Origin of the sequence: Methylobacterium sp. 17Sr1-1, assembly GCF_003173775.1 — a bacterium.
Taxonomy (GTDB): Bacteria; Pseudomonadota; Alphaproteobacteria; order Rhizobiales; family Beijerinckiaceae; genus Methylobacterium.
Genome location: NZ_CP029552.1, coordinates 6,254,180 through 6,310,662, shown reverse-complemented (window position 1 = coordinate 6,310,662; position 56,483 = coordinate 6,254,180). Strand labels below are relative to the sequence as shown.

Below are 56,483 nucleotides of genomic sequence, written 5' to 3'. Positions count from 1 at the left end.
CGGCCCGGCCTCGACGAGGCGGCCGGCGCGCAGAACCGCGGTGCGCTCGGCGATGCGGCGCACCAGCCGCAGGTCGTGGGTGATGAACAGGAGCGCGAGCCCGAGGCGCTGCTTCAGGTCGGCCAGCAGCGCCAGGATCTGCGCCTGGACGGTGACGTCGAGGGCCGTGGTCGGCTCGTCGGCGATGAGGAGGTCGGGCTCGCCGGCGAGCGCCATCGCGATCATCACCCGCTGGCGCTCGCCGCCCGAGAGTTCGTGCGGATAGGCCGTGAGGCGCGCGCCGGCGTCGCGCAGGCCCACGAGGTCGAGGAGTTCCCGCGCCCGCCCTTCAGCCTCGCGCCGGCCCATGCCGCGATGGGCCCGCAGGGGCAGGGCGATCTGGTGGCCGATCGAGAAGAGCGGGTCGAGGGCGGTCATCGGCTCCTGGAACACCAGGCCGATGCGGGCGCCGCGGATCCGGTCGAGGGCCGGGCGAGGAAGCGTCGTCAGCTCGGTGCCGTCGAACCGCACCGAGCCCGTCACCCGGGCCTGCGGCGGCAGGAGGCCCATGACGGCGAGAGCAACCTGGCTCTTGCCCGAGCCCGATTCGCCGACGAGGGCCAGGGTCTCGCCGCGGGCGAGGTCGATGTCGAGGCCGTCGAGCGCCGTGACGCCGGCTTCCGGGTAGCGCACGGTCAGGCCGTGCAGGGACAGGAGGCTCGGGCGTCCCGGGTTCATGCCGCCTCCCGCGGGTCGAGGGCGTCGCGCAGGCGTTCGCCGAGCAGCGTCAGGGCAACGAGGGTGACGACCAGGAAGCCGGCCGGCACCACCAGCATCCACGGCGCGGTCTCGAGGCTGCGGGCGCCGTCGGCGATCAGCACGCCCCAGCTCGTCGCCGGCTCCTGCACGCCGAGCCCCAGGAACGACAGGAAGCTCTCGAGCAGGATCACCCGGGGCACCATCAGGGCCGCGAAGGCGACGACGGGCCCGAGCAGGTTCGGCACGACGTGCCGGCGCAGGATCGCCGCCGTCGAGAGGCCGAGCGCCTCCGCCGCCCTGACGTAGTCGCGCCGTCGGATGGCTTGCGCCTCGGCCCGCACGATGCGGGCCATGTCGAGCCACTCGACGGCGCCGACCGCGACGAAGATCAGCGCCACCGAGCGGCCGAAGAACACCACCAGCATGATGACGAAGAACACGAAGGGCAGCGAGTACAGGATGTCGACGAGGCGCATCATCGCCGCATCGACCCGCCCGCCGAGGGTGCCGGCGAGCGCGCCGTAGACGACGCCGATGCCGAGCGCCACCGCGGTCGCCGTCAGGCCGAGCGCCAGGGACAGGCACCCGGCGACGAGGGTGCGGGTGAGGAGGTCGCGCCCGAGCGCGTCGGTGCCGGCGAGGAAGCGCAAGGCGCGCAACGGGGCGTCCACGGTGAGCCGGCGCCCGTCCTCGGAGCGGGCGAGGATGCGGGCCTCCCCGAAGGTGTCGGAGCGGGAGAAGAAGGTGAGCACCCGCGGGTCCACGGGCTTGTCGGAGGCGAGCGTCAGGCGGACCGCGTCGGGAGTCACCGACACGTCCTCGGCCCGCATCCGCATGCGGAAGGCGAGCCGGTCGAGGGCCGGGCGCACGGCGTCCGCCTTAGGGTAGAGCGCGAGCGAGGGCGGGGTGCCGGGATAGTCGTAGTAGAGCCGGTCGTAGGGGTGTCCGGTGAGGAACGGGCCGAGGGTGCAGGCGAGGGCCACGAGGAGCAGCACGGCCGCGCTCGCCCGTGCCAGGCGGTCACCGACGAGGCGCCTTCGGGCGCGGGCGAGGAGCGAGGCATCGGCGAAGGCCGTGCCGGCACTCACCCGAAATCCCTCAGGCGGGGGTCGATGAGGGCGCAGGCGAGGTCGGACAGGAGGTTGAGCACGAGGACGAACACCGCGATCAGCACCACCGTGCCGAGCACCAGCGTGTAGTCGCGGTTGATCGCCCCGTCGACGAAGTAGCGCCCGACCCCGGGCAGGCCGAACACCGTCTCGACCACCACCGAGCCGGTCAAGAGCCCCGCCGCCGCCGGCCCGAGATAGGAGACGACGGGAAGGGCCGCCCCGCGCAGGGCATGGAGCGCCAGGATCCGCGGTGGCAGGCCAAGCGCCCGCAGGGTGCGCCAGTGCGGCCGGTCGAACACCTCGACGAGGCCGGCCCGGGCGAGGCGGGCCACCACGGCGACCTGCGGCAGCGCCAGGGTAACGACCGGCAGGACGAGGTTTTTCGGAGCGCCGCCGTCCCAGCCGCCGACGGGGAGCCAGCGCAGGGACAGCCCGAAGGCGATCTGGAGCAATGGCGCCACCACGAAGCCCGGCACGGTCAGGGCGAAGGTACCGAGCGTCGTGACCGCATGGTCGAGCCACGAGCCCCGCCGCAGGGCCGCGAGGCCGCCCAGCAGCGTGCCGAGGAGGAGCGAGAGACCGAGCGCCAAGCCGCCCAGGATCATCGAGACCGGCAGGCCGCGGGCGAACAGCTCCGCCACCGAGAGGTCGCGCACGGAGAAGGACGGCCCGAGATCGCCCCGAGCCAGGGAGGCGAGGTAGCGGCCGTACTGGACGAGGAGCGGCTGGTCGAGGCCGTAGACCCGGCGCAGATTCTCCATCGCGGCGGCCGGCAGCGGCCGCTCCAGGTCGAACGGCCCGCCGGGCGCCAGCCGCACCAGGAAGAACGACAGGGTGACGACGAGAAAGAGCGTCGGGACGGCCTGGGCGAGGCGGCGCAGGACGTAAGCGATCATGCCAGCGACAGCCAGCGGGTCGGCGAGACGCCGCGCAGGTTGGGCACGAAGCCGCGCAGGCGCGGTCCGATCAGGTGCTTGTGCCGGTAATGCAGCAGCGGGATCCAGGGCAGGTCGGCGAGAAAAAGCTCTTCCGCGCGGTGGAGGATCCGGGCCCGGGCCTCGAGGTCGGTCTCGCGGGCGGCGTCGCGCATCAGGGCGTCGTAGGCCGGGTTGGCGTAACGGCCGGAATTGAAGCCGTCATTGTCGCTCTCGACCAGGAACAGGAAGTTCTGCGGGTCGGCATAGTCGGCGAGCCAGCTCATCCGGGCGACGTCGAAGGGGCCGCCGTCGCGCAAGTAAGCGAAATGGGTCTTGGCGTCGGTGGCGGCGAACGAGGTCGCGACGTTGAGCGGGCGCCATAGATCGGCGATCGCCACCATGGTGTTCCGGTTGTTGTCGGTGATGTTGTAGCGCAGCTCGACCGCGAGCGGTTTCCCCCCCGGGCCGTAGCCGGCCTCGCGCAGGAGCGCGACCGCCGCATCCTCGCGCTCCAGCGGCGAGAGGTCCCGGCCCGGCATCACCGGCGGCGGCAGCGCGTTATCGAGCCCGGCGGGGGTCAGGGAATAGGCCGGCAGCATCGTGTCGCCCCACACCGCCTCGGCCAGGAACTCGCGGTCGAGGGCGAGCGACAGGGCGCGGCGCACCCGCGCATCGTCGAGGGGGCGCTTGCGCACATTCACCATCAGCGCCAGCACGCCGAGGGCGGGGTTGAGCACCACGGCCTCGCCGAAGCGGGATTTCAGGGACTTCACCTGGTCGGCGGGCAGGTCCTCCAGCGAGTCGATCTCGCCGGCGGCGAAGCGGCGCACCGCGGCGGCGAGGTCCGGGGTCGGGATGTACTCGACCTGGGGGATCGCGACCTGGCCGGCCTCGCGGTAATGCGGGTTGCGGACCGCGGTGATGCGGTCGTTCGGCGAGAAATCCTTGAGCAGGTAGGCGCCGTTCGACACGAGGTTGCCGGGCCGGGTGAAGGCCTCGCCGAAACGGGCGAGCGAGGGCCGGTGGACGGGCGTGCTCGCCTGATGGGCCATCAGTTCGACGAAGTAGGGCGTCGGCTGCGCGAGCCCGATCACCACCGTGCCGGGATCCGGCGCGGCGACCCCGACCGCGTCGACCGGCATCGCCCCGCGGTTGACGTCCTGCGCGTTGCGGATCGGCGCCAGCACGCTCGCGTATTTCGCCCCCGTCGCCGGGTCGAGCATGCGGCGGAAGCCGTGGACGAAATCGTCGGCGACGACCGGGTCGCCGTTCGACCAGCGACCGTCGGGCCGCAACCGGAAGGTCCAGGTCAGGCCGTCCGCGGAGGTGGTCCAGCTCGCGGCGGCGCCCGGCACCAGGGCGCCGTCGGGGCCGTAGGCGCTCAGGCCCTCGTAGAGGTCGAGGAGGATCGTCGCCTCGGCGACCGTCGAGGTCTTGTGCGGGTCGAGGGTCTCGGGATCGGCGCCGTTGCCCCGCCGGTAGGCGGCGGGGCCGGCGGCTTGAGGACCGGCGGCTTGGGCCGGGCGCACCAGGCTCGCGGCGCCGAGACCCGCAAGGATGTCGCGGCGCCGCATCATTCGGCTCAGGCGCCGGTCTCGGCCTGGAGCCCGGCGGCCGCGATGCCGGCGAGCGCCGCCTTCTCGTCGTTGTCGGAGGTGTCGCCCGAGATGCCGACGGCGCCGACGAGCTTGCCGTCGCGCTTGATCAGCACGCCGCCCGGCACCGGGATCAGGCCGGCCGGACCCGCCACATGGGTCACCGCGGCGACGAAATAGGCCTGCTCCTCGGCCCGCTTGGCGATGGCCCGCGAGCCGATGCCGAGCGCCAGCGCGCCGTTGGCCTTGCCGGTGGCGATCTCGGACCGCTTGAGGCTGGTGCCGTCCTCGACGCCGGCCGCCTTGAGGGCGCCGCGGGCATCCAGCACCACCACCGCCAGGGGCTTGAGCCCCAGCTCGCGGCCGGCCTTCAGGGCGGCGGTCACGATGGTCGAGGCGGCGTCGAGGGTGAGGTCGGACATCGTCGTCAAGCTCCGGGTCGTCGGGCGAGCGGTTCCCCGCTCGGGTGGGCCCGGCTTACCCGGTGGGGCGGGCGGCGCCAAGGAGGTCGTCCGGGCGCCGCCCCTCGCCCTCAATCGGTGAACACCACCGTCTTGCGGCCGTTGGCGATCACCCGGTCCTCCAGGACGTAGCGCACGGCGCGGGCCAGCACCCGGCGCTCGATGTCGCGGCCCTTGCGCACGAGGTCGTCGGGGGTGTCGCGGTGCGAGATGCGCTCGACGTCCTGCTCGATGATCGGCCCCTCGTCGAGGTCGCCGGTGACGAGGTGCGAGGTGGCGCCGATCAGCTTCACGCCGCGCTCGTGCGCCTGGTGATAGGGCTTCGCCCCCTTGAAGCCGGGCAGGAACGAGTGGTGGATGTTGATGCAGCGCCCCGAGAGTTTTTGGGCGAGGTCGTCCGACAGGATCTGCATGTAGCGGGCGAGCACCACCAGCTCGGCGCCGGTCTCCTCGACGAGGCGCCACAGGGCGGCTTCCTGCTGCGGCTTGGTGTCGGCGGTGATCGGCAGGTGGTGGAACGGGATGCCGGCAAGGTCGGCGGCACCGTAGATCTCGCGCGGGTAGTTCGAGACCACGGCGCAGACCTCCATCGGCAACTCGCCGATGCGCCAGCGGTAGAGGAGGTCGTTGAGGCAGTGATCGAAGCGCGAGACGAGCAGCATCACGCGCCGTTTTTCGGCCCGGTCGCGCAGGGTCCAGTCCATACGGAAGCGCGCGGCGACCGCCTCGAAGCCCGCGGCGAGGACATCCCGCCCCGGCTCGCCCTGCACGGGGTTGAACACGATCCGCATGAAGAAGCGGCCGGTCTCGACGTCGTCGAATTGCTGCGCGTCGAGGATGTTGCACCCGGCCTCGAACAGGTAGGCCGAGACGCCGGCCACGATCCCCGGGACGTTGGTGCAGGAGAGGGAGAGGACGTAGGAAGGGGTGGTCATGGGGATGCGGGCCGGAACGAGGACGTCGCCACGCCCTAGGCGATCGTTCCGGGCGCGTGAAGCCCCGGAATGTCCCGACGGACGCCGTCCCTCACGAAAGCCACCCGGTCCCAGGTCACGCCGGGTCGGCGGAGCTGGGCATCCTCGTCCGTCCGGCACAGGATGCAGCGCAGGCCGTGCGCCTCGGCCAGCGCGATCGTCTCGGCGGCGGAGACGTCGAACATCCGGCGCCCGGGCGGCACCGGGCCGTGGCGCAGCGACAGGGCCGTCACGCCGCCGGGCCGCAGCAGAGCGGCGAGGCGCGGCATCGCGCGACGACGCTCGGCCGCGTCGAGATGCATCCAGACGGCGGTGAGCATCACGACGTCGAAGGCAGCGCCGCGCCCGGCGAGGGCGGGCAGGTCGGGCAGGCCGTCATTTAGCCAGTCGATCAGCGGCGAGGGATGCAGGGCGACCGCCCGCCGGCGCAGCTCGACTGTCGGCTCGACGGCCGTCACCCGGTAGCCGAGGGCGGCGAAGCCCGCCGCGTCGCGCCCGGTCCCGGCCCCGATGTCGAGGACGCGGCCCGGCGGCGCGGGCAGAAGCGGCAGGATCGCCGCGTGGACGTCCGAAAAGGCGATGCTCTCGTAGCGCGAGACCAGCGCCTCGGCCTCCGCGGCGTAGCCGTCCGTGCCGCTCGCGCCCGTCACCCGTCCGCCTCCAGCTCGCCGCTCACCATCAGCCATTCCTCCTCCGCGGTCCCCAAGGCCGAGGCGGCCTCCGCGCGCATGCGGGCGAGTTCGCCGGCCTTGGCGGCGTCGGTGCGGAAGGCGGTGCCGTCGGCCAAAGCCGCGTCGATCTTGGCGATGGCCGCCGAGAGCTTCGCCATCCGCGCCTCCACCGCCTCGAGCTTGCGGCGCAAGGGGGCGAGGGCCGCCCGGCGCTCGGCGTTGGAGCGGCGCTCCACCGCCTTGGCGCCGCCGGTGGATTCCTGGCTCTTCGCCGCGTCCGTCTCGGGGCCGGCGAGCACCAGGCGGCGGTAATCGTCCATGTCGCCGTCGAAGGGCTTCACGGTGCCGTTGCCGACGAGCCAGAGCCGGTCGGCGCAGGCCTCGACCAGGAAGCGGTCGTGGCTCACCAGGATCACCGCGCCCTCGTAGTCGTTGATCGCCTCGACGAGGGCCTGGCGGCTCTCGATGTCGAGGTGGTTGGTCGGCTCGTCGAGGATCAGGAGGTGCGGGCCGTTGAAGGCGGCGAGGCCCATCAGCAGCCGCGCCTTCTCGCCGCCGGAGAGCTGCGAGACCGGGGTGTCGGCCTTGTGGCCGGGAAAGCCGAGGCGGGCGGCCGCGGCGCGGGCCTTCGCCTCCGGCACGTCCGGCATCAGGTCGCGCACGTGGGCGTAGGCGCTCTCGGCGGGCCGCAGCTCGTCGAGCTGGTGCTGGGCGAAGTAGGCGACGTTCATCTTGCCCCAGCGCCGCACCTCGCCCGAGAGCGGATCGAGCCGGCCGCCGATGAGCTTGCAGAAGGTCGACTTGCCGTTGCCGTTGGCGCCCAGCAGCGCCACCCGGTCGTCGGGGGCGAGCGTCAGGTTGAGGCCCGTCAGCACCGTGCGGTCGGGATACCCGGCCTGGACCCGCTCCATCGCGACGAGGGGCGGGGAGAGGGCGCGCTCCGGGCTCGGCAGGTGGATCACCGGCACGTCGTCCTCGATGAGCGCCGCGATCGGCTCCATCTTGGCGAGCCGCTTCATCCGCGACTGGGCCTGACGCGCCTTGGTGGCCTTGGCCTTGAAGCGGTCGACGAAGCTCTGGAGATGGGCGCGCTCGGCCTCCTGCTTCACCCGGGCCTTGGCCTGGAGCATGCGCTTCTCGGCGAGCTGGCGGGCGAAGGAGGTGTAGCCGCCGCGATAGAGCGTGAGCTTGCCGCGGTCGAGGTGGAGGATGTGGTCGACGGAGGTGTCGAGCAGGTCCCGGTCGTGGCTGATGATCAGCGCGGTGCGGGGATAGCGCTCGAGGTAGTCGTAGAGCCAGAGCGTGCCCTCGATGTCGAGGTAGTTGGTCGGCTCGTCGAGGAGCAGCAGGTCCGGCTCGGAGAACAGCACAGCGGCAAGAGCCACCCGCATCCGCCAGCCGCCGGAGAAGTCGGAGCAGGGCCTCCCTTGCGCCTCCGCATCGAAGCCGAGGCCGTGCAGGATCGCGGCGGCCCGGGCCGGGGCCGAGTGGGCGTCGATGTCGACGAGCCGGGTCTCGATCTCGGCCCGGCGCAACCCGTCGGCGGTCTCGGCCTCGGCGAGCAGCCGCGCCCGCTCGGTATCGGCGGCGAGCACCACCGCGTGCAGGGTCTCGGGGCCGGCCGGCGCCTCCTGGGCGACGCCGCCGACCCGCGTACCCTTCGGCAGCCCGATCGTGCCGCCCTCCGTGGGGATCTCGCCCTGGATGATGCGGAACAGCGTGGTCTTGCCGGCGCCGTTGCGGCCGACGATCCCGACCCGCGCCCGCTCGGGCAGGGCGAATCCGGCTTGGTCGAGGATCAGGCGGTCGCCGATCCGGTAGGTGAGGTCGTTCACGCGGAGCATGGCCGGCGTTGTGGCGGCGGCGGGCGTGGGAGGCAAGGGGCGGTGCGTCGCGCTGCGCGGTTCCCGGCGCCGACCTCGTCGCGGGCGCTCGCCGGTTCGGTGGGGCCAGTCCGGATGAGCCCGCGGGTTTGATCGATGCGATCAGATCTCGGCGATCCCACCTGTGCCCTCACGCCGTGGACGTGAATGCAGGGGCCTCGAAGCAGGGTTCCAGGAAACGCTGAGCGCCTATCCGACCGAAGCGCACAGAGATTGGAAGCGGACGCATCCCCTCCCCACAAGGGTAGGGGCTCTCCGGGGAAATGAGTGGCGCGGGTTTCCCCTCCCCCCTCTGCGGGGGAGGGTGGCCCCTGCGTCAGCAGGGGTCGGGAGAGGGGACGCCGCTTCCGGATATGGCTGAGCCGTTCTGTAGGGCGCGAGCTGGATCAGCGTCGCCCTGCCCCTCTCCCGCCCGGCGCACGAGTGCTTCGCACTCGCAGCCGGGCACCCTCCCCCGCAGAGGGGGGGAGGGGAAAGCCCCGCGCTACTTCGTTTCCTCGGACAACCCTGCCACACTGGAACGCAGAGGCTCGCTCAATCTTTATCTAACTGGATCAAGCGGTAGCCGTCACATTCCCGCGCTATGCCGCAGAGTTTCGCAAATATCACCTTGGTCAAAAGGATCAGCCAACTGTCCTTCCGCCGTCGGTCGCCGCAGCAAGAAGTCAGGATTGGGTCTATCGGTGGAAAATTGAAGCATGTCTCTGGAACAATGGTGCCCGGGGACGGAGTCGAACCGCCGACACTGCGATTTTCAGTCGCATGCTCTACCAACTGAGCTACCCGGGCGCACCGGCCGCGCAGGGCGACGGACCAAGCACCAGAGATCGTCCCCGTTCAGGGACGGCACCACTCACGTCAGGGACGAGGAAGTGGTGCCCGGGGACGGAGTCGAACCGCCGACACTGCGATTTTCAGTCGCATGCTCTACCAACTGAGCTACCCGGGCCCGCCGGCTGCGTGGGGCAGCGGCGTTGAGCGGGGGTATAGAGACGCTCGGATCGCCTGTCCAGCCGTCTCGTGCGGGCGCGCGGGCGATTGTTTGCCGGCGCCCGGCAGGTCGCCTTCACCCCTCCGCCGCCCGGCGACGGCGGGGGGCGCGGCCCGGACTCGCCGGGCTGCGCGGACGGCGGGTGCGGGGCTTCTTCGCCGAGCCCTCCCGGGTGGCGGCCTCGCGGGCGGGGGCCGCTTGGGTGCCGGAGCGCGGGCCGTCGCCGCCCGCATGGGCGTCGAGGAAGGCGCGGCAGGCGGCGAAATCGGTCTCGATCTCGGGCGGCAGCGCCTCCAGGCGCTTGGCCCGGGCGAGCGAGGCGGCGAAGCGCAGCATCGCCGGGGTCGGGGGACGGGGCGCGCCGTCGCCAGCGGGTGCCATCTTCGGTCCGGCATGAGTGTTGAGGAAGACCCGGCAGGCGCCGGCATCCCGCTTGGCCTCCGGGGGGAGGGGGATGCCCTTGCGGGCGGCGAGCGAGGTCGCGAACGACACCATCGCGGCGGTCGGCGCACGGCCGCCGCGGGGCGGGGCCTCGCCCTCTACCGCCAGGCGCTCGGCACCCGAGACGGCGCCGATCAGCGCCTCGACCCGCTCGCGGGTGCGCTGGCGGAAGGCGTTCGCCCGGCGCAGAGCCTCGTCCTTCGTCGTCGCCCGGCCGATCTCGGCCAGCTCCGATTCGAACACCGCCCGCCCGACCGGGTCGCCATAGGCCGGAAAAACCCGGCGCACCGCGGCGACGAAGGCGAGGCCGACCTCCGTCACGGTGATCGCCGGATCCTTGCCCTTCAGCAGCGTGACGTAATGGCTCTTCATCAGCTTCGGCAGCACCGCGTCGCGGGTCGCCGCGGTGCCGAGCCCCTTCGGTTCGGTCGGGTTGGCGGGGTTCTCCAGCGCCCGCTTGAGGGCCGGATCCTCGACCTGGTCGATCAGCCGGCCCATTACCACCGGCAACTCGCCCCGGGTGATGCGCCGCGGCGGCTCGGTCCGGGCGGTCTCGATCTTCGGCTTCCCGCCGGTGCCGGCCTCGCCGTCGCGGACCGGCGGCAGGCGGCCGGTGGTCGGCTCGTCGTCGGCCTTGGTCTTGCCCGGTACGACCTCGTCCTCGTCGGCCTCGGTGCCGTAGAGGGCGCGCCAGCCCGGCACCTTCACCACGCTGCCGGTGATGACGAAGCGCTTCGCGCCCAGCGGCGTCGGGACGTCGGCCGTGACCGTGGTGCGGGCGTCGATCCCGTCGGCCATGTGAGCGGCGAGGAAGTTTTTCGCGACGAGCAGCCAGAGCTTCTGCGCGTCGGGCGCGACGTCGCCCGGCCCGGGCACCTTGCGCAGCGGCACGATGGCGTGGTGCTCGCCCGGATCCTTGACGTAGTGGCCCTTCGGCCCGCGGCGGATCTGCGGCGTCGCGGGGTTGTGCGCGGCGAGGTCCTTGTCGACGGGGGCGATCGCCGCGAGCACCGCGCCGGCGTCCTTGGCTTGCGACTCCGGCAGGTGCACCGATTCGGTGCGGGGATAGCTCAGGAACCCCTTGTCGTAGAGCGCCTGCGCGTGGCGCGCCGTGACCTGCGGGTCCCAGCCGAAGCGCTTGGCGCAGGCCCGGGCCAGGGTGTCCTTCGAGAACAGCCTTGGGGGTGCCCGCCGCACGTCCTTCTGCACCACCGCGAGCGGGCCGGCCCAGCCCACGGCCGCGTCGCGGATCGCCTCGGCGTCCTTGATGTCGAAGATCTTGTCCTTCGGCGCGTGCCAGAGCGTCAGGCTGGCGCCGCTCTCGGTCGTCACCGGCAGTGCAACCTTGTAGAAGTCGCGCGGCACGAAATTCCGGATGCGCTCCTCGAGGTCGGCGAGGATGGCGAGCGTCGGCGTCTGCACCCCCCCGAAGCGCCACGGCTCGCGGAAGGCCGGCGGGCGCAGGCGCAGGGACACCGCCCGCGTGCCGTTGAGGCCGAGATGCCAGTCCTCGTATTGCCGGCACAGGGCCTCGAGATAGGCGGCGTAGTCGCGCTCGCCGGAATCGTCCTCGCGGGCGAGCAGCCCGAAGGCACGGCGGATCGAGATCTCGTCGAGGGCGCCCAGCCGCAGCCGGTCGACCCGGCCACGCCAGCCGAGATGCTCCAGCACCTCCCAGGCGATCATCGAGCCCTCGCGGCCCGGATCGGTGGCGATGATCACCCGCTCGACCCCGTCGAGCGCCTGGCGGATCGCCGCGAGCTTCGGCGCGTGCGACTGGCCCGAGCGGCCGTGGCCGGGGGCGACCGGCAGCCGCTCCATCGCGATTGGCAGCGCGTCGAAGCGCCAGGGCTTCCAGTCCGGCCGGATCTCCCCGGGCTCGGCCACCTCCAGGAGATGGCCCTCGGCGGCGACGCAGACCGTGCTGGGCGAGCGGAAGAACCGCTGCACCTGGCGCATCGCCGAGGGCTTCTCGAAGAAGAAGAGAGTCTTGCCAGAAAGAGTCTTGCCGGAAGAGGACTGGCCGGACGCTCGACCGGCGGAGGTGGCCTGCGCCATGGAAGCGGGTCGCTCCTGGACGGGCGGGCAGCCCGAACGAAGCAGGAACATACCGGAGGGGCCCCGGGGCGGTCAACGGTCTGACCCCGCGATCCCCGCCGGGCGGGTTGCTCAAGTGGCGGTCACGCGCCGCCCCGAAACACTGCTTGCGCGCCGTCCATTCCTCACATAAAGATATCTTTATGTTTGAAGTCGGAGGCGAGGAGCCCCTCGAGATGACCGCCACCGTCCCCTTCGCCGACGCTCTGGGCGTGCTGCGCGCCGCGGCGGAGGAGACGCGCCTGCGCATCCTGGTGCTGCTCGGCGAGGGCGAATTGTCGGTCTCCGATCTCACCGACATCCTCGGCCAGTCGCAGCCGCGGATCTCGCGCCACCTCAAGCTCCTGGTCGAGGCCGGGCTGGTGGTGCGCCACCGCGAGGGCGCCTGGGCGTTCTTCCGCCTGCGCGAGGGCGCGGCGGGGCTGGTGGCGCCCCTCGTCGCGGCGCTCGACGCCGGCGAGCCGCCGCTCTCCGAGGACCGGGCCCGGCTCCAGGCGGTGCGGACGCAGCGGGCGGAGGCCGCCCAAAACTTCTTCGCGCGGCTCGCGCCGCAATGGGACCGGGTGCGCTCGCTCCACGTGCCGGAGGCCACCGTCGAGGCGGCGGTGCTCGACGTGCTCGGGGGAGGGCCCATCGGCAGCCTCGTCGATCTCGGCACCGGCACCGGGCGGATGCTCGGCCTGCTCGCGCCCCGGGCCGCCCGGGCCACGGGGCTGGATGCCAACCATGCCATGCTGTCGGTGGCCCGCGCCAACCTGGAGCGCCAGGGCCTGACCCGGATCGACCTGCGCCAGGGCGACATCCACGCGCCGCCCTTCGGCCGGGCGAGCTTCGACCTCGTGCTGATCCACCAGGTGCTGCACTACCTCGACGACCCGGCGCGGGCCCTGCGCGAGGCCGCGCGCCTCGTCGCGCCGGGCGGTCGCCTGCTGGTGGTCGATTTCGCGCCCCACAGCCTCGAATTCCTCCGCGCGGACGAGGCGCATCGCCGCCTCGGCTTCGCCCCCGAGCAGGTCGCCGGCTGGCTCTCCGAGGCCGGGCTGACCGACGTGCGGCTGCGCCACCTCGCGCCCTCCGGGGCCGCGGAGCACCAGCTCACCGTCACGCTCTGGCTCGCCCATCATCCGGAGGCGGCCGCCGGTCTGCCCGACCGCGCCGTCGCTTGAGATCCGCTTTCCGACTTTTCGCCCGAGGCCGCCGATGTACCCCACCGCCTTCCGCCCGAGCCGCGAGAGCCGCCGCCCGATCCGGGTCTCGTTCGAGTTCTTCCCCCGAAGACCCCGGAGATGGAGGCGACCCTGTGGTCGTCGATCGAGCGCCTGGCGCCGCTGGGCCCCAGCTTCGTCTCGGTGACCTACGGCGCCGGCGGCTCGACCCGCGAGCGCACCCACAACACCGTGTCGCGCCTCGTGCGCGAGACCGACCTGAAGCCCGCCGCCCACCTCACCTGCGTGGCGGCGACCAAGGGCGAGGTCGACGACGTTGTGCGGGCCTATCACGAGGCCGGCGTGCGCCACATCGTGGCCCTGCGCGGCGACCCGGCGGAGGGCGTCGGCACCGCCTACACGGCGCATCCGGGCGGCTACGAGCGCTCCTGCGACCTCGTCGCCGGCATCAAGCGCATCGGCGACTTCGAGGTCTCGGTCTCGGCCTATCCCGAGCGCCACCCCGAGGCCGGCTCCCTCGACCAGGACCTCGATGCCCTGAAGGCCAAGGTCGATTGCGGCGCCGACCGCGCCATCACCCAGTTCTTCTTCGACAACGACCTGTTCTTCCGCTACCTCGACCGGGTGCAGTCGCGGGGGATCGACATCCCGATCATCCCCGGCATCCTGCCGGTGCAGAACTTCAAGCAGGCCGCCAACTTTGCCCGCCGGACCGGCGCCTCGGTGCCGGACTGGCTCGCCGCCCGCTTCGAGGGGCTGGAGGACGACGTCGCCACCCGCAAGCTGGTGGCCGCGGCGGTGGCCGCCGAGCAGGTGCTGGACCTCGTTGACCGAGGCGTCACCGATTTCCACTTCTACACCATGAACCGGGCCGACCTCGTCTACGCGATCTGCCACCTGCTGGGCTTGCGTGCGGCGCCGGCGGCGGCGGAGAAGGCGGCGGCCTGACCCACTACCTCGCCACCGAAAGTTTCCCGGGCCGCATCACGCGGCCCGGCTTGATTCTGTCTCGACCGCACTGCCCGACATTCGCTGGAACCCCACCCCGATGACCGACCCCCGCCCCGCCGACGGTGCCGAAATCCTGACCGCCCTGCGCCGGCGCGCGGCGGAGAAGATCCTCGTCCTCGACGGGGCGATGGGCACGGTGATCCAGCGCCTCGGCCTGACCGAGGCCGACTTCCGCAGCGATCGGTTCCGCGATCACGCCCATGACCAGAAGGGCAACAACGACCTCCTGATCCTGACGCAGCCCGACGCGATCCGGCAGATCCACCTCGATTACTTCCTCGCCGGCGCCGACGTCGTCGAGACGAACACCTTCTCGGGTACCACGATCGCTCAGGCCGATTACGGCATGGAGCCGATCATCCACGAATTGAATGCGCAAGGCGCGCGCCTCGCTCGCGAAGCGGCGTTGCTGGCGGAGAAGCAGGACGGTCGCCGCCGCTTCGTCGCCGGCGCGATCGGCCCGACGAACCGCACCCTGTCGATCTCGCCGGACGTCAACAATCCGGGCTACCGCGCCGTCACCTTCGATCAGGTCTGCGACGCCTACGCCGAGCAGGTGCGCGGCCTGATCGCCGGCGGCGCCGAGCTGATCCTGATCGAGACGATCTTCGACACGCTGAACGCCAAGGCGGCGGTGGCGGCGTCGTGGCAGGTCTTCGAGGAGACCGGCATCCGCCTGCCGATCATGATCTCGGGCACCATCACGGATCTGTCCGGCCGCACCCTGTCGGGCCAGACCCCGACGGCCTTCTGGCACTCGCTGCGCCACGCCGAGCCGCTGACCTTCGGGCTCAACTGCGCGCTCGGCGCCCGCGAGATGCGCGCCCATATCGACGAGCTGTCGCGCACCTGCGACACGCTGGTCTGCGCCTATCCGAATGCCGGCCTGCCGAACGAGTTCGGCCTCTACGACGAGAGCCCGGAGGCGATGGCCAAGCTCGTCGGCGAGTTCGCCGAGAGCGGCCTCGTCAACATGGTCGGCGGCTGCTGCGGCACCACGCCGGACCACATCCGCGCCATCGCCGGGGCGGTGGCCGGCAAGGCGCCGCGCCGCGTGCCGACCGTGAGGCCGCTGATGCGGCTGTCGGGCCTGGAGCCGTTCACGCTGACGCCCGAGATCCCGTTCGTGAATGTCGGCGAGCGCACCAACGTCACCGGCTCGGCGCGCTTCCGCAAGCTCGTCACCAACGGCGACTACGCCGCCGCCCTGGACGTGGCCCGTGACCAGGTCGCGGCCGGTGCCCAGGTGATCGACGTCAACATGGACGAGGGCCTGCTCGATTCGCAGAAGGCGATGGTCGAGTTCCTCAACCTCGTCGCCGCCGAGCCCGACATCGCCCGCGTGCCGGTGATGATCGACTCGTCGAAATTCCCGGTCATCGAGGCCGGCCTCAAATGCGTGCAGGGCAAGGCGATCGTGAACTCGATCTCCCTCAAGGAGGGGGAGGAGAAGTTCATCGCCGAGGCCAAGATCTGCCGCGCCTACGGCGCCGCCGTGGTGGTGATGGCCTTCGACGAGCAGGGCCAGGCCGACACGCTGGAGCGCAAGGTCGCGATCTGCACCCGCGCCTACGAGGTCCTCACCCAGAAGGTCGGTTTCCCGCCCGAGGACATCATCTTCGATCCCAACGTCTTCGCGGTGGCGACCGGCATCGAGGAGCATGACGGCTACGGCGTCGCCTTCATCGAGGCGGCGCGGATCATCCGCGAGACCCTGCCCCACGCCCATATCTCGGGCGGCATCTCGAACCTGTCCTTCGCCTTCCGCGGCAACGAGCCGGTGCGCGAGGCGATGCACGCGGTGTTCCTGTACCACGCGATCAAGGTCGGCATGGATATGGGCATCGTGAATGCCGGCCAGCTCGCGGTCTACGACGAGCTGCCGGCGGAGTTGCGCGAGCTGTGCGAGGACGTCGTCCTCAACCGCCGTTCCGATGCGACCGAGCGCCTGCTCGACGCCGCCGCCCGCTTCAAGGAGGGCGGGCAGGCGCAGGCCAAGGGCGCCGACCTCGCTTGGCGCGAGGCCCCGGTCGAGAAGCGCCTGGAGCACGCGCTGGTCAACGGCATCACCGAGTACATCGAGGCCGATACCGAGGAGGCACGGGCGAAGGCCGAGCGGCCGCTCCACGTCATCGAGGGCCCGCTCATGGCCGGCATGAACGTGGTCGGCGACCTGTTCGGCGCGGGAAAGATGTTCCTGCCGCAGGTGGTGAAGTCGGCCCGCGTCATGAAGCAGGCGGTGGCCTACCTGATGCCGTTCATGGAGGCGGAGAAAGCCGCCAACGGGGGTGTCGGCGGGCGGCAGGCCGCCGGCAAGGTGCTGATGGCGACCGTCAAGGGCGACGTCCATGACATCGGCAAGAACATCGTCGGCGTCGTGCTCGCCTGCAACAACTACGAGATCATCGATCTCGGCGTGATGGTGCCGGCGGCCAAGATCCTGGATACCGCGCGGCGTGAGAACGTCGACATCGTCGGCCTGTCGGGCCTGATCACGCCCTCCCTGGACGAGATGGTCCACGTCGCGGCCGAGATGGAGCGCGAGGGCTTCGACGTGCCGCTGCTGATCGGCGGGGCGACGACGAGCCGGGTCCACACCGCGGTGAAGATCCACCCGGCCTACGCCAAGGGCCAGGCGGTCTACGTGACCGATGCGAGCCGCGCCGTCGGCGTGGTCTCGAACCTGCTCTCGCCCGACACCAAGGTGCAGACGATCGAATCGGTGCGGGCCGAGTACAAGCGCGTCGCCGAGGCCCATGCCCGCTCGGAGGCCGACAAGCAGCGCCTGCCGCTGGCTCGTGCCCGCGCCAACGCCTTCAAGGCCGACTGGTCGGCGTACACGCCGGTCAAGCCGACCTTCACCGGCACGCGGGTGTTCCGCAGCTACGACGTGGCGGAGCTCGTCCCCTACATCGACTGGACGCCCTTCCTGCAGACCTACGAGTTCAAGGGCCGCTATCCGGCGATCCTCGACGACCCCGAGCAGGGGCCGGCCGCCCGCGCCCTGTTCGAGGACGCGCAAGCCATGCTGCGCCAGATCGTCGAGGAGCGCTGGTTCAACCCGAAGGCGGTGATCGGCTTCTGGCCGGCCAACGCGGTCGGCGACGACATCCGGCTGTTCACCGGCGAGAGCCGGACCGAGGCGCTCGCCACCTTCCACGGCCTGCGCCAGCAGCTCTCGAAGCGAGACGGGCGGCCGAATACCTGCCTGTCGGATTTCGTGGCGCCGGCCGAGACCGGGCTCCCGGACTATGTCGGCGGCTTCGTCGTCACGGCGGGCCTGGAGGAGGTGCGGATCGCCGAGCGCTTCGAGCGCCAGAACGACGATTACAAGTCGATCCTGGTCAAGGCGCTCGCCGACCGCATCGCCGAGGCCTTCGCCGAGCGGATGCACGAGCGGGTGCGGCGGGAGTTCTGGGCCTACGCGGCGGACGAGGCCTACAGCCCGGCCGAACTGGTCACCGAGCCCTATGCCGGCATCCGCCCGGCCCCGGGCTACCCGGCCCAGCCCGACCACACCGAGAAGACGACGCTGTTCGATCTGCTCCAGGCCGAGCCGCGCATCGGCGTCAAGCTCACCGAATCCTACGCGATGTGGCCGGGCTCCTCGGTCTCGGGCCTCTACCTCGCCCACCCGGACGCGCATTACTTCGGCGTCGCCAAGGTGGAGCGCGACCAGGTCGAGGATTACGCTGCCCGCAAGGGAATGGACGTGGCCGAGGTCGAGCGCTGGCTCGGGCCGGTGCTGAACTACGACACGGCGCGGTATCGGGCGGCGGCGGAGTAGGGGGCTTGGCTTCCGGGGCGGCCCGTCCTCGGGATGGCGACCTCACGGTGACACATTCCTGAGTATCCGGGATCGTTCGTGCGCCTCGCCCCCTTTCCCGGACGACTGAAGCGTCAGCGGAAGGAGATCCGGGATCCAGCGCAAGAAGTCGCGAAGCGTCTTTGTGTCTGCTGCGGCGCAACAATCAGAGCCGCTTCGCGGCGAGTCTTGATGCTGGATCCCGGATCTCCTTCCACTTCGTTACAGTCGTCCGGGAAAGGGTGGAGGCTCGATCGGGATCGTGGACGAACCCGGTGGAGGACCCGGACCCCACCCCCTGACCCGGGCTTGACCGCCGCCGCCGGCCCGGCTCAAAGCTGGGCTTGAGGATGCGGGAAGGATCGGGGATGCGGACAGGACCAGGGAGGCTCGCCCTCGTCGCCGTGGCGGGCGCCGTCGTGGCGGCGGCCGGCTGCACCGAATTCTCCTACATCTCGAAGACCTATGTCGGCCTTCAGCCGCAGGTGGTCACGATCGGCTGCAACGACCCCTACGAGGTCTACGACCAGCGCCAGCAGCGCAAGGTCCTGATCGTCTCGAACTCCTTACGCGAGGTCGCCGGCTGCGGCCTGGAGGGCAAGGACCCGGCCCTGACCCGGCGGCGCCGCTTCTCGGAGGCCGCGGCGAGCTACCTGCGCGAGACGGCGCGGGAGACCTGCACCATCGTCGGCGAGACAGTGTTCACCGATCTCCAGACCGAGTTCGTCTATTCCTGCGCCGAGCCGATCGAGAAGCCCGGCACCAAGGTGCCGCGCCTTCCGGGCCGCTACTGAGGATCCTCGCCGTCGAGGGGCGGGTGCGGGAAGGTGCGCTCCGCCGCGTCGCCGGCCGCCGCGAGCATCGCCCGGGCGAAGCGGCGCGCCTCGGCCCGGTCGAGGGCGATCGCCGCCGTCACCGGCGCGCCGTCGAGGTCGGCGAGGTCGAGTTCGAGCCGCACGCCCGCCTCGGTCGGCGTCACCCGCAGGGTCCAGTCGCGATCGCTCATCCGTCCGCTTCAGCTGTTCGCGGGCGCAAAGGCCCAACCACCGGCCCTATAGACCAATTTCCGGACAGGTCGATGGGTCCGGCGCCGTTGACGGCACGACCGCCGCCGTGGTCGACCCGCGCCGGGAAAAGCCCCTGCTTCGAACCGAGGAATCGCAGATGAGCGAGATCGTCTTCCGCACCGGCGAGGCCACGGTGCTGGCCGCCGAGGGCCAGTACACCGACGCGATGCCGGAGGTGCTGATCGGCTCGGTGCGCGGTCCGGTCGGCCAGGCCTTCGCCTCGATGATGGGGCAGGTCCAGGGCCACACCCGCATGTTCGTGGTGCGCGACATCAACCAGCTGGTGCGCCCGGCCACGATGATGACCACCAAGGCGACGATCCACACCGCCGACTACGTCGAACTGCTCGGCGGCGTGGTCCAGGCCGCGACCGGCGACGCCATCGTCGATTGCATCATCGAGGGCATCCTGCCCCGCGACGGGCTCGACGAGCTGTGCATGATCATCATGATCTGGCTCGACCCGCGCTGCCCCGAGGATCCGAACCTCGACCGCCGGGATCTCTACCGCACCAATTACGAGGCGACGAAGCTCGCCATCGCCCGGGCGCTGAAGGGCGAGCCGACGGTCGACGAGCTGATCGCCAACCGCCGCACCGTGCGCCATTACGCTCTCGAGGGCGTGCTCGACGAAGAGGCCTAACAAGTGGTTTACGGCGGGCATCTGCGCAGTTGACCGCAGCTTGACAGCGCCGCAAGGTGCGCCGCCCGCCACCTCTGCCCTGCGCGCGGGCCGTCCATCACGCCTCGAGGCTGAACGATGCGTCCATTCCGCGCCGCGTTGATCCTGTCCGCCTGTGCCGTCCTGTCCGGCCCGGCTCTCGCGCAGCCGCAGACGCCGGCGGGCGGGCGCGCGGCCGCCCCGGCGCAACAAGCCATCACGGTCTGGGATGCCCGGATCGAGGCCGGCGACCTGACCGTCTCCGGCAGCGTCGGCAAGGCCGGGGTGGTCGTCACCCTCGACGACGACATCCCGGTCACCTCGGACAAGCGCGGACGCTTCACCCTGAAGGTGCCGTACGTGCCGCAGAACTGCGTCGCGACGCTCAAGGCCGGCGAGGCCTCGCGCGAGATCGCGGTGGCGAATTGCGGTGCCACCGGCGCCCCGGGCCCGAAGGGCGAGCCGGGCCCGACCGGGCCGCAGGGCATGGCCGGCCTCGCCGGCCCCCCCGGCCCGAAGGGCGAGCCCGGTCCCAAGGGGGATGCGGGGCCCAGGGGCGAGGCAGGACCGAAGGGAGATGCTGGCCCCAAGGGAGAGCCCGGGCCGCGGGGCGAGGCGGGCCCGAAGGGTGAGCCGGGCGCCCGCGGCGAGGCCGGTCCCGCCGGGCCGCAAGGGCCGGCAGGGCCGCAGGGGCCGGCCGGATCGGCGGGAGCGACGGCCGCCACGGCCACGGCCGCCCTGCCGTTCCGGATGCTGCGCACCGACGGTTGCGCCAAGCCGCATTGCGAGCTCGTCTGCGACGCGGGCGAGACCTTCGTGTCGGCCTATTGCCTGCGCGGGGGCAACCCGAACTTCACCCGCCGCGAGAGCGGCGAGGCCGTGGCTTTGTGCCCGTCGGACAGCTCGGGCATGGTCGGGTTCTGCGCGAAGCTGTAAGTCTTCGTTGATTCCACCACCGGCTTTCCCACCCTCCTCGTCATCCCGGCGCTCGGCGCAGCCGAGCCCCGGGATGACGAGGAGGGCTTCACATTGTCGAGGGAAGTCCGAAGCGCCGCTCCGTCAGCGCCCGCCCAACCACTCCAGCACCCCCTTCGCCGCGGCCCGGCCGCTGGCGAAGCTCGCCTGGAGCAGGTAGCCGCCGGTCGGCGCTTCCCAGTCCAGCATCTCGCCGGCGAGGAACGTGCCGGGCCGGCTGCGCAGCATGAAGCGCGCGTCGAGATCCGCGAAGGCGACGCCCCCGGCGCTGGAGATCGCCCGCTCGATCGGCCGCAGGCCGGTGAGCCGCAGCGGCACCGCCTTGATCAGGGCGGCGAGCGCGCCGGCCTCCGCCGGCAGGTCGCGCGCCGCCTCGCGCAGGAGGCCGGACGCCGGCGGGCTCAAGGACGCCGCCTTGCGCAGGATCGTGGCGCGGGATTCCTTCGGCCGCGCCCCGGCGAGCCGACGGGCGAGGGCGGCCTCGTCGAGGTCCGGCCGCAGGTCGAGGGCGACCACAGCCTCCCCCGTCGCTTCGATCGCCTCGCGGATCGGCCGCGACAGGGCGTAGATCGCGCCGCCCTCGATCCCGTCGCGCGTGATCACCGCCTCGCCCCGCACCTGTGTGGGGCCGAGACGGAGCGCGATGCGCTTGAGCGGGGCGCCGGCGAAGCGCTCGGCGAAGACCGGCGACCACGCGGCGGTGAAGCCCGCATTGGCCGGGCGCAGCGGGCTCACGGAAATTCCCTCCGCCGCCAGCACCGGCACCCAGGCGCCGTCGGAGCCGAGCCGCGGCCAGCTCGCGCCGCCGAGCGCCAGCACCGACGCGTCCACCGTCACGCGCTCCGGACCGTGCTCGCCCGCCAGAACCAGCGCGCCGTCGGCGTCCCAGCCGGTCCAGCGGGTGCGGGTGCGCAAGGTCACGCCGAGCCCGTCGAGCCGGGCGAGCCACGCCCGCAGCAGCGGCGAGGCCTTGAAGGCCTGCGGAAACACCCGGCCGCTCGACCCGACGAAGGTCGGTTGGCCCAAGGCCTCGCACCAGTCGCGCAGGGCCTGCGGCGGGAAGTCCCGGATCGCTGCGTCAAGGCGTCGCTCCGGCGGGGCGTAGCGGGCGAGGAAGCGCTCCAGCGGCTCGCTGTGGGTGAGATTGAGTCCGCCGCGCCCGGCGATCAGCAGCTTGCGGGCCGGCGACGGCATCCGCTCGATCACGGTGACCTGCAGGCCCGCCTCGGCCAGGATCTCGGCGGCGGCGAGCCCCGCGGGCCCGGCCCCGATCACCGCGACGGTCGCGGCCCCTCGCGCACTCGGTGTCGTCATGCGCGCCCCAAGGCCGCGACGCAGGGCTCCCTGTCAACCTGCCGCTGAGGCAGGATCGCGAAAATATGAGCGTGGCCGTCGGCCCCGGCCGCCCTTGATCCGCCGCCATCGGGGACATAAGTCCACTCAATCGGCTGCGGGCCCCTCTGGCGAGCTGCGCTTCTCGCGCTCGTGATGTCGGAGCCGATGCTTTCTTCCTCGAAGCATCACGGTCCCGCGATGGTCGATTTTCTGTATATGACGTGGCTCGGCAAGCCGATCTGGATGTGGCTGGGCTTCCACGCCGTCATCTTCGTCCTGCTCGCCCTCGATCTCGGTCTCCTGCATCGCGACAAGAGCCGCGAGATCGGCGTGAAGGAGAGCCTGCTCCTCACCGCCTTCTACCTCACCCTCGGCCTCCTCTTCGGCGGCTGGGTCTGGTGGTACATCGGCCCGCAGGCGGGCCAGGAATACCTTGCCGGCCTCGTGGTCGAGAAGTCGTTGTCGATGGACAACGTCTTCGTGATCGCGGTGATCTTCGGCTATCTCGGTATTCCCCGCAACGCGCAGCACCGGGTGCTCCTGTGGGGCATCCTGGCGGCGATCGTGCTGCGCGGCCTGATGATCGGGCTCGGCGCCGCCCTCGTCCATCAGGCCGAGTGGGTGCTGACGATCTTCGCCGCCTTCCTGATCTATGCCGGCATCAAGATGCTGGTTTCCGGCGAGGAGGAGGGCGAGAACAAGTCCGCCGACCGCTTCACCGGCTTCATGCGCAAGCACATGCGGGTGACGGACGAGCTCGACGGCCAGAACTTCACCACCCGCCGGCCCGATCCGAAGACCGGCAAGCCGGTGCTCTGGCTGACCCCGCTGGCGCTCGCGCTGGTGCTGGTGAACGGCGCCGACGTGATCTTCGCGGTCGACAGCGTCCCGGCGATCTTCGCCATCACCACCGACACCTACGTGGTCTACACCTCGAACATCTTCGCGATCCTCGGCCTTCGCGCGCTCTACTTCGCGCTGGCGGCGATGGTCGACCGGTTCGCCTACCTGAAGACGGCGCTCGCCGCGATCCTGATCTTCATCGGCCTGAAGATCGTTGTGGCGGACACGTTCGAGCTGGTCGAGATCCAGCCCTGGGTCGCCCTCGTGGTCACCGTGGTGCTGCTCGCCGCCGGCATCGTCTACAGCCTCTGGCGCACCCGCGGCGCGGCGGAGGCCCCCGCGGCCGTCCCGCCGGCGGTGGAGGTGCCGCGCGAGCGGCTCGGCAGCAGCCACGGGTGATTGAGGGGAGGGGGCGCTTGGGGCGCCCCTTTTTTTGTTCAGCGGGGCGTAGGGATCGCACCCATCCTTCTTCGCTTCGGGAGCCCGGGGTTTGATCCCGCAACAGGTCATTGACGGACCCTCCGCGTCATCCCGGGGCCGCGCAGCGGAACCCGGGATCCATAGCCGCTGAGGGTGTCGACTTGAGCGGAATGCGTGCCGACCTGTTCTGAAGCGTCAGCGTTTATGGATCCCGGGTTCTCGCCTTTCGGCGAGCCCCGGGATGACGCGGAGGGTTGTCACGAGACGGTCGGAGGGGCGATCAACCCACCCCCTAAAGCAAAGTTCCCTTCAGGATCACCAGCGCCACGGTGAAGTAGATCACCAGTCCCGACACGTCGACGAGCGTCGCGACGAACGGGGCCGAGGCGGTGGCGGGGTCGAAGCCGACGCGCTGGAGGATGAAGGGCAGCATCGAGCCGGTGAGCGAGCCGAACAGCACGATGCCGACCAGCGCCGTGCCGACGGTGGCGGCGACCAGGAACCAGTGCTCGCCGTAATCGTAGAAGCCGAGCTTCTGCCAGATCACGATCCGCACGACGCCGATCGCGCCGAGGATCGCCCCCAGCGTCAGGCCGGCCGGGATCTCGCGGAGCGCCACCCGCCACCAGTCGCCGAGCCGGACCTGATGCAGGGCCAGCGCCCGGATCAGCAGCGAGGTCGCCTGCGAGCCCGAATTGCCGCCCGAGCTCATGATCAGCGGGATGAACAGGGTCAGGACAAGGGCCTTCTCCAGTTCGCCCTCGAACCCCTGCATCGCGCTGGCGGTGAGCATCTCGGAGAGGAACAGCACGCAGAGCCAGCCGGCCCGCTTGCGGATCATGGTGAGGAAGTTGATCGACATGTAGGGCTCGTCGAGCGCCTCCATGCCGCCGAAGCGCTGCACGTCCTCGGTCTGCTTCTGGATCATCGCGTCGATCACGTCGTCGACGGTGACGATGCCGACGACGTGGTTGCTGGCATCGACCACCGGCACGGCGAGGAGGTCGTATTTCGAGATCAGGCGCGCCGCCTCGTCGCGGCTGGCATCGGCCGAGACCACCACCGGGCGGCGGTTCGGCGCCACCGACAGGATGTTGTCCTCCGGGTGGCCGGTGATCAGGCGGCGCAGCGGCACCGCCTTGGCCAGCGCTCCGGTGCGCGGATCGAGCACGAAGATCGAGTAGACGGTCTCGCGGGTCCGCTCGACCTTGCGGATGTAGTCGAGGGTGAGACCGACGGTCCAGGTCGTCGGCACCGCGACGAACTCGGTCGTCATGATCGAGCCGACGCTTTCCTCCGGATAGGCGATCAGCTTGTCGACGGCGCCACGGGTCTCGGCGTCGAGGCGGGCGCGCAGGTCCGAGCGGCCCGGCTCCTCGATCTCCCGGATCACGTCGGTGACCCGGTCGGCCGACATGCCCGACAGGAACGAGGCGACGCGGTCGCGCGGCAGCATCTCGATGATGTCGGGGGCGCAATCGAGCTCGGGCTGGTCCAGCACCTCGACGGCGCGCTCGTGCGGCAGGCTGAGCAGGATGGCGGCCGCCACCTCCGGCGCCTCCCGGTTCAGCGCCTCGACGATGTCGGGGGCGCTCTCCTCGGCGAGGCGCGCGGCGAGGGCGGCGGGCTCGACGGGGGCGTCGATCACGGTGTCGATCATGGCTCACCTTCGGGGCGCTGGCGTCGGCCGGCCGTCCCCGGCCGGTCGCGGTGAGCCGCCTCGGAGGCTAAGCGCGCGGGACCTCAGGCCGGAGACGGCAAGGGCGGTCGACTGTGACTGTCGCTCGGCATGGGGTTGCGGTTGTCCGGGGATGCTGCCGCGCGAAGGCGCGCCGCGAGCGGCCCGTCACTGCGCCGCGCCGCACGTCACGTCAAGAGGGGAACCGCGGGCGCCGGATCGGAATTCGTACCCGGGCACTCACCAGCCCGGAGCCTCCTGGAAACATTAGGAAAACTTCCAGGAGGCCGAACCGCCACGGGGGGCACGATGGCCACGACGCACGTCCGCACCTTCTCGGATTTCGCCGCCGCGGTCGCCCGGGCGGCGGGGCGTCCGGGCACCTTCGCGGCCAGCCTGCTCCTGATCGTGGTCTGGGCGCTGACCGGCCCGCTGTTCCACTACTCGGACACCTGGCAGCTGATCATCAACACCGGCACGACGATCGTGACGTTCCTGATGGTCTTCCTGATCCAGAACACCCAGAACCGCGACGGGGCGGCGATTCAGGCCAAGCTCGACGAGCTGATCCGAGCGAGCGCGGCCCAGAACGCCTATATCGGCATCGAGCACCTGACCGAGGAGGAACTCGACTCCTTGCGCGCGCGCTGCGAGGCGCGGGCGAAGGATTTTCGCCTCAGCGACGCGGCCGACGCCGCCCAGGAGACCGCCAACGCCAAGGCCGCGGCGGCGGCGCGGGCCGCGACGGGAGCGTGAGCGGAGTCACGCGCAGAGCTGGTGCTGCGTCTCGGCCTGGCAAATCTCCGTCTGGGACGCCTCGATCTCGTTGGCCATCATCCGGGCGAGGTGCAGGATGTCGGCGATCACGAAGGGCTTGGTGACGAAGATGCTGCCCGGCACCGCCGGGTGCCTCAGGTTGGCGGTGGTCGAGGAGTAGATCACCGGCCGGTGCGGCTGGATCTGCCGGTAGGCCTCGGCCACGCCCCAGCCGTCGACGAGGCCCGGCAGCCGGATGTCGGTGAGGAGCCAGTCGATCCGCGAACCGTGCTGGCGCAGCAGGGTCAGCGCCGCCTCGCCGCTCGACGCGGTCATCGTCGCGACGCCGTGCTGCTCGCAGAGCGTCACCAGCAGCTCGAGCAGCATGTAGCTGTCCTCGACGATCAGGACGCAGGGTTTCTGACCCGATTGGGCCGTCCAGGGCGGGGGCAGGGTCTCGGGCATCGGTTGTGAGAGAATCTCGATCGTCGATCCCGCGACGGTCGGCGGTCTTGGTTAACGAAGCGTCAACGACCGCGATCCCGCGATGTTGCGCGAATGCAACATGGGCCGGGCGTGCGTGACGACGGCCTCCCGCGCCGCAGCGTAGCCGTATTTTGCCGGTGTCTGGAGCTCGCCCCGCGCTCGTCGTCGGGGCTCGGCCTCAGGGCGGCGGGAGCCGCGCGGTCCCGCCGGGGGCGGGACCCCGTCAAGGTTGACGGAACCTTCGCTTAACCCGCCGGGACTATGGACGATCACGTGTCGTGAAGCGGCGTCGCCGGGCTCTTCGTGCGGCTCGGGCCTCGCCGGGTGCGGTCTCTCCTCGAGACCGCCAGAGGAGTTTTACGTCGATGCCGCTGCCGCTCGCGCCCCTGCGCGCGCTCAAGATCACCGCCGCCCTCGGGCTCGCCCTGTCGATGGCGGCCTGCGCGAGCAACAACGACCTCGCCGACGCCTCGGCGGCCTATGGCGCCGGCGGTGCCGGGGGCATGGGCGGCCGCGGCGGTCCCGCGACGCCGGGCAGCGCCCAGGACTTCGTGGTCAATATCGGCGACCGGGTCTTCTTCGAGTCCGACTCGACCGACCTGACCCCGACCGCCACCGCCACCCTCGACAAGCAGGCGCAGTGGCTGTCGCGCTACCCGCGCTACACGTTCCTGATCGAGGGCCACGCCGACGAGCGCGGCACCCGCGAGTACAACTTCTCCCTCGGCGCCCGCCGCGCGCAGGCGGTGCGGGACTACCTCGCCTCCCGGGGCATCGGCTCGAACCGCATGCGCACCGTCTCCTACGGCAAGGAGCGCCCGGTCGCGGTCTGCAACGACATCTCGTGCTGGTCGCAGAACCGCCGCGCCGTCACGGTGCTGGACGGCGGCGCCGGCTCGTGAGGCCGGGGCGGCGCGAGCCGCCCTGTTCTCAACAAGGAAGAAGCGGCGCGAGCCGCCCAGTTCTCAATGAGGAAGAAGCGGCGCGAGCCGCCCTGTTCTCAACGAGGAGGAAGCGGCGCGGGCCGCCCTCGTTCGAAGCAGGAAGGGGTGGCGAAGGCCGCCCCGATTCCGGTGGACGGCGCGGACCGCGCCGTCCCTTTTGCCCGGAGCCGCGGCATCTGCTAACCCGCGCTCCCGAGTGCGGACCTGCCGCCTGACCCGAGCCGTGATGCGCCCCGCCATGCTTCGCCGCCTGCTCCTCGCCCCTCTCGCCGTCTCAGGCCTGGCCCTCGCCGCCGCGTGCCCGGCCGCGGCTCAGGATGCCGCCGAGTTCGTGGTGCGCCTCAACCGCCTGGAGAACCAGTCGCGCCAGATGGCGGGCCAGATCGAATCGCTCCAGTACGAGAACCGCCAGCTCAAGGAGCAGCTGCGCAAGTTCCAGGAGGATGTCGAGTTCCGCTTCCAGGAGCAGAAGGGCGGCCAGAAGCCGGCGGCCGCGACGCCGCAGGGCAAGCCCCAGAAGCGCAGCGACGCCTTCGATCCGTCCCAGAATCCCGGTGCCCCGGGCGCGCCGCAGGCGCTTGGAGGGGGGCCGCAGGCGCTCGGCAGTACGACGGGCTCGGGCGCCGCCACGCCCTCGCCGGCGCCGCGCAACGCGGCGGCCGCTCCCGCGACCCCGAACACCACCGCCGCCCTCGCCGCACCCCGCGCGGCGATCGAGGACGAGACGCCCGATTACGGCGAGCCCGTGGACCTGCGCCCGCCGTCCCGCCCGGCCGCCACCGCTCCGGCGGCGGCGCCGCGGCCCTCGGCCAGCGTCGCCGCCACGGGAAGCGGCGATGCGAAGGCGGATTACGAGACAGCCTACGCCTACGTGCTGCAGCGCCAGTACGAGCAGGCCGAGATGAGCCTGCGTCAGTTCATCCAGTCGCATCCCCGCGACGCCCTGGTGCCGGACGCGACCTACTGGCTCGGCGAGAGCTACCTGCAGCGCAACCGCACCCGCGAAGCGGCCGAGCAGTTCCTGAAGGTCTCGACCGACTACGCCCGCTCGCGCAAGGCGCCTGACGCGATGCTGAAGCTCGGCGCCTCGCTCAACGCGCTCGGCGCCCGCGAGCAGGCCTGCGCCACCCTGGCCGAGCTGGAGCGCAAGTTCCCGCAGGCCTCCTCGACGGTGAAGCAGGGCGTCGACCGGGAGCAGCGGCGCGCGCGCTGCGCGGCGTGAGCGCCTGTCCGACTCGAAGAGGCTCTGAGACGCAAGATGTGAGCCGCCCGGACGGGGCGTCTCCTGACACCCCCCTCGGCCAGGCCGAGAGCGCCGCGCTCCTGGAGCCCTGGATCGGCCCCGGTACGGCTTACCGGGGCGCCGTGCTGGCGGTGTCCGGCGGACCCGATTCGACGGCGCTGATGGGCTGCGCCGCCCTCGCTCAAAGCTGCGCCGCCTGGACCGGGCGCGGATTCCCCCTCGTCGTCGCCACCGTCGATCACGGCCTGCGTCCCGGCTCGGCCGCGGAAGCCGACGGGGTCGCGGGCCTCGCCGCCCGGCTCGGCCTCAAGCACCGGATCCTCGCCTGGACCGGCCCGAAGCCGACGGCGCGCCTCCAGGAAGCGGCGCGGGCGGCCCGCTACCGTCTGCTCGCCGAACTCGCCCGGGAGACGGGCGCCGATCTCGTCCTCACCGCCCACACCCTCGACGATCAGGCCGAGACCGTGCTGATGCGCCTCTGCGCCGGATCCGGTCCCGCCGGCCTGTCCGGGATGGCGCCGGCCCGCACCCTCGACGGGCTCGCCCTCGGGCGGCCTTTCCTGAGCGTCCCGAAGGCCCGGCTCGTCGCCACCTGCGCGGAGAGGGGTTGGCCCTTCGTGCGCGACCCCTCCAACGCCGATCCGCGCTTCGGCCGCGCCCGCCTGCGTCGCCTGCTGCCGCTGCTCGCCGAGGAGGGCCTGACCGCGGAGCGCCTCGCCCGCCTCGCCGGGCGCCTGCGCCGCGACGAGGCGGCCCTGAGCGACGCCGCCGGGGCGGCGCTGCGCGATCTCCGCCGGCCCGCTTCGGGCGGGAAGGGGTGCCTCGTCCTCGACGGCGCCGGCCTCGCGGCCCTGCCGGAGGCGGTGGCCCTGCGGGTCGTGGGCCTCGCCGTCGCGGCCGTGCAAGGCGCCGCCAAGCAAGCGGAGGCCTCGCCCTACCCGCCGCGCCTGGAGCGGCTGGAGCGGATCGTGCTGGGCGAGATCCTCCCGGCCCTGCGGTCGGGCGCTTCCTGCCGGCGCACGCTCGCGGGCCTCCTCCTGGCGGCCGGTCGCGGCAGGCTGGCTTTCAGCCCAGCGCGGCCGCGCCGACAGCCCCCGTCATGACGTTCGGGTGAGCCGGGACGCGCGCGGCGCCGCAGGCGCGGGCGATTACTTGGCAAGCACCGGGCGGGTGCCTACATTGCGGTCCGAGTGCCGGTGCCCACCCAGCACGCCCGCCCGGTACCGCGCTCCTCAGGGATTGACTCTTCGATGAACCCCAATTTCCGCAATTTCGCCCTGTGGGTCGTCATCTTCCTGCTGGTGCTGGCCCTCGTGACCCTGTTCCAGAACCCGGGTCACCGCTCGGGCGGCGGGGAGATCGCCTACAGCCAGCTCCTGAACGACGCCGAGGCGGGCCGCATCCAGAACGTGGTCATCTCCGGCCAGGAGGTGAGCGGCACCTACACGAGCGGCGGCACCTTCACGACCTACGCGCCGAACGATCCGTCGCTGGTGTCGAAGCTCCAGGGCAAGGGCGTGACCATCACCGCCCGTCCGCCCTCCGACAACACGCCGTGGTTCATCGCGCTGCTGGTCAACTGGCTGCCGATCCTGGTGTTCATCGGGGCCTGGATCTTCCTGTCGCGCCAGATGCAGTCGGGCGCTGGCCGGGCCATGGGCTTCGGCAAGTCCAAGGCGAAGCTCCTGACCGAGGCGCATGGCCGCGTGACCTTCGAGGACGTGGCGGGCGTCGACGAGGCCAAGGAGGACCTGCAGGAGATCGTCGAGTTCCTGCGCGACCCGCAGAAGTTCCAGCGCCTCGGCGGCCGGATCCCGCGCGGCGTGCTGCTGGTCGGCCCCCCCGGCACCGGCAAGACCCTGATCGCCCGGGCGGTCGCGGGCGAGGCCAACGTGCCGTTCTTCACCATCTCGGGGTCGGACTTCGTCGAGATGTTCGTCGGCGTCGGCGCCAGCCGCGTCCGCGACATGTTCGACCAGGCGAAGAAGAACGCCCCCTGCATCATCTTCATCGACGAGATCGACGCCGTCGGTCGCCACCGCGGCGCGGGCCTGGGCGGCGGCAACGACGAGCGCGAGCAGACCCTCAACCAGCTCCTCGTCGAGATGGACGGCTTCGAGGCCAACGAGGGCATCATCATCATCGCGGCGACCAACCGCCCCGACGTGCTCGATCCGGCGCTGCTGCGTCCCGGCCGCTTCGACCGCCAGATCATCGTGCCGAACCCGGACGTGATCGGCCGCGAGCGCATCCTGCGCGTCCACGTCCGCAAGGTGCCGCTCTCGCCCGACGTCGACCTGAAGGTGATCGCCCGCGGCACTCCCGGCTTCTCGGGCGCCGACCTGATGAACCTCGTCAACGAGGCGGCCCTGCTGGCGGCCCGCCGCGGCAAGCGCATCGTCACGATGCACGAGTTCGAGGACGCCAAGGACAAGGTGATGATGGGCGCCGAGCGGCGCACCCTCGTCATGACCGAGGACGAGAAGCGGCTCACCGCCTATCACGAGGGCGGCCACGCCATCGTGGCCTTCAACGTCCCGGCGACCGATCCCGTCCACAAGGCGACGATCATCCCCCGCGGCCGGGCGCTCGGCATGGTCATGCAGCTGCCGGAGCGCGACAAGCTGTCGATGTCCTTCGAGCAGATGACCTCGCGCCTCGCCATCATGATGGGCGGCCGCGTCGCCGAGGAGATGATCTTCGGCCACGACAAGGTCACCTCCGGCGCCCAGTCGGACATCGAGCAGGCGACCCGTCTCGCCCGCATGATGGTCACCCGCTGGGGCTTCAGCCCTGAGCTCGGCACCGTTGCCTACGGCGAGAACAATGACGAGGTCTTCCTCGGCATGCAGGTCAACCGGCAGCAGAACGTGTCGGAGGCCACCGCCCAGAAGATCGACGCCGAGGTCCGCCGCCTGGTCGAGGCCGGCCTGCAGGATGCCCGCCGCATCCTCGACGAGCGCAAGGCGGATCTCGAGGCGCTCGCCCGCGGCCTGCTCGAGTACGAGACCCTGTCCGGCGACGAGATCCGCGACCTCCTCGACGGCAAGCCCCCGGTGCGCGACGCCGGCGACTACCCGACCAACCCGAGCCGCGGCTCGCCGGTCCCCTCCGCGGGCCGCGGCCGGCCGCGGGAGAACGATGGCGGTTACGAGCCGCAGCCGCAGGCCTGAGCGGCGCGGAATCCACACCGCTCGGCGAAGTTGACAAGGGGCGGCGGGAGCGATCCCGCCGCCCCTTGTCGTTGCAGAGCAGCCTCAAAATAACCCAGACGCCATGTGACGGCGGTTTCGAGTGGCGGCACCGGCCTTGCGCGGCGTCGCTCGCCGGCGGCCGGGATGGCCCGGAACGGGACAGGGAGAACACAGCCGTGCGCAAGTATTTCGGGACCGACGGCATCCGGGGCCGGGCTAACGGCGTCATCACGCCGGAACTCGCGCTCAAGGTGGGACAGGCCGCCGGCCTCGTGTTCCAGCGCGGGGACCATCGCCATCGCGTCGTGATCGGCAAGGACACCCGCCTGTCGGGCTACATGATCGAGACCGCGCTCATTGCCGGGTTCACCTCGGTCGGGATGGACGTACTGCAGCTCGGCCCGATGCCGACCCCGGCCGTCGCGATGCTGACGCGCTCGATGCGCGCCGATATCGGGGTGATGATCTCGGCCTCGCACAACCCGTTCGAGGATAACGGCATCAAGCTCTTCGGGCCCGACGGGTTCAAGCTCTCCGACGAGGTCGAGCGCGAGATCGAGCGCCTGATCGATTCGAGCCTGCACACGCGGCTCGCCGGCTCCAACGACCTCGGCCGGGCCAAGCGCATCGAGAGCGTGCACGCCCGCTACATCGAGTTCGCCAAGCGCACCCTGCCGCGCACCCTGACGCTCGACGGCCTGCGCGTGGTGGTGGACTGCGCCAACGGCGCCGCCTACCGGGTCGCGCCCGAGACCCTGTGGGAGCTCGGCGCCGAGGTGATCGCCATCGGCACCGAGCCGGACGGCTTCAACATCAACCGCGACGTCGGCTCGACGGCGCCGGAGGCCCTCGTCGCCAAGGTGCGCGAATTGCGCGCCGATATCGGCATCGCGCTCGACGGCGACGCCGACCGGGTGCTGGTGGTCGACGAGAAGGGCCAGCGGGTCGACGGCGACCAGCTGATGGCGGTGGTCGCCCGCTCCTGGCAGGAGGACGACCGCCTGTCCAAGAACGGCATCGTCGCCACCATCATGTCGAATCTCGGCCTCGAGCGCTATCTCGGGGGCCTCGGCCTCGGCATGGTACGCACCGCCGTCGGCGACCGCTACGTGCTGGAGCACATGCGCGAGCACGGCTACAATCTCGGCGGCGAGCAATCCGGCCACATCATCATGTCGGATTACGCCACCACCGGCGACGGGCTGGTGGCGGCGCTTCAGCTGCTGTCGGTGGTCCAGCGCCAGCAGCGCCCGGTGAGCGAGGTCTGCCATTGCTTCGACCCGCTGCCGCAGGTGCTCAAGAACGTGCGCTACGGCACCGGCGGCGAGCCCCTGCGCCAGGATTCCGTCGTCACCGCCATCGAGGGCGCGCGGCAGCGCCTGGGCGAGGGCGGGCGCCTCGTCATCCGGCCCTCCGGCACCGAGCCCGTGATCCGGGTGATGGCCGAGGGCGACGACCGCGACCTCGTGGTGCGGGTGGTCGACGACGTCGTCGAGGCCCTGCGCAAGGTCGCGGCCTGATCGCGACCGGACCGGGACGGAGGCGAGGTCCTCCGTCCCCGTATTACACCCGCAACGCGAGCGATCGACGACGCTGCCCGTATGACTGGCGCATTCCGCGACCGCATCTTCGGGCACGGTCTGACGGTGCAGCCCAATCAATCAACTGCAACACTTTCTCAGCCCTAAGGCTTAACGTTAAGCGCGGGTTTACCGAACCCGGCGACAGTCGTGACGTCTTCCAGAACGGCCGCCCGACCCACTCGCGGCCCTTCACACAAGGAACCGTCATGGGCCGCAGCAAGCCACTCGCGCTGGCGCGCATCATCACGCTCGCTGCGAGCGTGGCCGCGCCGGGGCTCGTTCACGCCGCCGACCTCCTGCCGCCTCCGCCCCCGCCGCTGCCGCCCCCGCCGGTCGAGTTCGGCGGCGGCTGGTACCTGCGCGGCGATGTCGGCGCCAGCATCTACACCCGGCCGAAGCTCTCGACCGTGCCGAGCCCGGACGTCGTCAACTACTACAACAGCGATCTCGGGGCCGGCGGTTTCGCGGGCATCGGCGTGGGCTACCAGTTCAATTCCTGGCTGCGCGGCGACGTGACCGGCGAGTACCGCTTCTCCAGCGGCTTCCGCACCAACGACCGCATCAAGTCGTCCTACTCGACCTACGACGAGGCCGGCCTGCGCCGCGACCACGACGAGACCACCTACGAGACCACCAACGGCAACTACTCGGCCGCGGTCGTCCTGGTGAACGGCTACGCCGATCTCGGCACCTATTACGGCGTCACGCCGTTCATCGGCGCCGGCGTCGGCGCGGCGTTCCACCGCTTCTCCGGCCTGTCGGAGACGAGCCAGATCACCGGCAGCTATACCTACCCGGATTATCCGGACGTGAAGCCGTTCGGCTACCAGAACATCAGCGGCGGCACCTACAAGACCCAGATGAAGACGAGCTTCGCCTGGGCTCTGCACGCCGGCTTGTCCTACGCCGTCACCCCGAACCTGAAGCTCGAGCTGGCCTACCGTTACCTCAACCTCGGCGAGGGCAGCACCGGCGTGCTGAACTGCTTCTGCGGCAGTACCCTGACCCCGATCAAGGTCAAGGACATCGAGGCCCACGACATCAAGCTCGGCATGCGCTGGATGTTCGGCGCGCCGGTGCTCGCTGCCGCCTACGAGCCGCCGCCGCCCCCGATGGTGCCGCTGGTGCGCAAGTACTGAGACCCACGATCCGTCTCCGGCGCATCGGCGCCGGAGACGGCAGCGGCAGACCGTTAGGGTTAAGTCTCCGCTCATTGTATTACGTTACGTCAATGATCGGGCAGATGGTCCCACTCCCAGTTTCGCGTAATTCGCCCCGGCCCAGGAGCCGATGGGGCAGGAAAGGGCGCCCCATGGCACGGTTCGGTCTCTCTCTCCCGGTCGCGGCCCTCGGGCTCGGCCTCGTCGGCGCGCCCGCGCTCGCCGCCGATCTGCTGCCGCCACCTCCGCCGCCGCCGCCGCCTGCCGCCCCGGTGGAGATCGGCTCCGGCTGGTACCTGCGCGGCGACTACACGATGAGCGACTTCCGCCACCCGAAGGACGACACCTTGCCGGGTACCGAGGGCGCCAAGCTCGTGGGATTTCGCCTCGGCAACACCGACGGCTATGGCGGCGGCATCGGCTACCGCTTCAACAGCTTCCTGCGCGCCGACGTCACCGTCGATGGGCGCACCCGCAGCCGCTTCCGCGACTATTCCTCGCGCACCAACTTCGTCGAGGGCTTCAACACCGAGGCCGGCAAGCTCGACGTCCTGACCGGCCTGTTCAACGTCTACGTCGATCTCGGCACGTGGTGGGGCTTCACCCCCTATATCGGCGCCGGCGTCGGCATGGCGAGCAACCGCTTCCACGATGCCTGGACCGGCACGACCTGCTTCACCACCGCCTGCGGCAGCGGCGTCGACGGCACCTACAAGCTCGGGGCGCAAGGCTACGACCCCCGCGCCAACCACACGGCGATCGGGCTCGCCTGGGCGGCGATGGCGGGCATCTCCTACGAGATCGGCGCCGGCGTGAGCGTCGATGCGAGCTACCGCTATCTCGATCTCGGGAAGGCCCGTACCGGTTTCGACGCCTACAACCAGAACACCCGCATCAAGGACATCGCCGCCAACGAGTTCCGGGTCGGCCTGCGCTGGGCCTTCGGCAACGGCCTCGCCCTGCCGGGCCTCGGCGGCCTGACGTACTGAGATCGATCGCCGGACGATCGTCGTCCGGTGATCGTCTCACGGGCCCTTCGGATCCGCCCGACAGCCTTCACACCCTCCGCGTCATTCCGGGGCCGCGCAGCGGAGCCCGGAATCCAGAGACTCAGGTCATTCAGAACAGAGCGGAACGCCTCCCGCTTCATTCTGCATTACCCGCGGTTCTGGATTCCGGGCTCCGCTCCGCGGCCCCGGAATGACATGGAGGGTGTGCCTTCAGTCACGGCCGAGCCGGCAGGTTCTTGGAAGCCCGTCCACCGCTTTGCGCTCGCCATGCGCCCGAGACGGCCAGTGGCCCGCACCCGACGGCTTCTGGCCACCGGTCCGCTGCGCTAGTGATGGCGCGGTGAGCGCCGGGCCAGGGGGCCCGGCCAGACCGGAGACACCGCATGGCCGCGCTTGACCGGATCCTCAACGACATCGACCGCGACCTCGACAATTCCCTGGAGCGGCTGTTCGCCTTCCTGCGCATCCAGTCGATCTCGACCGATCCGGCCTACGCGGCGGAGTGCCGGAAGGCGGCGGAGTGGCTGAAGGGCGACCTCGCCGCCATGGGCTTCGAGACGTCCCTGCGCGAGACCGGCGGCCATCCGGTGGTGCTCGGCCACTACCCCAAGCCCGGCGCGCCGCACGTGCTGTTCTACGGCCATTACGACGTGCAGCCGGTCGATCCCCTGGACGAGTGGGAGACGCCGCCCTTCGAGCCGCGCATGGCGGTGCTGGCCAACGGCCGCAAGGTCATCAGCGCGCGGGGCGCCTGCGACGATAAGGGCCAGGTGATGACCTTCGTCGAGGCCTGCCGCGCCTTCAAGGCGATCGACGGCGAGTTGCCGGTCGGCGTCACGATCCTGATCGAGGGCGCGGAGGAGGACGGCTCGAAGTTCCTGCCCGAGTGGGTCGCGGCGAACCGCGACGAGCTGAAGGCCGATGTGGCGCTCGTCTGCGACACCGGGATGTGGGACCGCGACACCCCGGCGATCACCTCGTCCCTGCGGGGGCTCGCCTATTTCGAGGTCACGGTCGCTTGCGCCGACCGCGACCTGCATTCGGGCCTGTTCGGGGGCGCGGCCGCCAATCCGATCCGGGTGCTCTCGCGCATCATCGCCGACCTGCACGACGACCAGGGCCGGGTGACCGTGCAGGGCTTCTACGACGGCGTGCACGAGACGCCTGCGGAGGTTCTGGAGCAGTGGCGCGGCCTCGACCTGACCCCGGAGAGCTTCCTCGGCACCGTCGGCCTGAACCGGCCGGCCGGCGAGCGCGACCGGATGCTGATCGAGCAGATCCAGTCCCGCCCGACCTGCGACGCCAACGGCATCATCGGCGGCTATACCGGCGAGGGCACCAAGACGGTGATCGCCGCGAAGGCGAGCGCCAAGATCTCGTTCCGCCTCGTCGGCGACCAGGATCCGGAGGCCCTCGACCGCAACTTCCGCGCCTTCGTCCAGGAGCGCATCCCGGCCGATTGCAAGGCCGAGGTCGTCACCCACAAGGGCTCGCGGGCTCTCGCCCTGCCCCACGGCATGCCGGCGCTGGAGGCCGCCAAGGGCGCGCTCGCCGAGGAGTGGGGGAGGGCCCCGGTGACGATCGGGTCGGGCGGCTCGATCCCGATCGTCGGCGACTTCAAGCGCACGCTGGGCCTCGACACCCTGCTGGTCGGATTCGGCCTCGACGACGACCGGGTGCACTCGCCGAACGAGAAGTACGACCTGCAGAGCTTCCACAAGGGCACGCGCTCCTGGGCGCGCATCCTGGCGGCGCTGGCGAAGTAGGGACGGACCTGCCGCCGGGCGACCGGCGGCAGGTAACCCCCTGGCGCGTCACCGTCGAAAGGAGGCCGGACATGCAGCAGAAGGTCATCGGTCTGATCGGCGGGATGAGCTGGGAGAGCTCGGCCGAATACTACCGCATCATCAACGAGACGGTTCGCGCCCGCCTCGGGGGCCTGCGCTCCGCGCGCTGCCTGATGTGGTCGTTCGATTTCGGCGAGATCGAGGCCTTGCAGCATGCCGGGCGCTGGGACGAGGCGGCCGACGAACTGATCGCGGCCGCCCGGCGCTTGGAGCGGGGCGGGGCGGACTTCGTGGTGATCTGCACCAACACCATGCACCGCATGGCCGACGAGGTGCAGGCGGCGATCGGCCTGCCGCTGCTGCATATCGCCGATCCGACCGCCGAGCGGATCCGCGCCGCCGGCCTGTCCCGGATCGGCCTCCTCGGCACCGCCTTCACCATGGAGCAGGATTTCTACAAGGGCCGCCTCGCGGCGCGCCACGGCCTCGACGTGCTGGTGCCGGGCGCCGACGATCGTGCAATGGTCCACCGGGTGATCTACGAGGAACTGGTCCAGGGCCGGGCAAAGCCGGCCTCGCGCGAGGCCTACCGGGCGGTCATCGCCCGGCTCGTCGAGCGGGGCGCGCAAGCGGTCATCCTCGGCTGCACCGAGATCATGCTGCTGGTGCGGCCGGAGGACAGCTCGGTGCCGCTCTTCGACACCACGGTGCTGCATGCCGAGGCGGCGGTGGAGCGGGCGTTGATGGGCCTACAACCGGCCTGACCGATCATGATCGCCAGCGCTTTCCCTAACGGTAAGGAGGCTTTTCGGCCTGATCGGTCGCGTGGTAAATTTCCGGCTGGAGGGTATCCTGAAAGATCACGATGATCGATTCTCTCGACATTGACCCAGACGACGATGTCGAGATCGTTCTGGTGGTCGAAGGTGCGTTCGGCATCACGATCAGCGAAGGCGAGGCTGAAAAGTGCGAGACGGTCGGCGATCTCTTCGAGGTCGTCCGGGCGCATGTGCCGATGGTCGAGCGAAGCGATGATCTGCCATGTCTGACCGCAAGGGCCTTCTACGCGCTTCGACGGGCGATCCTGCTACGGCACCCGGATCGCGACCTCCGCCCCGAGACCTATCTCACGCGCTTCGCGGGCACGCGCGACCACGCGGGCTGGCACGCTCACCTCGTCGCTGAGACCGGTCTAAATATCCCCAGCCCCTCCATCTCCGGCCGTGTGCTGGGCACCGGTTTCGCCGCCTTCGCGCTGGCTGCCGCAGTGACCGGCAAGATGCTCGGTGATGGCGGCCAAGTCCTGGCGGCATGCTTGCTCGAAGGTGCCGTGATCGTGGCGCTGGTCCGCCGTTACGCGCCACCATCATGGGAGGCGGCGAGCACCCTGGGCGATCTTGCGCGGGGGGCTGCCTTGCAGAGCATAGCTCAGGTTGTCGCGGGGCACGGCGCCATCCGTCGCCGTGAGGCGTGGGGCGCACTCGTCACCGTGCTTCGCCCCTATGCCCGGCGGACCGGGCGGATCGGTCCCGACACGCGGTTCTTCGCGCCGGGCCGGTGAGGGTTGCGCCTCGGACAGGATCCGAGGCCGCGACGTCAGCGTCGGGCCCCCTCACTCCCCGCGCACCAGCCGGCGGCTCAGCGCATTGTGCCACTCGGCCAGCGCACGGACGTCCAGCGTCCGCAGGTGCCCGTCCCGCACCACGATCCGCCCGTTGATGACGCTCACGCTCACGCCGGGCGGCGCGCAGAACACCAGGGCGGCGACCGGATCGTGCAGGGCGCCGGCGACGCCAAGCCCCCGCAGGTCGAAGGCGACGCAATCGGCGGCCATGCCGACTTTCAGTGCCCCGATATCGTCGCGCCCGAGCACCCGGGCGCCGCCGAGGGTCGCGATCTCCAGGGCCTCGCGGGCCGTCATCGCTGCGGGGCCGTGACCGACGCGGGCGAGCAGCATCGCCTGGCGCGCCTCGCCGAGCAGGTGGCCGGCATCGTTCGAGGCCGAGCCGTCGACGCCGAAGCCGACGGGCACGCCCTCGCAGCGCATCCGCGGCACCGGGGCGATGCCGGAGGCGAGCCGCATGTTCGAGCACGGGCAATGCGCGACCCCGGTGCCGGTGCGGGCGAAGAGCTGGATCCCGTCCTCGTCGAGCTTGACGCAGTGGGCGTGCCAGACGTCCGGCCCGACCCAGCCGAGGTCCGCGGCGTACTCGGCCGGCGTCATCCCGAAGCGTTCGCGGCTGTAGGCGACGTCGTCCTTGTTCTCCGCGAGATGGGTGTGGAGCGACACGCCGTAGGCCCGGGCCAAAGCCGCCGCGTCCCGCATCAGCCCCGGGCTGACCGAGAAGGGCGAGCACGGCGCCACCACGATCCGGCGCATCGCGAACGGCGCCGGGTCGTGCCAGGTCTCGATCAGGCGGCGCGTGTCGGCGAGGATCGCGGCTTCGTCCTCGACCAGGGCGTCGGGCGGCAGGCCGCCGGCGCTCTCGCCGAGGCTCATCGCCCCGCGGGCCGCGTGGAAGCGCAGGCCGATCGCGTCCGCTGCCTCGATGCTGTCGTCGAGGCGGCAGCCGTTCGGATAGAGGTAGAGGTGGTCGCTCGACGTCGTGCAGCCCGACAGGATCAGTTCGGCCATCGCGGTCTGGCTCGAGATCCGCACCATCTCCGGCGTGAGCCGGGCCCAGATCGGATAGAGCGCCTTCAGCCAGCCGAACAGGTCCGCGTCCTGCGCCGCCGGCACGGCGCGAGTGAGCGACTGGTACATGTGGTGATGGGTGTTCACGAGGCCGGGCAGCAGCACGTGGCCGGCGAGGTCGATCACCGTGTCGGCGGTCTCCGGCGACGCCTCGGGCCCGCCGAGCGCGACGATCCGGTTCTCCTCGATCAGCACGAAGCCGTGGTCGATCTCGCGCCGGTCGTCGTCCATGGTGACGAGGCGGTCGGCGTTGCGCAGGAGAAGCGTGGCCATGCGGGGCTCCGGCAGGATCGGGCCGCATGCTGGGCGCGCCGGCCGGCACGGGTCAAGCCGTGCTTGACCGAGCGGCAGCCCTCGGGCACCCCCAGCGATCGAGGCAAGAGGCCGAGAGCGGAGATCCGAGCGATGTCGATGCCCAACAGCCCCGAGACCGCGAGCCCCGAGACGCCGCGCCTGACGACCCACGTGCTCGACACCGCCCATGGCCGCCCGGCCGCCGGAGTGGCGGTGCAGCTCTGGCGCCTCACCGGCGGCACGAGGGAGCAGGTCGCCCGGGCCCTCACCAACGCGGACGGGCGCTGCGACGCGCCGCTGCTCGCCGGCGCGGCGCTGGCGCCCGGCATCTACGAGATCGTCTTCGCGGTCGGCGCGTATTTCGCCGGTCAGCGCGATGCCGGCGCCGGCGATTTCCTGGACGAGGTGCCGGTGCGCTTCGTGGTCCGACCAGGCTTGGACCACTACCACGTGCCGCTGCTGATCGCGCCCTACGCCTACAGCACCTATCGCGGCAGCTGACGGGCTTCGAGCGCCGGGGCCGGATCAGGCGCCCGGCTTCTGCCAGCCGCGGCGGCGTTCGGCGAGTCCGTGCTGGCGGTAATGGAGCAGCGGGTTCACGCCCGCCCGCTCGACGTCCGGATTGGCCGAGAGGTAGCCGCGGGTGCTGAACTCGGCGGACGGGTCCCGCCCCTCGCGCCAGCCGAAATGCAGGTAATGCTCGAGGGGGTCGCAGCCTTCGGCCGCCACGTCCGGGTTCTTGCCGAGATAATAGATCGGGTCGAACCCGCCGACGAGGAAGGGCGTGGACGGCTTGCGGCTCCAGTGCGTGATGCGCCACAGCATCGGACGTTTCGAGGCTCCCTTGGGCGAAGCCGAGCGGCGCCGGTATTCCTTGACCTAGCGTTCCGTCGCTTTCCCGGGTTCAGAAAAGCTGAATCGCAGGCCCGGCGCAAGTGGACGATAGCCGGGGAACCGGCGTCCCGCCGCCTTTCGGCGTCGCCCGCCCCGGGTACTCGGCGCTGGATTGCACGAGAGGCCTCATCTCCGCCACAAGTTGCAGACTCACTGGGCCCGGGCGGCGGGGCGCGTTGCACAGGAGTCGACGATGGGACTCGTCATTCTCGATCCCCAATCGGGCACACGCGTCGAAATCGGCATTGCATCCCCCGATCAGGGGACTGGTCCCGGAGGGACGAACAGGGCAGGTAGGACGAATGTCCGGCCGGAAGGATTGCCCATGCCCCGTTACTTCTTCAACACTCACATCGGCGAGGACGTGATCACCGATCTGAACGGTGAAGAACTGCGCGATCCCGATCACGCCTGGGAGGCCTCGCGCGCGATCATCCGCGCGATGATGGACGATCCCAAGATGAGCCACAGCGGGAACCAGGACCGGCTGCTCGCCGCGAGCCTCGTGGTGACCGACGAGGCCGGCGAGGTGGTGCTGGAATTCCCCTTCGCCGAGGCCCTGGCGGGCGATGCGCCCGAAGCGCCGCGGCACGAGGAAGAGCCGCACCAGGAGGAGCCGCGGCACCACGAGGTGCCGAACGCCCATTGAGGCGTCTCCGGCCCGGGTCGGGGCCGAACGCATGACAATTGTCCGCCGCGCCCTACATAAGGAGAGGGCGCCGGGGGCGGGCCGCACACGGCGGCCCGTTCGGCCCGGCGCCCTCTCCGAGGCTGCGGCTCGCCCGCGCCTCGCAAGAGGGATGACGTCATGGCGACCCAAGACAGCACCGCGCGCGGACAGGCCGAGACCCGCGCGGCGCGGGCCCAGATGCAGGCCGAGATGGCGGCGCAGGCCTGGTCCGACCTCGCCAGTGCGGAGCGCAGCCGCGACGACAACATGGCCCGCCTCAAGGCCCTGCGTCTCGCACGCGAGGCCGAGGCGGCCGAGACGGCCGCGGCCGTCAAGGCTGCCAAGGCCGCCCCCAAGACGCGGGCGAAGAAGAAGGCTTGATCCCCGGCCGCACCGACAGGTGCGGGCGGGAAAGGGTTATGATCCCGCGCCCGGGGCGCGGGACGGATGAGCTGAGCTCTCCGAGGCGGGGCCCGAGGTGCCCCGCCCGCCCTCGAGAGGCCGCGTCCGGCGGGCGCGCTTCGACCGCGGCATGGAATCACCGGGCGATCCGGGGACGCTCCTCGGCGAGATACTGTTGCCGTTTCCCGTTGTACTTGCCGCGCCGCGGGGACGACGGCAGCACCGGTCCTGCCCAGGTCGCCAGTTTCCGGCAGCACCGGAAGGCGCACAGCGCCCACCTCGTCCCGGCGACGAGATTCCCAACACTTAGGAAAATTTTCGGAGACCTGCGACCGGGCGGTCGCGGGTCGGCTGTCGTTCTTGTGCCATCATTTCGCGATGGCCGACAATATTATGCCTGATATTCCCTTGTCTTTCGATGTATCGGCCAATTTCCCGCGATACAACGCGATACAAAACGTCAATATTTATCTGATAACCGTTACCTGAAGCAGAGGAGCGGGATATGAAGAATCGCGTCGGGATGACGGCGAAGCTGGTCATGATCGTCGCCTGCGCGATCGTCATGACGACGGCGGCGATGTGGATGACGGCGTCGCGGCAGGTCTGGCTCGACCTGCAGCGGCAGGACCAGGAACGGGCGCAGCAGAACGGTCGCACGCTCGCCCTGATCTTCGCCGGCCGGGTGCCTGGGGCGAAGGTGACCGTCGAGGCCGGGCAGGTGACGGCGGTGACTGCGCCGGCGCTGACCGACTTCGCCGACGCCTCGGTGGTCGACGAGGCCGTCACATACGTTGGCGGCAGCGCCACGGTGTTCGCCTACGATTCGGCGAAGGACGCCTTCATCCGCCGGGTGACGACGGTGCGCCGGGAGAACGGCGAGCGGGCGATCGGCACGGCCCTGGCCGCGGACAGCCCGGCGCAGGGCGCCTTGCGCCGCGGCGAGGCGTTTCGCGGCGAGGTGACGCTGTTCGGCCGCCCCTTCCAGACGATCTACCAGCCGATCCGCGACGCAAGGGGCCGCGTCAACGGCGTCCTCTATGTCGGGGTGCCGGTCGAGGAATCCTACGCGACCCACGCGACGGCGATGCGCGCCATCACCCTTGCGGCGGCGATGATCGCTCTCGTCGCCTGCCTGGTGGCGGCCCTGGTGGCCCGCCGCCTCGTGCGGCCCCTCGTCGACATCGCCGCGCGGGTGTCCGGCCTCGCCGCCGGCGACCTCGAGACTCCGATCCGCCATGCCGGGCGGGGCGACGAGATCGGTGCCGTCGCCAGGGCCGTCGAGACCCTCCGGGAGACCAGCCGGCGCGCGCTCGCCCTCGAGGAGGAGGGCCGGCTCGGGAGCGAGGCCGCGGAACGCCGGCGCACCGCGCGCGACGCGGCGGTGGCGGCCTTCCGGGGCGAGGTGGCGTCCCTGGTCGCGGCCCTCGGCCAGCGCGTCGCGGGCTTGAGCGAGCGGGCCGGCGCGATGACGGCGCAGGCGGAGGCGTCCGAGGGCGCGATCGTGGCGGCGTCCGCCCGGTCTGAGGCGGCGGCCGGCAACGTCGCCACGGTGGCGGGCGCCGCCGAGGAGCTGTCGGCCTCCGTCGGCGACATCACCGGCCAGGTCGCCCGGGCACGGGAGAGCACCGCCTCGACCCTCGTCGAGGCGCAGGCCGCGGACAGCCGGGTCGGCGAGCTGGTCCGGGCCTCGGCCCAGATCGGCGACGTCGTGGCGCTCATCGACGCCATCGCCGCGCAGACCAACCTCCTCGCGCTCAACGCGACGATCGAGGCGGCCCGGGCGGGGGCGGCGGGCCGCGGCTTCGCCGTGGTCGCCGCCGAGGTCAAGGCGCTCGCCGGTCAGACCGCCCAGGCGACCGAGGAGATCACCCGGCAGGTCGCCGGCCTGCGCGGCGCCACCGAGGAGACCGCCGCCACCCTGGCGCGCATCCGCGCCCGGATGCACCACATCGACGAGACCACCGCCGGCATCGCCGCATCGGTGACCCAGCAGGGTGCGGCGACGCAGGAGATCGCCCGCAGTGCCGGCGGGGCGGCGGAAGCCTCCCGCGCCATGGCGCGGGACTTCGCCACGGTGATCGAGGCGGCGCGCACCACGGCCGGCGCCGCCGGCACGGTCGACGCCGCCGCCCGCGAGGTCGACGGGCTGACCGCGCGACTCGACGCCGAGGTCGAGCGCTTCCTGCGGCAGGTCGCGGCGTGAGTGCTTTCCGCTTGGACGACTCTGAACAAATGGAGCGCGGGATACCCTCTCCTACACGGGAGAGGGGAGACGCGCCCTATTCTGAATAGTTTTCCGGCGTCACACCCCGATCGCCGCCTTCACCAGCTCCGGCCGCATCGGCAATTCGCGCAGGCGCACCCCCGCGGCGTTCCGGATCGCGTTGGCGAGGGCCGCGGCGGTCGGCCCTTGCGCGACCTCGCCGGCGCCGAGGAACGGCTGGCCGGGGCGGTCGATCAGGTGGACGTCGAGGCGCTCGGGGATGTCGGGGAAGCGAGCGATCGGGTAGGTGCTCCAGTCGCGGCTCGTCGGTCCCTCGGCATCGTGCGCCACCGCCTCGAACAGGCTCCAGCTCATCGCCTGGATGATCCCGCCCTCGATCTGGTCGCGGATGCCGTGCGGGTTGACGACTTGGCCCGCATCGATTGCGGCGTGCGCCCGCACCAGCCGGACCCGGCCGCTCTCCTGCGCCACCTCGACCTCGACGGCGAGCGCGCAGAAGGCCGCGAGGTTCTTGTAGCGGGCGAAGGCGAAGCCGGCGCCGCGGCCTTTCGGCAGCGTCCGGCCCCAGCCGAAGCGCCCGGCAGCCTCCTCGATCACGGCCCGCGCCCGCTCGTCGTCGAGATGGTTCAGGCGGAAGGCGACCGGATCGGCGCCGGCGGCCTCGGCCAGCTCGTCGACGAAGCTCTCGATCGAGAACACGTTCATGTAGGCGCCGAGGCTGCGCAGGGCTGAGACGCGCAGCGGCATGTCGGCGACGAAGTCGTGCGCCACCCGGGCCTTGGGGAAGCGGTAGAGCGGGATGGCGTTGCGGTCGCCGCCGCCCTCCGGCTGCGGCAGCGCCTTCGGGGGCGGAGCCGGGAAGGGTTTTTCGAGCATCCGGGCCGAGAGCAGCTGGCCGGCGCCGGGCGGGCGGGTGAGGTGGGTCGGGCTGCGCACCGCGTAGTCCCAGTCGATGATGCGTCCCTCGGGACTCAGCACCGCCGAGGCCTCGGTCAGCATCGCGCCGCCATAGGGCTCCCACAGGTGCTCCTGCTCGCGGGTGTACTGCACCCGTACCGGCCGGCCGGGGAGGGCGCGGGCCAGCAAGGCCGCGTCGCCCGCCGCATCGTCGGCGCCGTTATGGCCGTAGCAGCCCGAGCCCTCGACATGGATGCAGCGCACCTGCTCCTCGGGCAGGGACAGCATCTCGGCGAGCGCCTTGCGCAAGGGGAACATGCCCTGCGCGTGCGACCACATGGTGAGCCGGTCGCCGTCGAACTCGGCCACCGCGCAGGACGGGCCGATCGAGCCGTGCATCTGGTAGCGCCGGCGGTACTGCGCGGTGATCCGCCGGCCCGCCGGCACCGGTGCGTCGGTCCCGGCCTCGTGGATGATCGTCCGCGTCGCCGACCGGCCCGCGAGGTCGGTGAAGAGCGCGTCGGGCTCCGGCACGCTCGTGCCGCCCTGCCAGACCGCGACGCGCGCGAGCGCCCGCATCGCCGTCACGGCGGCGTATTCCCGCTCTGCCACCACCGCCACGAAGTCGCCATCGCGATGCACCCGGATCACCCCGGGACGGGCGGCGACCTCCCCCGTGTCGAGGCCGACGAGGCGGGCGCCGGGGCGCGGCGGGCGCAGGATCCGCGCATGCACCAGGCCGGGCGCCCGGATGTCCTGCACGTAGGCCGCGCCGCCCCCGACCTTGGCGGGGATGTCGACCCGCGGCAGCGGCCGGCCGACCACCGTGTAGGCCGCGGGATCCCGCAGCGCGACCGTCTCGGGCACGGCCGTATCGAGTGCGACCTCCTGGGCGATCTCACCGAGCGTGAGGCGCCGCCCGTCCGGGCCCGCGACCGCGCCGCCCTCGACCTGCAAAGCGGCGGGCGGCAGGCCGAGCCGGCGCCCGGCGGCCGCGAGCAGCAGCGCCCGCGCCGCCGCGGCGGCGTGCCGGATCGCCGTGGCCGAATCCTGCATCGAGTGACTGCCGGCGGTGTAGCCCTCGTCCGGCGTCAGCTCGGTATCGGCGGTGTGGAGGCGCAAGGCGGCGGGGTCCAGCCCCAGCTCCTCCGCCGCGACCTGGATCAGCGCCGTCTTGATCCCCTGGCCGAGCTCGGCCTTGCCGGTGAGCACCGTCACGGCGCCGTCCTCGCCGATCCGGATCCAGGCGTCGATCCGCGGCGCTTCCTCCAGGCTGCCGGGCAGGGAGGCGGCCTCGACGCGTCGCGGCAGCCCGATCCCGACGAGGAGCGCGCCGCCGACGAGCAGGGTCCGGCGGGTGAGGGCGGTCACGGCGTCGCCCCCGTGGTGGCGGGCTCGCCGGCCGCGCGCCGCACGGCGGCGAGGATCCGCATATGGGTGCCGCAGCGGCAGAGATTGAAGCGCATGGCGTCGCGGATCTCGGCCTCGCTCGGATGCGGGACCGCGCGCAGCAGGGCGTGGGCCCGCATCACCATGCCGGCGATGCAGTAGCCGCACTGCGCCGCGTTCTCGGCGATGAAGGCGGCCTGGAGCGGACCTGGATTCTCCGGGCTTCCGAGCCCCTCGACGGTGGTGACGGACCGGCCCTCCAGCACGCCGATCGGGGTGAGGCAGGACAGGACCGCGCGGCCCTCGACCTCGACCGTGCAGGCGCCGCACTGGCCCAGCCCGCAGCCGAACTTGGCGCCGTTGAGCCCGAGCTCGTCGCGCAGCACGTAGAGGAGCGGGGTCTCGGGCGCCGCCTCGACCGCCTGGGTGCGGCCGTTCACCGTCAGGGTGGGCATCGGTGCCTCCTCCTCAATGCCCCGCCTCGGCCCGGGCGCCGGGACGGGGGGCGTCGCGCATCAGCTCCCGCACCGTCGCGTCGAGATTCGGCCACGGCCCGTCGGGGCTGAACCGGGCGCGCAGGTAGGCGGCGAGGTTGGTGACTTGAGCGGGTGTCAGCATCGCCCCGTAGGCCGGCATGATCGGCCCCGGCGCGTGCTCCCGAGGCGCGATGCCGTCGCGCAGGAGCAGGATCAGGTTGCGCGGGTCGGGCGCCCGCAAGGTGGTGCGGTGGCCGAGCGAGGGCGTGGTGTAGGGCACGCCGCCGGCGGCGCCCCCGCCGCTCTCGTGGCAGGTCGCGCAGGCGCCCGCATAGGTCGCGGCGCCCCGGGCGAGGGCGGGATCGTCACTCGCGACAGCCCGATCGACCGGGCCGGTGCGGCTGCCGGCGGGGCCGGGGCCGTAGAGCGTCGCGACGTAGGACGCGAGCGCCCGGATCTCGCCTGCCGGAACGGCTTTGTGGGCGTCGACGACCGGGCGCATCGGCCCGGCGGCCCCGCCATGTTGCGGATCCCACTCGGCGAGGTAGCGGGCGAGGCTGTCCCTGTCCCAGGCGAGCGGCGCGGGGGAGGAGCGGTCGAGGGGCGGCACCCACCAGCCGTCGGCCTCGCCCCCGGAATAGGCCTTCGATCGCACCTCGGCGCCGAGGAGGTTGCGCGGGCTGTGGCAGGCGCCGCAATGGCTCAGGGCTTCGGCGAGGTAGGCGCCGCGATGCCACTCCGCGTCGCGCTGCGGATTCGCCGGGGTCTTGGCTGGGATATTGGCCGGGATCTTGGCCGGGATATTGGGAGCTTGCGCGAAGAGCAGCTTCCAGCCGGCGAGGAGCGGGCGCCAGGAGAGCGGGAAGGGGAGGGCGTTGGCCGTCGCCTCCTGCCGCACCGGCTCCCGGGTCATCGTGAAGGCGTAGAGGGCGGCGATGTCCGGATCGGTCAGGGCGGCATAGTGGGTGTAGGGGAAGGCCGGGTAGAGATGGCGCCCCTCGGCATCGACGCCCTCGCGCATCGCCCGGGTGAAGGCGGCGAGGGAGTAGCGGCCGATGCCCGTCTCCGGATCCGGCGTGATGTTGGTGGCGTAGATCGTGCCGAACGGCGTGCCGATGCCGCGGCCGCCCGCGTAGGGCCGGCCGCCCTCCGCAGTGTGGCAGGAGGCGCAGTAGCCGAGCGACGCGAGCACCGCGCCCGTGCGGACCAGCTCCGGCGCGGTCTCGGCCGTCGTCGCACCGCCCGGCGCGAGGGCGGGGCGCCAGGAAGCGGCCGCGAACCCTGCGGCGGCTAGGACGAGTGCACCCCCCAGCCAGGCGGCGATCCGGCGACGTCCCACCAACCGGCTCCTCCCGCCGCGCGAACCCCGACCCTGCGAAGGCTCGCACCCTCGGCGGCGAGACAACCGGTGCTTCCCGCCACGGTTCCGGCGGACCCCTCCGTGCACGCAGGCCTACCTTCCTCCAAGCCTGCCGTCCTCCAAGCCTGCCTCCCGCACAGTCTTGCCGCAATCCCGCGAAACAGTGATATCGTCCGACCGGCGGAGCGACGCCGGTTTGGCTTGGCCGTATCGGTCGAGCGGCGGAGCTTCCGCATGGTTCGACCCCGAGCGGACGGTCTCCCGCCCGCCCGCTTCCGCCGTTCCCCCGGTCCCGTTCTTGCTGATCCCGCGGGGCCGACGGGCGATCCGTCCCGGGATCGTTTCGGATGCGGCTCAACCGCACGAGACCGACGCCGCATGGCCCAGCAGAGTTTCCAGGCCCGCCTCGGGCCACCGTCGATGAGCGCCGACGACGCGGCCTGCCGGGCCTGCTGCGGCCAGATGCGTGCGCATTGGCAGGAGCGCCCCCACGCCCGCCTGATGGTGGTGGCCTCGACCCCAGTGGTCGAGGCGTTCGGCGGCGGCGTCGAGACCCGCTACCTCTGCCTCGAATGCGGGCACACCCTGATGCACTCGACCGGCCGGTTCGGCCAAGGATGGCATTGAGGCAAGGTTGGCATTGACGGGCTCGACCCCGGTGGGCGAAGGCCGGCCTGTCCGGGGAGCCGTGTCCGATGCCTCACGCGATCGTCACCAATACCGAGCGGCCCGACCTCGTGCCCGTCACCGCGCGCTGGCGCTGGGAGGCCTTCCAGCAGGGCCGGGGCCGCAGCCTCCCGGAGGTGACCGCGGCCGAAGCCGTGGGCGCCGCCTCCGCCTCGCTGCCCCGCACCTTCGTGCTCCTGGTCGACGGCGAGCCCGTCGGCATGGCGAGCCTCGCCGCCCACGACCTCGACACGCGACCCGACCTGAGGCCCTGGCTCGCCGGCGTCTTCGTGGCGCCCCACGCCCGGGGCCGCGGTCACGCCGTCCGGCTGGTCGCGGCGGTGGAGGCGGAGGCGGTCGCCCGCGGGATCCCGACCCTGTGGCTCTACACGCGCAGCGCGGAGGGGCTCTACGCCCGGATCGGCTGGCGGACGGTCGAGATGGTGTCGTATCGGGAGAAAGTGTACGCGTTGATGCGGCGGGATTTGTCGGGTTCTCTAGGATAGACTTCGTGCAGGCCCTCCCACCCGCGACCTCATCCCGAGGTGCGAGTGAAACGAGCCTCGAAGGAGGCCTCCGTCGAGGCCAACCGACCTTCGGTCGGCCGGCACCTCAGGATAAGGTCGCGGGTAGGGGCCCCCTGTCGGCCGGAGGCAGGATGCCCTCAGAACCGCCCCGCCAGCGTCAACCGCACGGCCGTCGGCTCGACCGGGTGGAAGTGCCGGTCGGCGACGCCCGCCGCCTCCCCGGGCAGGCGCGATTCGTAATAGTAGGTGATCTGGTCGGCCCGGGCATTCGTCAGGTTGAGCACGTCGAGGGCGAGGCTCACGCCGGTGTCGAAGGCGTAGCCGATCCGGCCGTTGAGCAGGGCCGTCGGCTTCGAGCGCACCGAGTTGTCCTCGATCAGGGGCCGCGGCCCGAAGTAGCGGAAGCGCAAGGTCCCGAACCAGCCCTGGCCCTCGCCGAAGCTGACGCCCGCCGAGGCGATGGCGGTCGGCGCCTCCGGCACCCGCCGGCCGATCGGGTCGCGGTCGGCGAAGCGGGCATTGGTGAGGGTCAGGTCGCCCTCCAGCCGCAGCCAGGGCGTGACGGCGTAGTGGTTGCTCCACTCGATGCCGAAGCGCCGCGTCGGCCGGCTCGGTTCGGTGGTGCCGGTATCGCCCTGGAACAGGTTCTCGGAGGCGAAGTCGAGGCGGAACAGGGCGAGGCTGGTCTCGAGCCCGGCGATCGAGCGGTTGCGGATGCCGACCTCGTAGCCGGTCGAGGGCACGAGGAACGGCGAGCGGGCGATGGTGAACAGCGGGCTCGCCGGATCGACCGTCGCCGTCACGCCGCGGGCGTCGTTCGAGTGGAAGCCGCCGCCGTAATTCAGGTAGATCTCGGTGTCCGCCCATGGCCCGAACACCGCGCCGAGCTTCGGATTGACGATGCCGTCGCGGGCTTTGCCCGAATTCGCCGGCGTGTCGGAGCGGACGTCGGCGTAATAGCCGTCGGCCCGGAAGCCGACGCTGGTGCGCAGCCAGTCGGTCCAGCGCACCCGGTTCTCGTAAGTGAAGGCGGCGCTCGCCTCCAGCACCCGGTCGGCGAGCACCGTCGAGCGGTATTGCCGGGCGGTGGTGTTGAACAGGCCGACCCGGATGTCGTCGGTGCGGGTCTGCACGCCGATCTCGTTCTCCACGGCGAACCCGAACAGGTCGCCCTGGAACGTCCGGGAGATTTCGCCGCCGCCGAGCACCCGGGCGTCGCGCTGGCGGAACTGGTCGCCGTTGACCGGATCGTTGAGGAAATACGTGAAGTCGTTCCAGAGGTTCATCTGGTAGCGGACCAGGTAGGCCGAGGCCCGGGTGGTGCCGCCGGCATCCGACTGGCTCCAGCGCCCCGAGAGCGAGAACCGCCCGGTATCGCCGCCATCGGTCGGATCGAGGGTGCCGTAGCGGCCGATGATTCCCTCCGCCACCGCCCGCTCGGGGATCTGGTTGGTGGCGTTCCACCTGGCCCAGTAGGCCATGCCGGTGACGGCGAATCCGTCGGTCGCGGTGCCCTGGCTGTAGCGGGCGACGCCGTTGAGCTTGCCGAGCCGGTCCGGCACCGCCCAGGGCCCGTCATAGGTCTGCGCCTCGCCGGCGACGAGCAGGGTGCCGGCGCCGAGGGGCACGGAGGCCGCCGAGAGCCCGCGCCTGAAGCCGAAGCTGCCCAGCGTGGTCAGCGCGATGTTGCGGTCGAGCGTGTCGAGGTAGTCGATCCGCACCGAGCCGGCGGAGGCGAAGTCGCCGTCGCGGACGAAGTAGGGGCCTTTGTGGAACTCCACCGCGCCGACGAGCTCGGGGATCAGGAAGTTGAGGTCGGCGTAGCCCTGGCCGTGGGCGTGGGTGCGCATGTTCACCGGCATGCCGTCGACGTGGATGGCGATGTCGGTGCCGTGGTCGAGGTTGAAGCCGCGCAGGAAGAACTGGTTGGCTTTGCCCTCGCCGGAATGCTGGGTGACGATCAGGCCCGGCACCGCCTCCAGCACCTCGCCCGGGCGGGTGACGGGCAGGCTGTTGAGGACGGCCCCACTGACGATGCCGGCGCTCGCCGACTCGACTGGGCGCAAGGCGCCGCCGATGCCGGTGACGCCGCCGGGATAGCTGGCGCTGGCCGCGCCCGGAGTGCCGGTCACTGGCGCTTTCACCTCGATCTGGTCGAGGGGGATGTCGTCCTGGGCGAGGGCGGGGACTGGCAGGCTCGCGGCGAGCGCCGCGAGGAGTGGAAGACGGGAGACAGGCACGGGCGAGCCTTCATGGGCTGTGGCACGTCACCGTGGAGGCACCGGCACACCCCGGCCGGCGCGTCCCACATGTGACCACGGCTGACGGCAGGTCTTCATCCCTACCAAGTCTCCTGGCTTACGGGTCTCCGCCCCCCATCGTCTTCCCGGGCGCTGACACCCAGTGACATCGGTGATGGAGGCCTCGCCGCTCACAGTTGCGGGGGCAGCCGCGGCTTCTCGGCACCGCGTTCCCTTTTGATCCCCTGGGGGAACCGTCCCGTCGAGGTGTAGGCGCGGACGGGGCGGGCGCCAACGTGGCCCGCGCCGATTTGTCGGGCGTGTTGCCGGTTGTCGACGGGAAACCGCGCGGGATCCCGCGTCGGCGCGGCGCCGTCGCCTCAATCCGCCAGCGGCCGGGCCTCTTCCGGCAGCATGATCGGGATGCCGTCGCGGATCGGGTAGGCGAGCTTGGCCGAGCGGCTGATCAGCTCCTGGCGCGCCGAATCGTAGTCGAGCCGCTCCTTGGTCAGGGGGCAGACCAGGAGTTCGAGCAGCTTCGGGTCGATGCGGGTGGCCTCGAAGGAGGCGGGGGAATCGCTCACGGGTGGTCCTTCCGAATGGGTCCGGCGGCTCTCTAGCCCAAAGCGCCGCCTATTGCAGCGTCGGCTCGGCTCCCGAGGCCCGCACCAGCTCCATCTCGGTCACGGCGATCAGCACCTCGGCCCGGGTCTTGAGGTCGGGCGCCTCCAGCATCGCCTGCTTCTCGCGCGGGCCGAACGGGCTCATCATGCAGAGCGCATTCACCAGGGCCTCGTTCGGCGCCTCCTCGATCCCGGCCCAGTCGACCTTGAGGTCGTTGGCCTCGACGAAATCGCGAAGCGCCTTCAGCACCCCGGCGCGGTCCACCGCCTCCTCGCCGGCGCGGGCGTGGAAGTCGCTCTCGAACGGCGCGAAGGTGACCCTGCAGCGGCGGAAGCCCATGGCGTTCGGCAACTCCTCCTCGATCCGGAACCGGGCGATGCCGGTGAGCGAGATCAGGTAGCGGCCGTCGCCGGTCTCGGCGAACTGGGTGACGCGGCCGGCGCAGCCGATCCGGAACAGCTTCGGCGAGAGCGGGGCCTCGCCGGATTCGGAATCCGGCTGGATCATGCCGATCACGCGGTCGGTGCGCAGGGCCTCGTCGATCATCGCGAGGTAGCGCGGCTCGAAGATGTTGAGCGGCATCTGGCCCCGCGGCAGCAGCAGAGCCCCGGGGAGGGGAAAGACCGGGATCTCGGTCGGGCAGTCGGCCGGCCCCTTGTAGGCGACGTTCATGCTCATCGGCGTCGCTCCCGCGCGGATCGGAGGGGTGTCCCGGGCTCCGTCGTCTCGGGCCCGGGATCACAGCGTGCCATCTAGGGCGCCGCTCTCCGGCGTGGATACCTGTCCGGCGTAATGCCGCGCCCGGGATGCACTTCGCGACGCAGTTCGCGACGCATCCCGGCCGGCCTCACGAGAACATCAGGGTCGACAGCTTGCGCCGGCCGCGGATGGTCATCGGGTCCATCGGTCCCCAGGCCTCGAACAGCTGGAGCAGCTGCTTGCGGGCGCCGTCGTCGTTCCAGGACCGGTCGCGGCGGACGATCTCGATCAGCTGGTCGACCGCCTCCTGCTGCTGGCCCTTGGCGTTGAGGCCGAGCGCGAGGTCGAACCGGGCCTGGTAATCAGCGGGGTCGGCCTCGATCCGGCGCTGGAAGCCGGCGAGGTCGCCGAGCGACGCCGCCTGCTCGGCGAGCTCGATCGCGGCCTTCACGGCGGCGATGGCCGGGTCCTTGGCGGCCTCGGGCGGCGCGGCCTCGATGAAGCGGCGGGCGCCCTCGAGGTCGTCGGCATCGAGGTGGAGGCGGGCGAGGGCCGCGATGGCGCCGGCATGACCCGGCTCCTGGCCGAGCACCGCGGCGTAGATCTCGGCGGCGGCCTGGGTGTCGCCGGCCTCGGCGGCGGCTTGCGCCTCCGCCATCGCATCCTCGATCGCCGTCGGGCCCACCGGGCCGACCAGGCGCTCGATGAAGGCCTTGATCTGCGCCTCGGGGAGCGCCCCCATGAAGCCGTCGACCGGCTGGCCGCGCTGGAACGCGATCACCGCCGGGATCGACTGGATGCCGAGCTGGCCGGCGATCTGGGGATGCTCGTCGATGTTCATCTTGACGAGCTTCACCTTGCCGCCGGCGTCCTTGACGGCCTTCTCGATGATCGGGGTGAGCTGCTTGCACGGCCCGCACCAGGGCGCCCAGAAATCGACCAGCACCGGCTGCTGCAGGGATTCCTGCATCACGTCCTGGCGGAAGGTCGCGGTGGTGGTGTCCTTGATCAGGGCGCCCGCGGGGGGCTGGCCGGCCGCGGGAGTGTCGGTGAGCATCGATGACCTCGGGAGAACGGCCTTCACGTCGCGGGCCTGCACGGCCCGCCGATCAGATGGGGTAGACCGGCCGCCCCGGCCAGGGCAAGGCGCGGAAAGCCCGAAAAAGCACGGGAAATCAGCAAAGCCGGACGCGCCCTCGGGGCTGCGTCCGGCTCGGTCCTCACGCCGCCGCCGGCGCCGCCTGGCGCATCCGGCCGATCATCAGCGACATCAGCGCGGCCATCACGGCGGTCAGCCCGGCGGCCAGGAACGCCTCGAGGTAGCGGCCCTCCGAGGCGCGCACCAGGCCGGCGCCGAAGGCGGCGGTGGCGGCACCGAGCTGGTGGCCGGCGGCGATCCAGCCGAACACGATCGGGGCGTCGCGCTCGCCGAAGGCCTCGTTGGCGAGCCGCACCGTCGGCGGCACCGTGGCGATCCAGTCGAGGCCGTAGAACACCGCGAAGATCGACAGGCTGTAGAACGAGAAGTCGGTGAAGGGCAGGGCCATCAGCGACAGGCCGCGCAGGCCGTAATAGACGAACAGGAGCTTGCGCGGGTCGTAGCGGTCGGTGAGCCAGCCCGAGCCGGTGGTGCCGATGAGGTCGAACACGCCCATCAGCGCGAGCAGCCCCGCGGCCCGCACCTCCGGGATGCCCTGGTCGGCGCAGAACGAGATCAGGTGGGTGCCGACCAGCCCGTTGGTGGTGAGCCCGCAGATGAAGAACGTGCCGAACAGGAGCCAGAAGTCGCCCTTGGCGCTCGCCCGCACCAGCCCGTCGATCGCCGCCTTGAACGGATTGGCGCGCCGGGGCGGCTCGGAGACGGTGCCCGGCGCCGCGCCGTAGGGGGTGAGGCCGATGTCGGAGGGCCGCTCCGGCAGGAGCCAGGCGACGACCGGAATCAGCGCCGCGATCGCGCAGGCGACGGTCAGCACCACCGGCTGCCAGCCGCCGGCTTGCGCGATCGCCGCGAGGCCGGGCAGGAAGACCAGCGTGCCGGTGGCGGTGCTGGCGGTCAGCAGCCCCATGAACAGGCCGCGGCGCACGGCGAACCAGCGGTTCACCACGGTGGCGCCGAGCACGATGGCGACGCAGCCGCTGCCGAGGCCCGACAGCACGCCCCAGGTGGCGATGAGGTGCCAGGGCTCGCTCATCAGCGCGCTCAGCGCGGTCGAGGCCGCCATCAGGGCGAGGGCGCAGAGCAGCGTGCGGCGGATGCCGAAGCTCTGCATTAGGGCCGCCGCGAACGGCCCGACGAGGCCGTAGAGGAAGATGCCGAGCCCGGCGGCGAAGGAGGTGGTGCCGCGGCTCCAGCCGAAGGCCTGCTCGAGCGGCAGGATCAGCACGCCGGGCGAGGCCCGCAGGCCCGCCGCCGCGAGCAGGCACAGGAAGATCACGCCCACCACCACGAAGGCGTAGTTCTGGCCGAAGGGCCGCGGTCTCGGAGCGGCAGGGGAGGCGAGGCCCCGCGGCGACACGGTCGAACTCATGCTGGGACATCCTCCCCGAATCGTGCTACGACGTTACGTACCAGTCAGTAACATCGTCAAGGGTGAAAGCATGGCGGAGGGGCATGACGGCAGCGCACCCGTCCGGGCCGGCGACCGGATCCGGGCGGCCGCCCGCGAGCTGTTCTACGACCGCGGCTTTCGCGGCGTCGGCGTCGACGAGATCGTGGCCCGGGCCGGGGTGACGAAGCCGAGCCTGTATCGCGGCTTCGCCTCGAAGGACGCGCTCGTCGTCGCCTGCCTGGAGGATTACGACCTGCGCCTGCGCTCCCGCCTCGACGAGGCGCTGGCGGCCCATCCGGACGATCCGCAGGCCGGCCTCGTGGCCTTCGTCGACGGCATCGCGACGCGCAGCGCCCGGCCGGGATTTCGCGGCTGCGGCCTCTCCAACGCCGTGGCCGAGTATCCGGAGGCGGATCATCCCGTCCGCGCGGCGGCGCGGGAGGGCAGGCGCGCGCTCCATGCCCGCCTCGCCGAGGTCGCCGGTACGATCGGCGCCGAGGCGCCCGAGCGTCTCGCCGACGCCATGCTGCTCCTCGTCGAGGGCGCCTTCGCCTGCGGGCAGATCTTCGGCCCCGATGGGCCGAACCGCTCGCTGTCCGGCGCCGCCGAGGTCCTGATCGCCGCGAGCCGGGCCGGAGCGTCAGCATCGCGCGCCGCACCATAGAATTCCGTCAATAAATCGGGGGGCGGCGGCAGCACGGCCTTGATTCCGTCGCCATGATCGGTCGATACGCGAGAGTTGACGCCGATCGCGGCCCATCGCCTCTTAGGCAGCGTCCGGGCCGCGACCCCCGTGGAGTAGAGCGTATGACCCTCGTACGACGTTTCCAGGTCGCGCCGGCGCTGGTCCGCCTGATCCGCAAGGAGCGC

At 71.5% G+C, this 56,483-nt stretch carries 48 protein-coding genes, 2 tRNA genes, 1 pseudogene and 1 riboswitch (2 of these 52 running past the window's edge); of the genes and pseudogenes, 26 read left to right on the top strand and 25 right to left on the bottom strand.

The window, feature by feature from the left end; translation table 11 throughout:
- The 11 genes from DK412_RS28875 to DK412_RS28825 form a co-directional block, all read right to left on the bottom strand.
- Positions 1–717, bottom strand: partial view of a dipeptide ABC transporter ATP-binding protein gene (locus DK412_RS28875; RefSeq protein WP_109974793.1) — the 5' end (the start) only. 897 nt of this gene lie to the left of the window's left edge; 717 of the gene's 1,614 nt are visible here — the first part of the coding sequence; it begins with the start codon at positions 715–717; its stop codon lies beyond the left edge, outside the window.
- Positions 714–1,826: an ABC transporter permease subunit gene (locus DK412_RS28870; protein ID WP_109974792.1), complete on the bottom strand. Its 1,113-nt coding sequence runs from the start codon at positions 1,824–1,826 to the stop codon at positions 714–716. Before DK412_RS28870 ends, DK412_RS28875 begins: the two co-directional genes overlap by 4 nt.
- Positions 1,823–2,746 carry an ABC transporter permease subunit gene (locus tag DK412_RS28865; RefSeq protein WP_109974791.1) on the bottom strand — a complete coding sequence of 308 codons (924 nt, stop codon included), beginning with the start codon at positions 2,744–2,746 and terminating at the stop codon, positions 1,823–1,825. Before DK412_RS28865 ends, DK412_RS28870 begins: the two co-directional genes overlap by 4 nt.
- Positions 2,743–4,341 (bottom strand): peptide ABC transporter substrate-binding protein, encoded by a 1,599-nt coding sequence (locus tag DK412_RS28860; protein WP_204165464.1) that lies wholly within the window; start codon positions 4,339–4,341, stop codon positions 2,743–2,745. The genes DK412_RS28865 and DK412_RS28860 overlap by 4 nt, the downstream gene beginning before the upstream one ends.
- A gap of 8 nt (positions 4,342–4,349) precedes the next feature.
- Positions 4,350–4,784 carry a heme-binding protein gene (locus DK412_RS28855; protein WP_109974789.1) on the bottom strand — a complete coding sequence of 145 codons (435 nt, stop codon included), beginning with the start codon at positions 4,782–4,784 and terminating at the stop codon, positions 4,350–4,352.
- Positions 4,785–4,894: 110 nt separating this feature from the next.
- Positions 4,895–5,758: a formyltetrahydrofolate deformylase gene (gene purU / locus DK412_RS28850; protein WP_109974788.1), complete on the bottom strand. Its 864-nt coding sequence runs from the start codon at positions 5,756–5,758 to the stop codon at positions 4,895–4,897.
- A 35-nt stretch (positions 5,759–5,793) separates the two neighbouring features.
- A complete protein-coding gene (locus DK412_RS28845; RefSeq protein WP_245447339.1) occupies positions 5,794–6,447 on the bottom strand; it encodes a class I SAM-dependent methyltransferase in 654 nt (217 codons plus the stop codon).
- Positions 6,444–8,312 (bottom strand): ABC-F family ATP-binding cassette domain-containing protein, encoded by a 1,869-nt coding sequence (locus tag DK412_RS28840; protein ID WP_109974786.1) that lies wholly within the window; start codon positions 8,310–8,312, stop codon positions 6,444–6,446. The genes DK412_RS28845 and DK412_RS28840 overlap by 4 nt, the downstream gene beginning before the upstream one ends.
- A 752-nt stretch (positions 8,313–9,064) precedes the next feature.
- Positions 9,065–9,140 (bottom strand) — tRNA-Phe (locus tag DK412_RS28835).
- An 84-nt stretch (positions 9,141–9,224) separates the two neighbouring features.
- Positions 9,225–9,300, bottom strand: a tRNA-Phe gene (locus DK412_RS28830).
- Positions 9,301–9,417: 117 nt separating this feature from the next.
- Complete coding sequence (locus tag DK412_RS28825; protein ID WP_109974785.1) at positions 9,418–11,841, bottom strand: DNA topoisomerase; 2,424 nt, start codon at positions 11,839–11,841, stop codon at positions 9,418–9,420.
- 215 nt (positions 11,842–12,056) lie between these two features.
- On the opposite strand from DK412_RS28825, the gene DK412_RS28820 reads away from it, so the two are divergent.
- From DK412_RS28820 to DK412_RS28805, 4 genes and pseudogenes are all read left to right on the top strand, one after another.
- On the top strand, positions 12,057–13,046 hold the full coding sequence (locus tag DK412_RS28820) for a metalloregulator ArsR/SmtB family transcription factor (RefSeq protein WP_109975557.1): 990 nt from the start codon (positions 12,057–12,059) through the stop codon (positions 13,044–13,046).
- Between the two features lie 34 nt (positions 13,047–13,080).
- Positions 13,081–13,994 (top strand): annotated as a pseudogene (metF, locus tag DK412_RS28815) (methylenetetrahydrofolate reductase [NAD(P)H]).
- Between the two features lie 100 nt (positions 13,995–14,094).
- Entirely contained in the window at positions 14,095–17,844 is a 3,750-nt protein-coding gene (metH, locus tag DK412_RS28810; protein ID WP_109974783.1) for a methionine synthase, read from the top strand.
- A 386-nt stretch (positions 17,845–18,230) separates the two neighbouring features.
- Complete coding sequence (locus DK412_RS28805; protein ID WP_109974782.1) at positions 18,231–18,656, top strand: hypothetical protein; 426 nt, start codon at positions 18,231–18,233, stop codon at positions 18,654–18,656.
- On the opposite strand, the gene DK412_RS28800 is transcribed toward DK412_RS28805, so the two are convergent.
- Complete coding sequence (locus DK412_RS28800) at positions 18,650–18,868, bottom strand: hypothetical protein (protein WP_109974781.1); 219 nt, start codon at positions 18,866–18,868, stop codon at positions 18,650–18,652. The two genes, DK412_RS28805 and DK412_RS28800, sit on opposite strands and share 7 nt — an antisense overlap.
- Before the next feature lie 158 nt (positions 18,869–19,026).
- Here DK412_RS28800 and DK412_RS28795 point away from each other — a divergent pair, with 158 nt between their 5' ends.
- The gene (locus DK412_RS28795) at positions 19,027–19,572 is read left to right on the top strand and encodes a formaldehyde-activating enzyme (protein ID WP_109974780.1); all 546 of its coding nucleotides are present in this window, start codon (positions 19,027–19,029) and stop codon (positions 19,570–19,572) included.
- 117 nt (positions 19,573–19,689) lie between these two features.
- Positions 19,690–20,526, top strand: a complete 837-nt coding sequence (locus tag DK412_RS28790; protein WP_109974779.1) for a collagen-like protein — start codon at positions 19,690–19,692, stop codon at positions 20,524–20,526.
- 123 nt (positions 20,527–20,649) lie between these two features.
- Here DK412_RS28790 and DK412_RS28785 read toward each other — a convergent pair whose 3' ends face one another.
- On the bottom strand, positions 20,650–21,879 hold the full coding sequence (locus DK412_RS28785; RefSeq protein ID WP_109974778.1) for a TIGR03862 family flavoprotein: 1,230 nt from the start codon (positions 21,877–21,879) through the stop codon (positions 20,650–20,652).
- Between the two features lie 219 nt (positions 21,880–22,098).
- Between DK412_RS28785 and DK412_RS28780 the strand changes: the two genes are divergently transcribed.
- Positions 22,099–23,142, top strand: coding sequence for a TerC family protein (locus tag DK412_RS28780; RefSeq protein ID WP_109974777.1), 1,044 nt, complete (start codon positions 22,099–22,101; stop codon positions 23,140–23,142).
- 313 nt (positions 23,143–23,455) lie between these two features.
- Here the strand turns inward: DK412_RS28780 and mgtE are convergent, their stop codons facing one another.
- The gene (gene mgtE / locus DK412_RS28775; RefSeq protein ID WP_109974776.1) at positions 23,456–24,823 is read right to left on the bottom strand and encodes a magnesium transporter; all 1,368 of its coding nucleotides are present in this window, start codon (positions 24,821–24,823) and stop codon (positions 23,456–23,458) included.
- A gap of 327 nt (positions 24,824–25,150) precedes the next feature.
- Between mgtE and DK412_RS28770 the strand changes: the two genes are divergently transcribed.
- Positions 25,151–25,597 carry a low affinity iron permease family protein gene (locus DK412_RS28770; RefSeq protein ID WP_109974775.1) on the top strand — a complete coding sequence of 149 codons (447 nt, stop codon included), beginning with the start codon at positions 25,151–25,153 and terminating at the stop codon, positions 25,595–25,597.
- A 6-nt stretch (positions 25,598–25,603) separates the two neighbouring features.
- On the opposite strand, the gene DK412_RS28765 is transcribed toward DK412_RS28770, so the two are convergent.
- Positions 25,604–26,062, bottom strand: coding sequence for a response regulator (locus DK412_RS28765; protein WP_109974774.1), 459 nt, complete (start codon positions 26,060–26,062; stop codon positions 25,604–25,606).
- A gap of 386 nt (positions 26,063–26,448) precedes the next feature.
- Between DK412_RS28765 and pal the strand changes: the two genes are divergently transcribed.
- The 10 genes from pal (at position 26,449) to DK412_RS28715 (ending at position 38,565) form a co-directional block, all read left to right on the top strand.
- On the top strand, positions 26,449–26,985 hold the full coding sequence (gene pal / locus DK412_RS28760; RefSeq protein WP_109974773.1) for a peptidoglycan-associated lipoprotein Pal: 537 nt from the start codon (positions 26,449–26,451) through the stop codon (positions 26,983–26,985).
- Positions 26,986–27,265: 280 nt separating this feature from the next.
- Positions 27,266–28,249, top strand: a complete 984-nt coding sequence (gene ybgF / locus DK412_RS28755; protein ID WP_109975556.1) for a tol-pal system protein YbgF — start codon at positions 27,266–27,268, stop codon at positions 28,247–28,249.
- A gap of 38 nt (positions 28,250–28,287) precedes the next feature.
- Positions 28,288–29,373 (top strand): tRNA lysidine(34) synthetase TilS, encoded by a 1,086-nt coding sequence (gene tilS / locus DK412_RS28750; RefSeq protein WP_109974772.1) that lies wholly within the window; start codon positions 28,288–28,290, stop codon positions 29,371–29,373.
- Between the two features lie 147 nt (positions 29,374–29,520).
- On the top strand, positions 29,521–31,443 hold the full coding sequence (ftsH, locus tag DK412_RS28745) for an ATP-dependent zinc metalloprotease FtsH (RefSeq protein ID WP_093566823.1): 1,923 nt from the start codon (positions 29,521–29,523) through the stop codon (positions 31,441–31,443).
- A gap of 197 nt (positions 31,444–31,640) precedes the next feature.
- The gene (glmM, locus tag DK412_RS28740; RefSeq protein ID WP_109974771.1) at positions 31,641–32,984 is read left to right on the top strand and encodes a phosphoglucosamine mutase; all 1,344 of its coding nucleotides are present in this window, start codon (positions 31,641–31,643) and stop codon (positions 32,982–32,984) included.
- Positions 32,985–33,253: 269 nt separating this feature from the next.
- Positions 33,254–34,186 (top strand): outer membrane beta-barrel protein, encoded by a 933-nt coding sequence (locus DK412_RS28735; protein WP_109974770.1) that lies wholly within the window; start codon positions 33,254–33,256, stop codon positions 34,184–34,186.
- A gap of 173 nt (positions 34,187–34,359) precedes the next feature.
- Positions 34,360–35,196: an outer membrane beta-barrel protein gene (locus DK412_RS28730; protein WP_109974769.1), complete on the top strand. Its 837-nt coding sequence runs from the start codon at positions 34,360–34,362 to the stop codon at positions 35,194–35,196.
- 404 nt (positions 35,197–35,600) lie between these two features.
- Entirely contained in the window at positions 35,601–36,983 is a 1,383-nt protein-coding gene (locus tag DK412_RS28725) for a M20/M25/M40 family metallo-hydrolase (RefSeq protein WP_109974768.1), read from the top strand.
- Positions 36,984–37,054: 71 nt separating this feature from the next.
- The gene (locus DK412_RS28720) at positions 37,055–37,768 is read left to right on the top strand and encodes an aspartate/glutamate racemase family protein (protein WP_109974767.1); all 714 of its coding nucleotides are present in this window, start codon (positions 37,055–37,057) and stop codon (positions 37,766–37,768) included.
- Between the two features lie 101 nt (positions 37,769–37,869).
- The gene (locus DK412_RS28715) at positions 37,870–38,565 is read left to right on the top strand and encodes a hypothetical protein (RefSeq protein ID WP_109974766.1); all 696 of its coding nucleotides are present in this window, start codon (positions 37,870–37,872) and stop codon (positions 38,563–38,565) included.
- A gap of 51 nt (positions 38,566–38,616) precedes the next feature.
- On the opposite strand, the gene DK412_RS28710 is transcribed toward DK412_RS28715, so the two are convergent.
- Positions 38,617–39,972, bottom strand: coding sequence for an 8-oxoguanine deaminase (locus DK412_RS28710; protein ID WP_109974765.1), 1,356 nt, complete (start codon positions 39,970–39,972; stop codon positions 38,617–38,619).
- A 138-nt stretch (positions 39,973–40,110) separates the two neighbouring features.
- On the opposite strand from DK412_RS28710, the gene uraH reads away from it, so the two are divergent.
- The gene (uraH, locus tag DK412_RS28705; protein ID WP_109975555.1) at positions 40,111–40,494 is read left to right on the top strand and encodes a hydroxyisourate hydrolase; all 384 of its coding nucleotides are present in this window, start codon (positions 40,111–40,113) and stop codon (positions 40,492–40,494) included.
- A gap of 24 nt (positions 40,495–40,518) precedes the next feature.
- Here the strand turns inward: uraH and DK412_RS28700 are convergent, their stop codons facing one another.
- Positions 40,519–40,818, bottom strand: coding sequence for a hypothetical protein (locus DK412_RS28700; protein WP_109974764.1), 300 nt, complete (start codon positions 40,816–40,818; stop codon positions 40,519–40,521).
- A 394-nt stretch (positions 40,819–41,212) separates the two neighbouring features.
- Between DK412_RS28700 and DK412_RS28695 the strand changes: the two genes are divergently transcribed.
- From DK412_RS28695 to DK412_RS28685, 3 genes are all read left to right on the top strand, one after another.
- Positions 41,213–41,536 (top strand): hypothetical protein, encoded by a 324-nt coding sequence (locus tag DK412_RS28695; protein ID WP_109974763.1) that lies wholly within the window; start codon positions 41,213–41,215, stop codon positions 41,534–41,536.
- A 159-nt stretch (positions 41,537–41,695) separates the two neighbouring features.
- Positions 41,696–41,938, top strand: coding sequence for a hypothetical protein (locus DK412_RS28690; protein ID WP_093566815.1), 243 nt, complete (start codon positions 41,696–41,698; stop codon positions 41,936–41,938).
- Between the two features lie 526 nt (positions 41,939–42,464).
- On the top strand, positions 42,465–44,165 hold the full coding sequence (locus DK412_RS28685) for a methyl-accepting chemotaxis protein (RefSeq protein ID WP_109974762.1): 1,701 nt from the start codon (positions 42,465–42,467) through the stop codon (positions 44,163–44,165).
- 99 nt (positions 44,166–44,264) lie between these two features.
- Here the strand turns inward: DK412_RS28685 and DK412_RS28680 are convergent, their stop codons facing one another.
- Genes DK412_RS28680 through DK412_RS28670 form a run of 3 tightly spaced genes read right to left on the bottom strand, consistent with a single transcriptional unit; the run spans position 44,265 to position 48,287 of the window.
- On the bottom strand, positions 44,265–46,454 hold the full coding sequence (locus DK412_RS28680; RefSeq protein WP_109974761.1) for a molybdopterin cofactor-binding domain-containing protein: 2,190 nt from the start codon (positions 46,452–46,454) through the stop codon (positions 44,265–44,267).
- Positions 46,451–46,927: a (2Fe-2S)-binding protein gene (locus DK412_RS28675; protein WP_109974760.1), complete on the bottom strand. Its 477-nt coding sequence runs from the start codon at positions 46,925–46,927 to the stop codon at positions 46,451–46,453. The genes DK412_RS28680 and DK412_RS28675 overlap by 4 nt, the downstream gene beginning before the upstream one ends.
- Before the next feature lie 13 nt (positions 46,928–46,940).
- Complete coding sequence (locus DK412_RS28670; RefSeq protein WP_245447338.1) at positions 46,941–48,287, bottom strand: cytochrome c; 1,347 nt, start codon at positions 48,285–48,287, stop codon at positions 46,941–46,943.
- Positions 48,288–48,686: 399 nt separating this feature from the next.
- Here DK412_RS28670 and DK412_RS28665 point away from each other — a divergent pair, with 399 nt between their 5' ends.
- Entirely contained in the window at positions 48,687–48,935 is a 249-nt protein-coding gene (locus DK412_RS28665) for a hypothetical protein (protein WP_245447337.1), read from the top strand.
- A gap of 68 nt (positions 48,936–49,003) precedes the next feature.
- The gene (locus DK412_RS28660; protein WP_109974759.1) at positions 49,004–49,480 is read left to right on the top strand and encodes a GNAT family N-acetyltransferase; all 477 of its coding nucleotides are present in this window, start codon (positions 49,004–49,006) and stop codon (positions 49,478–49,480) included.
- 158 nt (positions 49,481–49,638) lie between these two features.
- Here DK412_RS28660 and DK412_RS28655 read toward each other — a convergent pair whose 3' ends face one another.
- The 5 genes from DK412_RS28655 to DK412_RS28635 all read right to left on the bottom strand — a co-directional run bounded on the left by DK412_RS28655 (position 49,639) and on the right by DK412_RS28635 (position 55,592).
- On the bottom strand, positions 49,639–51,666 hold the full coding sequence (locus tag DK412_RS28655; RefSeq protein WP_245571997.1) for a TonB-dependent receptor: 2,028 nt from the start codon (positions 51,664–51,666) through the stop codon (positions 49,639–49,641).
- A gap of 180 nt (positions 51,667–51,846) precedes the next feature.
- Positions 51,847–51,995: riboswitch (cobalamin riboswitch) on the bottom strand.
- 126 nt (positions 51,996–52,121) lie between these two features.
- The gene (locus tag DK412_RS28650) at positions 52,122–52,325 is read right to left on the bottom strand and encodes a Trm112 family protein (RefSeq protein ID WP_093566809.1); all 204 of its coding nucleotides are present in this window, start codon (positions 52,323–52,325) and stop codon (positions 52,122–52,124) included.
- Positions 52,326–52,374: 49 nt separating this feature from the next.
- Positions 52,375–53,043, bottom strand: coding sequence for an LON peptidase substrate-binding domain-containing protein (locus tag DK412_RS28645; RefSeq protein WP_109974758.1), 669 nt, complete (start codon positions 53,041–53,043; stop codon positions 52,375–52,377).
- A gap of 169 nt (positions 53,044–53,212) precedes the next feature.
- Positions 53,213–54,121 carry a thioredoxin gene (gene trxA, locus DK412_RS28640; protein ID WP_109974757.1) on the bottom strand — a complete coding sequence of 303 codons (909 nt, stop codon included), beginning with the start codon at positions 54,119–54,121 and terminating at the stop codon, positions 53,213–53,215.
- Positions 54,122–54,284: 163 nt separating this feature from the next.
- Positions 54,285–55,592: an MFS transporter gene (locus DK412_RS28635; protein ID WP_109974756.1), complete on the bottom strand. Its 1,308-nt coding sequence runs from the start codon at positions 55,590–55,592 to the stop codon at positions 54,285–54,287.
- A 70-nt stretch (positions 55,593–55,662) separates the two neighbouring features.
- Here DK412_RS28635 and DK412_RS28630 point away from each other — a divergent pair, with 70 nt between their 5' ends.
- Positions 55,663–56,277 carry a TetR/AcrR family transcriptional regulator gene (locus DK412_RS28630; protein WP_109974755.1) on the top strand — a complete coding sequence of 205 codons (615 nt, stop codon included), beginning with the start codon at positions 55,663–55,665 and terminating at the stop codon, positions 56,275–56,277.
- Positions 56,278–56,420: 143 nt separating this feature from the next.
- Positions 56,421–56,483: the start of a hypothetical protein gene (locus tag DK412_RS28625; RefSeq protein WP_109974754.1), read on the top strand. Its footprint extends 810 nt past the window's final position; the window shows 63 of its 873 coding nt (coding positions 1–63); the start codon lies at positions 56,421–56,423; its stop codon lies beyond the right edge, outside the window.

Excerpts from the sequence above, each read along its gene's own strand:
- DK412_RS28865 (WP_109974791.1), bottom strand. The coding sequence starts at position 2,746 with ATGATCGCTTACGTCCTGCGCCGCCTCGCCCAGGCCGTCCCGACGCTC.
- DK412_RS28860 (WP_204165464.1), bottom strand. The coding sequence starts at position 4,341 with ATGCGGCGCCGCGACATCCTTGCGGGTCTCGGCGCCGCGAGCCTGGTG.
- DK412_RS28855 (WP_109974789.1), bottom strand. The coding sequence starts at position 4,784 with ATGTCCGACCTCACCCTCGACGCCGCCTCGACCATCGTGACCGCCGCC.
- purU (WP_109974788.1), bottom strand. The coding sequence starts at position 5,758 with ATGACCACCCCTTCCTACGTCCTCTCCCTCTCCTGCACCAACGTCCCG.
- DK412_RS28840 (WP_109974786.1), bottom strand. The coding sequence starts at position 8,312 with ATGCTCCGCGTGAACGACCTCACCTACCGGATCGGCGACCGCCTGATC.
- DK412_RS28825 (WP_109974785.1), bottom strand. The coding sequence starts at position 11,841 with ATGGCGCAGGCCACCTCCGCCGGTCGAGCGTCCGGCCAGTCCTCTTCC.
- DK412_RS28820 (WP_109975557.1), top strand. The coding sequence starts at position 12,057 with ATGACCGCCACCGTCCCCTTCGCCGACGCTCTGGGCGTGCTGCGCGCC.
- metH (WP_109974783.1), top strand. The coding sequence starts at position 14,095 with ATGACCGACCCCCGCCCCGCCGACGGTGCCGAAATCCTGACCGCCCTG.
- DK412_RS28805 (WP_109974782.1), top strand. The coding sequence starts at position 18,231 with ATGCGGACAGGACCAGGGAGGCTCGCCCTCGTCGCCGTGGCGGGCGCC.
- DK412_RS28800 (WP_109974781.1), bottom strand. The coding sequence starts at position 18,868 with ATGAGCGATCGCGACTGGACCCTGCGGGTGACGCCGACCGAGGCGGGC.
- DK412_RS28795 (WP_109974780.1), top strand. The coding sequence starts at position 19,027 with ATGAGCGAGATCGTCTTCCGCACCGGCGAGGCCACGGTGCTGGCCGCC.
- DK412_RS28790 (WP_109974779.1), top strand. The coding sequence starts at position 19,690 with ATGCGTCCATTCCGCGCCGCGTTGATCCTGTCCGCCTGTGCCGTCCTG.
- DK412_RS28785 (WP_109974778.1), bottom strand. The coding sequence starts at position 21,879 with ATGACGACACCGAGTGCGCGAGGGGCCGCGACCGTCGCGGTGATCGGG.
- DK412_RS28780 (WP_109974777.1), top strand. The coding sequence starts at position 22,099 with ATGGTCGATTTTCTGTATATGACGTGGCTCGGCAAGCCGATCTGGATG.
- mgtE (WP_109974776.1), bottom strand. The coding sequence starts at position 24,823 with ATGATCGACACCGTGATCGACGCCCCCGTCGAGCCCGCCGCCCTCGCC.
- DK412_RS28770 (WP_109974775.1), top strand. The coding sequence starts at position 25,151 with ATGGCCACGACGCACGTCCGCACCTTCTCGGATTTCGCCGCCGCGGTC.
- DK412_RS28765 (WP_109974774.1), bottom strand. The coding sequence starts at position 26,062 with ATGCCCGAGACCCTGCCCCCGCCCTGGACGGCCCAATCGGGTCAGAAA.
- pal (WP_109974773.1), top strand. The coding sequence starts at position 26,449 with ATGCCGCTGCCGCTCGCGCCCCTGCGCGCGCTCAAGATCACCGCCGCC.
- ybgF (WP_109975556.1), top strand. The coding sequence starts at position 27,266 with ATGCTTCGCCGCCTGCTCCTCGCCCCTCTCGCCGTCTCAGGCCTGGCC.
- ftsH (WP_093566823.1), top strand. The coding sequence starts at position 29,521 with ATGAACCCCAATTTCCGCAATTTCGCCCTGTGGGTCGTCATCTTCCTG.
- DK412_RS28735 (WP_109974770.1), top strand. The coding sequence starts at position 33,254 with ATGGGCCGCAGCAAGCCACTCGCGCTGGCGCGCATCATCACGCTCGCT.
- DK412_RS28730 (WP_109974769.1), top strand. The coding sequence starts at position 34,360 with ATGGCACGGTTCGGTCTCTCTCTCCCGGTCGCGGCCCTCGGGCTCGGC.
- DK412_RS28725 (WP_109974768.1), top strand. The coding sequence starts at position 35,601 with ATGGCCGCGCTTGACCGGATCCTCAACGACATCGACCGCGACCTCGAC.
- DK412_RS28720 (WP_109974767.1), top strand. The coding sequence starts at position 37,055 with ATGCAGCAGAAGGTCATCGGTCTGATCGGCGGGATGAGCTGGGAGAGC.
- DK412_RS28715 (WP_109974766.1), top strand. The coding sequence starts at position 37,870 with ATGATCGATTCTCTCGACATTGACCCAGACGACGATGTCGAGATCGTT.
- DK412_RS28710 (WP_109974765.1), bottom strand. The coding sequence starts at position 39,972 with ATGGCCACGCTTCTCCTGCGCAACGCCGACCGCCTCGTCACCATGGAC.
- uraH (WP_109975555.1), top strand. The coding sequence starts at position 40,111 with ATGCCCAACAGCCCCGAGACCGCGAGCCCCGAGACGCCGCGCCTGACG.
- DK412_RS28700 (WP_109974764.1), bottom strand. The coding sequence starts at position 40,818 with ATGCTGTGGCGCATCACGCACTGGAGCCGCAAGCCGTCCACGCCCTTC.
- DK412_RS28695 (WP_109974763.1), top strand. The coding sequence starts at position 41,213 with ATGCCCCGTTACTTCTTCAACACTCACATCGGCGAGGACGTGATCACC.
- DK412_RS28690 (WP_093566815.1), top strand. The coding sequence starts at position 41,696 with ATGGCGACCCAAGACAGCACCGCGCGCGGACAGGCCGAGACCCGCGCG.
- DK412_RS28685 (WP_109974762.1), top strand. The coding sequence starts at position 42,465 with ATGAAGAATCGCGTCGGGATGACGGCGAAGCTGGTCATGATCGTCGCC.
- DK412_RS28675 (WP_109974760.1), bottom strand. The coding sequence starts at position 46,927 with ATGCCCACCCTGACGGTGAACGGCCGCACCCAGGCGGTCGAGGCGGCG.
- DK412_RS28665 (WP_245447337.1), top strand. The coding sequence starts at position 48,687 with ATGGCCCAGCAGAGTTTCCAGGCCCGCCTCGGGCCACCGTCGATGAGC.
- DK412_RS28660 (WP_109974759.1), top strand. The coding sequence starts at position 49,004 with ATGCCTCACGCGATCGTCACCAATACCGAGCGGCCCGACCTCGTGCCC.
- DK412_RS28645 (WP_109974758.1), bottom strand. The coding sequence starts at position 53,043 with ATGAGCATGAACGTCGCCTACAAGGGGCCGGCCGACTGCCCGACCGAG.
- trxA (WP_109974757.1), bottom strand. The coding sequence starts at position 54,121 with ATGCTCACCGACACTCCCGCGGCCGGCCAGCCCCCCGCGGGCGCCCTG.
- DK412_RS28635 (WP_109974756.1), bottom strand. The coding sequence starts at position 55,592 with ATGAGTTCGACCGTGTCGCCGCGGGGCCTCGCCTCCCCTGCCGCTCCG.
- DK412_RS28630 (WP_109974755.1), top strand. The coding sequence starts at position 55,663 with ATGGCGGAGGGGCATGACGGCAGCGCACCCGTCCGGGCCGGCGACCGG.